This is a genomic window from uncultured Massilia sp. (assembly GCF_913773735.1).
GTDB lineage: Bacteria > Pseudomonadota > Gammaproteobacteria > Burkholderiales > Burkholderiaceae_D > Telluria.
In genome coordinates this window covers 1-56,004 of the sequence record NZ_CAJYEB010000019.1, presented here as the reverse complement: position 1 = coordinate 56,004, position 56,004 = coordinate 1, and the positions used below count along the sequence as shown (strand labels likewise).

The window sequence follows — 56,004 nt, the reverse complement described above, 5'->3', positions numbered from 1 at the left end:
GCGACGCTGGACGACTTCGAGCGCGACCACGCGATCGAGGGCGTGGCGCAGCAGCTCGTGATGCTGGCCGACCAGGCGCTGTACCAGGCCAAGCAGAACGGGCGCAACCAGGTGGTCGCGAGTCCGTGACCGGGCGACCGCGCCCCCGGATATGCAGGGTGGACGGGTCCCCCGTCCACGCGTTCAATCGCCGCCCGCCGCGCCGAAGTGGCGCTTCAGGTGCGCCAGCGCCGCGCGCACCTTGGCTTCCTCGCCGTCGCGCCGCGGCGTCAGCGCCCACACCGGCAGGCTGGCCGGGCGCCATGCCGGCAGCACCGGCACCAGGAGGCCCTGGCGCAGCGCCGGCTCGGCATCCACGCGCGCCAGGCGCGCGATCCCCAGCCCCTGTTCGCACATCTGCTGCAGCGCGACCTGGTTGTTGCTGACGATGCGCGCCTGCGCCGTCGCGCGCTCGCGCCGTCCATCCTCCGCGCGCAGCTCCAGTTCCAGCGTCACCGCCTGCGCGCCGCCGGCGTGGCCGGCGCGCTCCAGCGCCAGCCACTGGTGCGCGTCCAGCTCGCGCGGGCCGGCGGGCGTGCCGTGGCGTTCCAGGTAGGCCGGCGCGGCGCACAGCAGGCTGTCGAAGTCGCACAGGCGGCGCGCGATCCAGTTGGTGTCGGCCAGGCGGCCGACGCGGAGCGCGACGTCGATGCGCGCGCCGATCAGGTCGATCATCGCGTCGTCGAGCAGCAGGCGCAGGCGCAGCAGCGGCGCGTCCGCCAGCAGCGGCGCCAGCGCCTGCGCGATGTGGCCCGCGAAGCCGACCGGCGCCGCCACCCGCAGTTCGCCGGTGGGCGCGTCGCGCGCCTGGCGCAGCGCATCGGCCGCGGCGCGCGCCGCTTCCAGCATGCGCCGGCAGTGCGGGTAGTAGCGCTGGCCCGCCTCGGTCAGCGCCAGCTTGCGGGTCGAACGGTGCAGCAGCGTGACGCCGCCCTGGCGCTCGAGCGCGCGGATCGCCTGGCTGACCGCGGAGGCGCTCATGCCGAGCCGGCGCGCGGCCGCGCTCATGGAGCCGGCGTCCACGGTCTCGGCAAAAATGGCCAGTGGTTTCAATTCATCCATCGTTAAGTCCCGCTTCAAGGTCCTTGCCATTCTAGGGGACTTATCGGGCGATCGTGAAGCCAATAGCATGGGTGCTTTCAACCATGCCATGGAGTACACATGAAGATCGCCCTGATCGGCGCCACCGGATTCGTCGGCGCCGCCGTCCTGACCGAACTGCTGGCGCGCGGCCACGACGTCACTGCGCTGGTGCGCAACCCGGACCGTCTGGAAGCGCGCGCGCAGCTGGCGCCGCGCGCGCTCGACGCCACCGACCCGGACGCGGTGGCGCAGGCCGTGCGCGGCCACGATGCCGTGGTCTCGGCCTTCAATCCGGGCTGGGACGCTCCCGGGCTGTACGCGAAATTCATGGAAGGCAGCCGCGCGATCGCGCGCGGCGTCGAGGCCGCGGGCGTGCGCCGCCTGCTGGTGGTCGGCGGCGCCGGCAGCCTGTTCGTGGCGCCCGGCGTGCAGCTGGTCGACACGCCGCAATTCACCGACCACGTTCCGCCGAACATCGTGCCGGGCGCGCAGGCGGCGCGCGACGCCCTGGCCGAGCTGCAGGCCAATACCGCGCTCGACTGGACCTTCCTGAGCCCGCCGGCCATGCTGGCGCCGGGGGAGCGCAGCGGCGCCTATCGCGTCGGTGCCGATGCGCTCTTGATGGACGGCGAGCGGCCCGCCGGCATCTCGGTGGCCGACCTGGCGGTGGCCATCGTCGACGAGATCGAGCGGCCGCGCCACGTGCGGGCGCGGTTCACGGTGGCCGCCGCCGCGTAACCGGATCTGCGACGCGGAGACGCGGCGACGCCCGGTGCGCTCGGGGAGCGCACCTACGTCCGCGCCAGGCGCCCTTCGGCGCGGCTGACGGCGTCGCCCGTGCCGCGCAGGACCACCACGTCGCCGGCCCGCAGTTCGGTCTGCGCATCGGGCGCGAAGCGCGTGGCGCCGCGCCGCACGGCCGTGACCTGGGCGCCCATGCCTTCCAGTTCCAGCTCCATCAGGCGCCGGCCGACCGCGTCGGCATCGTCCTTCAGCGTCACCGAGTGCAGGTGCATCCCGGCCGCCTCGTCGTCGGCGGCGTCGCTGGCGCCGTGGAAGTAGCCGCGCAGCGAGGCGTAGCGCTCGTCGCGCGCGGCCTGCACGCGGTGCACCACGCGGCGCAGCGGCACGCCCATCGCCACCAGCGCGTGCGAGGCCAGCATCAGGCTCGACTCCAGCGCTTCCGGCACGACCTCGGTGGCCCCGGCCTGCTTCAGCATGTCGAGTTCGGTATCGTCGTGGGCGCGCACGATGACCTGCAGTTCCGGCGCCAGCTCGTGCACCAGGTGCAGCACCTTCAGCGCCAGGCGCGTGTCGGCGAAGGTGATGACGAGGGCGCTGGCGCGGTTGATGCCGGCCGCGATCAGCGCCTCGCGGCGCGTGCAGTCGCCGTACGACACGTCGATGCCGGCGCTGCGCGCCTCCTGCACCCGCTCCGGGTCCAGGTCGAGCGCGTACCACGGCAGCTTTTCCTCGGACAGCAGCGTGGCCAGGCTCTGGCCGCTGCGCCCGAAGCCGGCGATGATCACGTGCTTCTGCGCCTTCATCGTGCGGCTGGCCAGCTGCGTCAGCTGCAGCGACTGCAGCATCCATTCGTTGGACGCGACCAGCATCGCCAGCTTGTCCATGTTGGCGATGATGAAGGGCGCGGCCAGCATCGACAGCACCATCGAGGCCAGCACCAGCTGGATCACGAACGGGTCGATCAGCTTCGAGTCGGACGCGAGGTTCAGCAGCACGAAGCCGAACTCGCCGGCCTGCGCCAGGCCCAGGCCGGTGCGCATGGCGATGCCGTCGGAGGAGCCGAAGACCTTGGCCAGCAGCGCGATCAGCGCGAACTTGAGCAGCACCGGCACCACCAGCAGCAGCAGCACGATCCACCAGTGCTGCAGCACCAGCTGCAGGTTGAGCAGCATGCCGATGGTGATGAAGAACAGGCCGAGCAGCACGTCGCGGAAGGGCTTGATGTCTTCCTCGACCTGGTGCTTGTACTGGGTCTCGGAGATCAGCATGCCGGCGACGAAGGCGCCCAGCGCCATCGACAGGCCGGCGTGCTCGGTGATCCAGGCCGCGCCCAGCGTCACCAGCAGCAGGTTCAGCATGAACAGTTCCTGCGAGCGGCGCTTGACGACGACGGTGAACCACTGGCGCATCAGCTTCTGGCCGAAGAACAGCAGCAGCGCCAGCACCGCGGCCGCCTTCAGGCCGGCCCAGGCCAGCGTCATCGCCAGTTCCTCGGCCGGCTTGGCCAGCGAGGGGATCAGGATCAGCAGCGGCACCACGGCCAGGTCCTGGAACAGCAGGATGCCGATGATGCGGCGTCCGTGCTCGCTTTCGAGCTCCAGGCGCTCGGTCAGCAGCTTGACCACGATGGCCGTGGACGACATGGCCAGCGCGCCGCCCAGCGCCAGCGCGGCCTGCCAGCCCACGTGCAGCGCCGGCGGCAGGTAGCGCGTCAGGAACGACACCGCGATGGTGGCGGCGATGGTCAGCCCCACCTGGGCCAGCCCGAGGCCGAACACCAGGCGGCGCATCGCCTTGAGCTGCCCGAGGGAGAATTCGAGGCCGATCGAGAACATCAGGAACACGACGCCGAACTCGGCCAGCGCGTGGGTGGTGGGGCCGTTGTCGGCCAGGTTCAGGGCGTTCGGGCCGATCAGCACGCCCACCGCCAGGTAGCCCAGCATGGGCGGCAGGTGCAGCATCCGGAACGCGACCACGCCGAGGACGGCGCTGCCCAGCAGCAGGAGGGTGAGTTCGAGGCCGGATGTCATGCGGTCGTCAAAGGCCGGGGCCTGTCAAGGGTGTTGTATGTTACGACTGGCAAGTTTCTTGCTTTCCTAATTCGGCTATACTTTGTCTATGAGTGTAACCCATGAAAAAATAATGTTGACAAGTTTTGACGAGTCCCAGGCGCGCACCGCCCTGGAACTGGCCCGCGAGGCGCTGGACATCGAGGGCGAGGCGATCCGCAAGCTGTCGGCCCGCCTGGGCGCCGACGACAGCGTGCCGCGCGCGATCGCGCTGATGCTGGCCTGCCAGGGCCGCGTGGTGGTCTCCGGCATCGGCAAATCGGGTCACATCGGGCGCAAGATCGCGGCCACGCTGGCCTCGACCGGCACGCCGGCGCTGTTCCTGCACCCGGCCGAGGCGGCGCACGGCGACCTCGGCATGGTCACGCCGCAGGACGTGATGATCGCCATCTCGTATTCCGGCGAAAGCAGCGAGCTGGCCGTCGTGATCCCGGCCGTCAAGCGCATGGGCGTGCCCGTGATCGCCATGACCGGCAAGCCGGAGTCGCGCCTGGCGCAGGCCGCCGACGTGCACCTGGACGTCGCCGTCGACAAGGAAGCCTGCCCGCTGAACCTGGCGCCCACCGCCAGCACCACCGTCACGCTGGCGCTGGGCGACGCGCTGGCCGTGGCCCTGCTCGAACTGCGCGGCTTCAAGTCGGAAGACTTCGCGCTGTCGCACCCGGGCGGCGCGCTGGGCCGGCGCCTGCTGACCCGCGTGCGCGACGTGATGCGCAGCGGCGACGCCGTGCCGGCGGTCGCGCCGGACACGCTGCTGATCGACGCGCTGCTGGAAATCTCGCAGAAGGGCATGGGCATGACCGCCGTGGTGGATGCCGACGGCCGTCCGGTCGGCGTGTTCACCGACGGCGACCTGCGCCGCCTGATCGCCAAGGCCCAGGATTTTTCCGCGGTCGTGATCCGCGACGTGATGCACGCGAATCCGCGCCGCATCCAGCCGGACCAGCTGGCCGTCGACGCCGTCGCCGTGATGGAGGAATTCCGCATCAACCAGATGCTGGTGACGGATGCCGACGACCGGCTGGTGGGCGCGCTGCACATCCACGACCTCACGCGCGCCAAGGTGATCTGATGACGCCACTGGCCCACATGGAACGCGCGGCGCGCGTGAAAGTCATGATCTTCGACGTCGACGGCGTGCTCACCGACGGCAGCCTGACCTACGGCCCGGACGGCGAGGTCGCCAAGACCTTCTTCGTGCTGGACGGCCTCGGCATCCAGCTGCTCAACCGCACCGGCGTGCGCACCGCCATCATCAGCGCGCGCACGTCGCCGATCGTGGTCAGGCGCGCGGCCGACCTCGGGATCACCCACGTGTTCCAGGGCCAGCACGACAAGCGCCTGGCGTTCGCCAAACTGCTCGCGCAGACCGGCGTCGCGGCCGAGGAGTGCGGCTACATCGGCGACGACGTGATCGACCTGCCGCTGCTCACGCGCGTGGGCTTCGCCGTCACGGTGCCGAGCGGCCATCCGGAAGTGCAGCACCGCGCCCACTACGTGACGCGCAACCCGGGCGGGCGCGGCGCCGTGCGCGAGGTGTGCGACATGGTGATGCGCGCCCAGGGCACCTACGAACGGGCGCTCGCGCCGTATTTCGGATGAGCGCCATGGCCCGCGCCCCGTACAAGCGCACCGCCCACCGCTGGCGCCTGCTCGGCCTGATGCTGCTCGCCGTGTTCTGCGCGTTCGGCAGCTTCTGGCTGGTGCAGGTGATGGAGGGGCAGGCCGACGACGCGCGCGTCAACCTGAACAACGATCCGGACTACATCGTCGACAACTTCAGCTTCGTGCGCATGTCGGTGGACGGCAAGCCGCGCTACGTGATCTCGGGCGAGCGCCTGACCCACCGCCCGGCCGACAACAGCTCCGAGATCGAGAAGCCGGTGGTGCAGAGCCTGGCGGTCGACAAGCCGCCGATGACCACCACCGCGAACCACGCGCTGGTCGACCAGAACCAGAACCGCATCGAGTTGACCGGCAACGTCGACATCCGGCGCCCGGCCAGCGGCACCAGCCAGGCGCTGCACATCCGCACCGAGGCGATGACGATCCTGACGGACGACGAGATCGCCAGGACCGACAAGCCGGTGCAGATGACGCTGGGCAGCGCGACGATCGACGCCGTCGGCGCGACGGTCAACAACGCGACCCAGCAGGCCCGGTTCGGCCAGGGACGGGCGACCTATCCGCCGCGCCAGGCGCGCTGACGCCACTCTTACTGAGGACAACCATGAACAAATTACTCGCCGCCGCCATCTTCCTGCTGGTGCCGCTGGCCGCCTCGGCCGAGAAGGCGGACGCGCTCAAGCCGATCACGATCGACTTCAAGGACTCCCACGTCGACCAGGTGACGCAGAACTACGTCGCCGTCGGCGACGTCGTGATCACCCGCGGCACGATGATCCTGAAATCCGACCGCGCCGAGGTCAAGGAGGCGCCGGATGGCTTCCGCACCTTCATCCTGACCGCCGCGCCGGGCAAGATCGCCACCTTCCGCCAGAAGCGCGACGGCGGCCCCGACCTGTGGGCCGAGGGCCAGGCCCAGCGCATCGAGTACGACGAGCGCGCCGACCTGGTCAAGCTGTTCTCGAAGGCCGTCATCAAGCAGCTCGAGGGCCAGAAGGTCACGCAGGCGATGGACAGCGAGTTCATCTCCTACGACAGCCGCCGCGAAGTGCTGGTGGGCCGCAACGACCCGAGCGGCGCCGACGTCAAGGGCCAGGGCCGCGGCAGCATCACGCTGGCGCCGCGCCGCGCCCAGCCGGCAGCCAATGCGCCGGCCGCGTCCGCGGCACAACCGGCCGCACAATCGGCCGCACAACCGGCGGCAGGGAAGCAGTGATGGAGGTGCGCGCAGACACCACCCCCGTCGCCCGCGCGGGCAGCACCCTGGTCGTCAAGGGCCTGCAGAAGAGCTACGGCAAGCGCCTGGTCGTGCGCGACGTCTCGCTCGACGTCGCCTGCGGCGAGGTGGTCGGCCTGCTGGGGCCGAACGGCGCCGGCAAGACCACCTCGTTCTACATGATCGTGGGCCTGGTCACGTCGGATGCCGGCAGCATCGACATCGACGGCGACGACGTGACGAGCCTGCCGATCCACCGGCGCGCGCTGCTGGGCCTGTCCTACCTGCCGCAGGAAGCCTCGGTGTTCCGCAAGCTGACCGTCGAGGAAAACATCCGCGCCGTGCTGGAACTGCAGCGCGAGGACGGCAAGCCGCTGACCAAGACGCGCATCGCGGAGCGCCTCGACGAACTGCTCACCGAGCTGCAGATCGAGAAGCTGCGCGAGAACCCGGCGCTGTCGCTGTCGGGCGGCGAACGGCGCCGCGTCGAGATCGCGCGCGCGCTGGCCACCAACCCGCGCTTCGTGCTGCTGGACGAGCCGTTCGCCGGCGTGGATCCGATCGCCGTGATCGAGATCCAGCGCATCGTGCGCTTCCTGAAGGAGCGCGGCATCGGCGTCCTGATCACCGACCACAACGTCCGCGAGACGCTCGGCATCTGCGACCGCGCCTACATCATCAACCAGGGCGCGGTGCTGGCATCGGGCCGTCCCGACGACATCATCGCCAACGAGTCCGTGCGCCGCGTCTACCTGGGTGAACACTTCCGGATGTAGACATGAAACAGACGCTGCAACTCAAGACTTCCCAGCACCTCGCGCTCACGCCGCAACTCCAGCAATCGATCCGCCTGCTGCAGCTGTCCACGCTCGAACTGCACCAGGAAATCGAACAGGTCCTGAGCGACAATCCGCTGCTCGAACGCCTGGACGATCCGCTCGACCGCTCGGTGCGCCTGCTGGCCGACGGCGCCATCAATAACGCGCCGGCGCCGTCCGGCGAGGCGCCCGCGCAGCAGCCGGGCGGGGAGGAGGGCGCGTCCGGCGCGCAGGGCGCCGAGGCCGAGGGCGGCGAAGGCGCGGGCGGCGACGATGCGCCTGCCGGCGACGGCGAGATGGACTGGAACGACGCGCCCAGGAGCGGCGGCGGCGAGGACGAGGACGGCCGCCCGCAGCTGGAAGCGAGCCCCGTCACGCTGCGCGAGCACCTGATGGAACAGGTGCGCATGACCTGCATCGCGCCGCGCGACTGCGCGCTGGTCGAACTGGTCGTCGATGCGCTGGACGACAACGGCTACCTGGAAGAATCGCTGGACGACATCCATGGGCGCCTGCCGGAAGAACTCGGGATCGAGTTCGACGAGCTGCGCACGGCGCTGGCGCTGGTGCAGAGCCTCGATCCGGCCGGCGTCGGCGCGCGCAGCGCGGCCGAGTGCCTGGCGCTGCAGATCCGGCGCCTGCCCGGCGTGCCGATGGTGACGCGGCGCATGGCGCTGGTCATCGTCGAGAAGTACCTGACCTGGTTCGCGCAGCGCGAGTTCAACAAGCTGAAAAAGGCGCTGGACTGCGACGACGAAGACCTGCGCGAGGCCCAGGCCGTGATCCGCCAGTGCAATCCGCACCCGGGCGCGGCGTTCGCCTCGGACGTGTCCGACTTCGTGGTGCCGGACGTGATCGTGCGCCGCGCCAAGGACGGCTGGAGCGTGCAGCTGAACCCGGACGTGATGCCGCGCCTGCGCGTGAACAGCCTGTATGCGCAGGCGCTCAAGCAGGGCAAGTCCGAGACGCAGATGAATGCGCAGTTGCAGGAAGCCAAGTGGCTCATCAAGAACATGCGCCAGCGCTTCGACACGATCCTGCGCGTGGCGCAGGCGATCGTGGACCGCCAGCGCAATTTTTTCTCCCATGGCGCGGTTGCCATGCGGCCCCTTGTTTTGCGCGAGATAGCTGATACACTAGGTCTACACGAGAGCACAATTTCTCGAGTCACAACTCAGAAATACATGCTGACCCCGCACGGCATGTTCGAGTTGAAGTATTTCTTCGGGAGTCATGTTGCCACCGAGGCGGGAGGAGAAGCATCCTCGACGGCGATCCGGGCTCTCATCGTGCAACTTACAGGAGCAGAAGACCCCAAGAACCCTTTATCCGACAGCAAGATTGCGGACATGTTGGGGGAACAGGGAATGGTCATCGCGCGGCGCACCGTCGCCAAGTACCGCGAGGCCCTGAAGATCCCGCCCGTCAGCCTTCGCAAATCCTTGTAGAACGAAGAAAGACCACGTAGCAAGTTCTTGTCACACCGCTGCCTCGTGCGCCGAGGCGCGCATGGCCGGCAGCGCATCTTCAAAGGAGTGTGTATGAATCTCACTATCAGCGGACATCATCTCGATGTTACCCCGGCAATCCGAGAATACGTACAGAACAAGCTCGAACGCATCACCCGTCATTTCGACCAAGTCATCGACTCCCACGTCATCCTCTGCATCGACAACCTTACCGAGAAGGAAAAGCGCCAGAAGGCCGAGATCAACCTGCGTGTCGCGGGCAAGATCCTCCACGTCGCCAGCGCCGCGCACGACCTGTACGCCGCGATCGACATGCTGATGGACCGGCTCGACCGCCAGGTCATGAAGTACAAGCAGATGATGCAGGACTTCACCCATACCTCGCCGAAGCGCATGCCGGATGCGGGCGGAGACGCTGAACCTGCCACGGCCTGAGCCGGCAGCAGCATCGTGAACAAAGGGCGCATCGGCGCCCTTTTTGATGATTGGGCAGGCGTTAAAATGTCGCTCCGAACATTCGAACGACGAGAGACATGAGCGAACACGTACTGACCCGCCTCGCCGACGGCACCGGCATCATCACCCTGGACCGCCCGAAGGCGCTGAACTCGCTGTCGCTGCCGATGGTGCGCGCGCTGACCGCGACGCTGGCGGCCTGGCGCGACGATCCCGCCGTCGCCGCCGTCGTCATCCGGAGCAGCAGCGAGAAGGCGCTGTGCGCCGGCGGCGACATCCGCTTCTTCCACGAAGTCGGCAACGCGACCCCGATGGGCGGCAGCGCGCTGCTCGAGGATTTCTTCACCGAGGAATACGCGCTCAACCACCTGATCCACTTCTATCCGAAACCGTATATCGCGCTGATGGACGGCGTGGTGATGGGCGGCGGCATGGGCATCGCCCAGGGCGGTCCCGGCTGCGGCCTGCGCATCGTGACCGAGCGCACCAGGATGGCCATGCCCGAGGTGAACATCGGCCTGTTCCCGGACGTCGGCGGCAGCCACTTCCTGTCGCATGCGCCGGGCCGCCTGGGCTACTACCTGGGCCTGACGGGCGCCACGGTCGGCGCCGCCGACGCCCTGTACCTGGGCCTGGCCGACCTGTTCGTGCCGGGCGCGCAGATGGCGGCGCTGCATGCGCTGGTCGCCTCCACGCCGGGCGCGGCACTGGCGGACGCGCTGCGCGCCTTCGCCGCCCCGTTCGCGGACCAGGCCGGCCCCAGCGCACTGGAAGCGCAGCGCGCGCGCATCGACGCGCACTTCGGCGCGGCCACCGTGGCGGACACGATGGCCGCGCTGGCGGCCGATGCGGACCCGTTCGCGCAGCAGGCGCTGGCCATGATGCGCCAGCGCTCGCCCCTGATGATGTGCGTGACCCACGCGCTGCTGGAACGCGCGCAGGCGCTCGGCGTGGCCGACTGCCTGCGCATGGAGCGTTCGCTGGTGCGCCGCAATTTCGAGCACGGCGAAGTGCTGGAAGGCGTGCGCGCGCTGGTCATCGACAAGGACAATGCGCCGCGCTGGAATCCGCCCGCGCTGGACGAGGTGACGACGGCGATGGTGGCGCGCTTCTTCGAGCCGGTGTGGCCGGCGTGGGCGCATCCGTTGCGGCATCTTTGATGGGCCGCGGGGGAAAATCGGGGTCAGAGCCCGAAAGGAAAAACCGGGCTCTGACCCCTAAGGCTGCTCCCTATGGCGGATGACGACCCGTTCGGTATCGGCGAAGTAGGCGCCCAGGCGTTCGGCCATGTAGACGGAGCGGTGCTGGCCGCCCGTGCAGCCGACCGCCACCGTCAGGTAGCTGCGGTTGTCGCGCTTGAACGAGGGCAGCCACTTGGCGACGAAGGCGCGGATGTCGGACAGCAGCTCGATCGCCTGCGGCTGCGCGTCGAGGAAGGCGATGACGGGCGCGTCCTTGCCGTTCAGCGGACGCAGCGCCAGGTCGTAGTAGGGATTCGGCACGGCGCGCACGTCGAACACGAAGTCGGCGTCGAGCGGCACGCCGTGCTTGAAGGCGAAGGATTCGAAGAACAGCGTCAGCGGCGCGTATTCGACCTCGGCCAGTTCCTTGACCCAGGCGCGCAGCTTGTTGGCGGACAGCTCCGACGTGTCGATCACGTGGCCCAGCTTCTCGATCGGCAGCAGGCGCTCGCGCTCTTCCAGGATGCATTCGATCAGCGTGCGGCGCGCGGCCGGATTCTCGTTCGGGCGCAGCTCGTGCGACAGCGGATGGCTGCGCCGCGTTTCCGAGAAGCGCGCGACCAGCGAATGCGTGCTGGACGTCAGGAAGATCACCTTGACGAGGTGGCCTTCGGCGCGCAGCTGGGCGACCGTGGTCGGCAGCTCCGCCAGCGAGCGCGCGCTGCGCGCGTCGACGGCCACGGCGATGCGCTGGCTGTCGTCGCCGTCGACGGTCTTGACCAGGTGCGGCAGCAGGGCCGGGGGCAGATTGTCGACGCAGTAATAGCCTGCGTCTTCGAGGACGTTCAGGGCGACCGATTTGCCGGAGCCCGAGATACCGGTGATGAGTAGGATGCGCATGCGGGGGATGATAGCACCGGCGCGGGTCAGTCGCTGCTCATCGCTTGCCGTTGACGCTCCATGAACTCCTGCAGCGTGTCGATCCCGCGCAGTTGCAGGATCGTGTTGCGCACGGCGGCCTCCAGCAGCACCGCGATGTTGCGGCCGGCCGCGACCGGGATCACGACCTTGCGGATCGGCAGGCCCAGCACGTCCTCGGTGGGGAAGTGGAAGGGCAGGCGTTCGACTTCCTCGTCGAGCGCGCCGCGCTTGACCAGGTGGACGATCAGCTTCAGGCGCATCTTGCGGCGCACCGCCGTCTCGCCGAAGATGGCCTTGATGTCGAGCAGGCCCAGGCCGCGCACTTCGAGCAGGTTCTGCAGCAGCGGCGGGCAGCGGCCCTCGATCATGTTGGGGGCGATGCGCGAGAATTCGACGGCGTCGTCGGCCACCAGCCCGTGCGAGCGCGAGATCAGTTCCAGGCCCAGTTCGCTCTTGCCCAGGCCCGAGTCGCCGGTGATCAGGACGCCCACGCCCAGCACGTCCATGAACACGCCGTGCATGATCACGCGCTGCGCCAGTTTCTTGGACAAGTAGACGCGCAGGAAGTCGATCACCTGGGCGGCCGGCAGCGGCGTCGAGAACAGCGGGATGTTCTTTTCGTCGCAGATGGCGAGGATGTCCGGCGGCGTGTCGAGGCCTTGGGCGATGATCAGCGCGGGCGGCTCGCCCGCGATCAGTTCGCCGATCACGTGGCTGCGCGAGCCGGATTTCAGGCGCTGGTAGTAATTCAGTTCCTGGTGCCCGAACACCTGGATGCGGCCCGGGTGGATCAGGTTCAGGTGGCCGACCTGGTCGGCCGCCGAGACGGCGTCGCCCGAGATCAGCCGCTCGCCGCCGGGAAAGCCGGCGAACCAGCCCAGTTGCAGCGTATCGCGATTGTCGTCGTACAGCCTCTGGATGGTCAGCGGTGTCTGCAGCATGGGCATGATCGGATGGGGCAGGGAGGGCGCAGCGGGTCGGGCTCAGCCCAGTGCCTGCAGGCTCGGTTGCCAGTTGATGATGCGTTCGTGGACCGATTTCGGGTCCGGGTCGGTGGCCAGCGCCGTGCGGACCGCCTCGTCCGAGAACAGCTCGGCGATCTCGGACAGGATCTCCAGGTGCTGCTGGGTCACGTGGTCCGGGATCAGGAGGAAGAACAGCAGCTTGACCGGCTGCCCGTCCGGCGATTCGAACGGGATCGGCTCGACCAGGCGCACGAAGGCGGCCAGCGGCGACTTCAGGCTCTTGCTGCCCTTGATGCGGCCGTGCGGCACGGCGACGCCGTGGCCGAGGCCGGTGGAACCGAGGCGCTCGCGCGCGAACAGGTTGTCCGAGACGGTCGAGCGGGCGATGCCGCAATTGTTCTCGAAAATCAGGCCGGCCTGTTCGAAGGCGCGTTTCTTGCTCGACACTTCCAGATCGAGCTGAACGTTTTCGAGCGAGAGGATTTTGCTTAAATTAGTCATGACACGCTTCTAGTGCGGTGCCCCACAGGGCTTGCGAGCGGGAATTATAGGCCGGTTTCATGGCCGTGTAATTCGATTTCGCACCCGGCCGGGCGCCTGTTCCTTCCCCGCCGCGAAGCGTCGGAAAGGTGTCGGGAAAGCCACGTTCGGGTGTACGCAATTTCCGTTATGAAATCCCGGGTTTGACGCACGAAACGTCTGTCCCGGGGCTGATCCTGCGATTTTTCTGGCTGTATCCTTGCATATCGAGCATCGACGATGCGCGCCGCCGGGGGCGGCGGCGTGTCGCCTGAAACGGACACTAGATGGGGACGGTCGCCGGAAAATCACCCGTCGGGATGATGATCACTGGCGCGCGGTGCGCAGGTTGGACGGCTTGCCGGTGCTGAAGTTGGCGCGCCAGGGATTGATGTCGAGCCCGCCGCGCCGGGTGTAGCGGGCATACACCGCCAGCTTGTGCGGCTTGCATTGGCGCAGGATGTCCGTGAAGATGCGCTCGACACATTGCTCGTGGAATTCGTTGTGTTCCCGGAAACCAATCAGGTACTTGAGCAGGCTTTCCTGGTCGATCTGCGGGCCGGCGTAGCGGATCTGCACGCTGCCCCAGTCCGGCTGGCCGGTGACGAGGCAATTCGACTTCAGCAGGTGCGACACCAGCGTCTCCTCGACGGCCGCCTCGTTGTGGTTGGCCTTGAGCAATTGTGGCGACGGGCTGTAGGTGTCGATCTCGACGTCGAGGCGGTCCAGCAGCAGGCCGTCCAGTTCGCCCATCTTCAGCTTGTCGAAGTCTTCCGGCAGGGTCAGGGTCACGTGCACCGGCGCGCCGAAGGCGTTCGACAGGTCGTCGCGCAGCAGGGCCAGCAGGGCGTCGGTGTTCGCCAGGCGGGTCTGGTTGAAGGAATTCAGGTACAGCTTGAACGATTTCGATTCGACGATATTGGGCGAATCCGCGGGCGCGCTGAAGGTCGCGATCGCCACCTGCGGCTTGCCGCGCATGTTCAGCCACGACAGTTCGTAGGCATTCCAGATGTCCACGCCGAAGAAGGGCAGGGTGCCGGAAAGGCCGAGTTCGTCACGCTTTTGCTGGCGCGGGATCGGAAACAGCAGCTCGGGCGTGTACTCGGTCTGGTAGGCCGAGGTTTTGCCAAGCGGCGATTGATCGGGGGTATTGTTCATGGTGTCTCTCGAAGCGCCGGACAGTATTCCGATGCCGTTCCGGCGGCGGCAAAGCCGCGTATCGTACACCTTTCAGCCATAGGGCGCATGTCCGGTCCGCTTTGCGCCAAAACAAACCGGGGTCAGAGCCGGGCTCTGACCCCGGTTTGTTTTGGCGCAAGGTCGTAGGGTGCGCACCCCGTGCGCACCACCGCCGACGCTTACAAGAACAATTTGTACACCGGGTTCGCGCTCTCGTCCCAATGCCGGTACCCCAGCGTCGCCAGGAACTGCCGGAACTCGTCCATCTCCCCGCCGGGCACCTGCAGGCCGACCAGGATGCGGCCCACGTCGCCGCCCTGGTTGCGGTAGTGGAACAGCGAGATGTTCCAGTTCGGCGCCATGCTGTCCAGGAAACGCATCAGCGCGCCCGGGCGTTCCGGGAACTCGAAGCGGTACAGCAGTTCGTCGTGCGCCAGCGGGCTCTTGCCGCCGACCAGGTGGCGCACGTGCTGCTTGGCCAGTTCGTCGTGCGTCAGGTCGAGGGTACGGAAACCGTGTTCCTCGAAGGTGCGCGCGACCGTGCCCGATTCGCTGCGGCTGCCGATCTGCACGCCGACGAAGACGTGGGCCTGGCGCTCGTCGCTGATGCGGTAGATGAATTCGGTGACGTTGCGCGGGCCGACCAGGCCGCAGAAGCGCTTGAAGCTGCCGCGCTGTTCGGGAATCGTCACGGCGAACACGGCTTCGCGCGCCTCGCCGACCTCGGCGCGCTCGGCCACGAAGCGCAGGCGGTCGAAGTTCATGTTGGCGCCGCAGGCCACCGCGACCAGGGTTTCGTTCTTCACCGGCGCGCGCGCCATCTGCGAGCGTTCGACGTAGGCCTTGGCGCCGGCCACGGCCAGCGCGCCGGCCGGCTCGAGGATGCTGCGGGTATCCTGGAACACGTCCTGGATGGCCGCGCAGATCGCATCGGTGTCGACGATGATGATCTCGTCGACGACTTCCTGCGCCAGGCGGAAGGTTTCCTCGCCGACCAGGCGCACCGCGGTGCCGTCGGAAAACAAGCCGACGTCGGGGAGGGTGACGCGTTCGCCGGCCTTCAGGCTTTTCGCCATCGCGTCGGAATCGATGGTCTGCACGCCGATGACCTTGATGTCCGGACGCACCGCCTTGACGTAGGCGCCCACGCCGGCCACCAGGCCGCCGCCGCCGATCGCCACGAAGATCGCGTGGATCGGGCCGGAATGCTGGCGCAGGATTTCCATGCCGATGGTGCCCTGGCCGGCGATCACGTCCGGATCGTCGAACGGGTGCACGAAGGTGAGCTTCTGCTCGCGCTCCAGCGTCAGGGCGTGGTTGTAGGCGTCGGTGTAGGAGTCGCCGTGCAGCACGATCTCGACGTTGGCGCCGCCGCGCGCCTTGACCGCATTGATCTTGACCGGCGGCGTCGTGGTCGGCATGACGACCAGCGCGCGGCAGCCGAGGCGGCTGGCGGACAGCGCCACGCCCTGGGCATGGTTGCCGGCCGACGCGCAAATGACGCCGCGCTTGAGCTGCTCGGACGAGAGATTCGCCATCTTGTTGTAGGCCCCGCGCAGCTTGAAGCTGAACACGCTCTGCATGTCCTCGCGCTTGAAGTAAATGCGGTTGCCCATGCGCTGCGACAGGGTCGGGGCCAGTTCGAGCGGGGTCTCTTCCGCCACGTCGTAGACGCGCGCGGTGAGGATTTTCTTGAGGTAGTCGGTAGTCATTGGCGGATACGAATAAGCTGGATTCCGGGGCGACGCTGAACTTCCTGGATGGCGGATAACCGAGGATTGCAGTACGGAACGCGGGACCGGGTAGGGCCTGGCGTACCGTGTCGTGACGGTGGGGTGCTCCTCATTATAATGGACCCCATCCATTCCATTGCCCACAATCTTTTCGATGATCGAATCCGCCGTCCTCTGGCTCCTGGCATTGCTGGCCGCTCCCGCGGTGGGGCTCACGTCGGTATTCATCATCGCCTTCATTTCCGCCACCCTGCTGCCGCTCGGCTCGGAGCCGGCCGTGTTCGCCGTCGTCAAGGCCAACCCGGCCATGTTCTGGCCGGCGATCCTGGTCGCCACCGTCGGCAACACGCTGGGCGGCATCGTCGACTACTGGATCGGCTACCGCGCCAAGGTGGCGTTCGCCAAGGAGCGCAAGTCGCGCTGGTTCCATTGGCTAGCGCGCTACGGCGCGAAGACCATGCTGCTGTCCTGGGTGCCGGGCATCGGCGACCCGCTGTGCACGCTGGCGGGCTGGCTGCACCTGCCGTTCTGGCCGAGCGTGATCTACATGGCGATCGGCAAGTTCGGGCGCTACGTGTTCATGACGGCGACGCTGCTGTACGTGCCCGACGGGTGGTGGAAGTGGATCGGCGATACCACCAGCCGGATATTCGGATGAGCGGGGGCAGGGCCAGCTGTCGGCCTTCGGGGGCGCCGCTCCCGGCGTGCCGTCGCGGCGCGCACCCACCCGCCATGGATAAGATGACCATTTCTTGAGCAGGCCGTCTTTTCGTTGCCCATTTTTTTGTTTACCCAGCGGAAATTTGCACGAAAACCGTTTTCTCCGTAGTTTTTTGCTTTACAGGCGTTGCAAAAAATACCTTGTCCCCAGCGTGGTGCATCGCAATAAGCTAGAATGGTTGTCCACCGCGACGCATTAGAGTCGATCTGACAGCCGATCCCCCATGAACGCTCCTGCCAATATCCACGCCCTGCTCGAAGAAAATTCGCCGGTCCGCCTGCGCGAAATCCCTTATAACTACACGTCGTTTTCCGATCGCGAGATCGTGATCCGGCTGCTGGGCGAGTCGTCGTGGGCGCTGCTCGACGAACTGCGCGGCGCGCGCCAGACCGGGCGGTCGGCACGCATGCTGTACGAGGTGCTGGGCGACATCTGGGTCGTGCGCCGCAATCCCTACCTGCAGGACGACCTGCTGGACAACCCGAAGCGCCGCGAAAAGCTGATCGACGCCCTGCACCACCGCCTGGGCGAAGTCGAGAAGCGGCGCCTGTCGTTCGATGCCGGCGATGCCGGTGACCAGGCCGTGCTGGCCGCGCGCAGCAGCGCCGTCGAGAAGCTGCTGGCGGCGGCGCGCAAGGCCGTCGACGACTTCGGCCTCGAATTCCGCGCCACCTACGACCTGCGCAAGCGCGCCGTGAAGGTGCTGGGCCAGTACACCGACAAGCGCAACATCCGCTTCGACGGCATGCACCGCACCTCGCACGTGACCGACGCCACCGACTGGCGCGTCGAGTATCCGTTCCTCGTGCTGGTGCCGGACAGCGAGGACGAGATGGCCGGCCTGGTCAAGGGCTGCATCGAACTCGGACTGACCATCATCCCGCGCGGCGGCGGCACCGGCTACACCGGCGGCGCGATTCCGCTGTCGCCGCTGTCGGCCGTGATCAATACCGAAAAACTGATCCAGATGGGGCCGGTGGAGATGACGCGCCTGCCGGGCGTGGACCGCGACTACGCGACCATCCACACCGGCGCCGGCGTCGTCACCCAGCGCGTGTCGCAGGCGGCCGAGCAGGCGGGCTTCGTGTTCGCCGTCGATCCGACCTCGGCGCACGCCTCCTGCGTGGGCGGCAACGTCGCCATGAACGCGGGCGGTAAGAAGGCCGTCCTGTGGGGCACGGCGCTCGACAATCTCGCGTCCTGGCGCATGGTCGACCCGAACGGCGACTGGCTCGACGTCACCCGCGTCGACCACAACCTGGGCAAGATCCACGACGCCCCGGTGGCCTCGTTCAGGCTGGAATGGACGCACCCGTCGGCCAAGGGCGCCCCGAAGGGGGAACCGTTCCGCACCGAGATGCTGCACATCGAGGGCCGGCGCTTCCGCAAGGAGGGCCTCGGCAAGGACGTCACCGACAAGTTCCTGGCCGGCCTGCCCGGGATCCAGAAGGAAGGCACCGACGGCCTGATCACGTCGGCGCGCTGGATCCTGCACAAGATGCCGAAGTTCACGCGCACCGTGGCGCTGGAATTCTTCGGCCAGGCGCGCGACGCGATTCCCTCGATCGTCGAGATCAAGGACTACCTCGACAGCCTGCCCAGGAGCGGCAGGCCGGAGTTCGCCACGCTGCGCCTGGCGGGCCTGGAGCACCTGGACGAGCGCTACCTGCGCGCGGTCGGCTACGCCACCAAGTCCAAGCGCGGCGTGCTGCCGAAGATGGCGCTGTTCGGCGACATCGTCGGCGACGACGAGAACGCCGTCGCCCTGGCCGCGTCGGAAGTCGTGCGCCTGGCGAATACCCGGGTGGGCGAGGGCTTCATCGCCGTCAGCCCGGAGGCGCGCAAGAAGTTCTGGCTCGACCGCGCCCGCACCGCGGCCATCGCGCGCCACACCAACGCCTTCAAGATCAACGAGGACGTGGTCATCCCCCTGGGGCGCATGGGCGAGTACACCGACGGCATCGAGCGCATCAACGTCGAGCTGTCGATCAAGAACAAGCTGCAGCTGGTCGAGGAACTGCACGCCTGGTTCGCGGCGGGCGACCTGGAACTGGCCAAGAGCGAGGATGCCGGCGGCGAAGGCGTGTCGCGCGACGAGTTGCTGGGCGACCGTCCGCAGCAGGCCGACGAGCTGCTGGGCCGCGTGGCCGCGCGCTGGGGCTGGATCATGGCCAACCTCGACCAGCTGCTGCGCGACGTGCGCGGCGCGCTGGCCGAGTTCGGCCTGGACGGCCTGCTCGACAGGATCGACGAGCGCCTGCAGCGCCAGCCGGACGCCACCCTGTTCGACGTGGTGCAGGACCATACCGTGCGCGTCTCGTGGAAGAGCGAGATCCGCGCGCCGCTGCGCCAGATCTTCAACGGCGCGGCCTACAAGCCGGTCCTCGACGAGGCGGGCGCGATCCACAAGCGGGTGCTGCGTTCGCGCGTGTTCGTCGCCCTGCACATGCACGCGGGCGACGGCAACGTGCACACCAACCTGCCGGTGAACTCGGACGACTACGCGATGCTGCAGGACGCGCACAAGGCCGTCGAGCGCATCATGAAGCTGGCCCGTTCGCTGGACGGCGTGATCTCGGGCGAGCACGGCATCGGCATCACCAAGCTGGAATTCCTGCTCGACTCCGAGATCAGCGAGTTCCGCGAGTACAAGCAGCGCGTCGATCCGGAAGGCCGCTTCAACAAGGGCAAGCTGCTCAATACCGATACGGCGTTCGCCGACCTGCGCAATGCCTACACGCCGTCGTTCGGCCTGATGGGCCACGAATCGCTGATCATGCAGCAGAGCGACATCGGCGAGATCGCGGCCAGCATCAAGGACTGCCTGCGCTGCGGGAAGTGCAAGCCGGTGTGCACGACGCACGTGCCGCAGGCGAACCTGCTGTACTCGCCGCGCGACAAGATCCTCGCCACGTCCGCGCTGATCGAGGCCTTCCTGTACGAGGAACAGACCCGCCGCGGCGTGTCGATCAAGCACTGGGAAGAGTTCGAGGACGTGTCCGACCACTGCACCGTGTGCCACAAGTGCGTGACGCCGTGCCCGGTCAACATCGACTTCGGCGACGTGTCGATGAACATGCGCAACCTGCTGCGCAAGATGGACAAGCGCAGCTTCAAGCCGGCCAACCGCGCGGCCATGTTCTTCCTGAACGCGACCGACCCGACCACCATCAACGCCACGCGCAAGGCGATGGTCGACCTGGGCTACAAGGCCCAGCGCATGGGCGCCAGCCTGCTCAAGACGGTGGCGAAGGAGCAGACCAAGGCGCCGCCCCCGACCACCGGCAAGGCGCCGGTGCGCGAGCAGGTGATCCACTTCGTCAACAAGAAAATGCCGGGCAACCTGCCCAAGAAGACGGCGCGCGCGCTGCTGGACATCGAGGACGACAAGGTCATCCCGATCATCCGCAACCCGAAGGCGACCAATGCCGACACCGAGGCCGTGTTCTACTTCCCGGGCTGCGGCTCCGAGCGCCTGTTCTCGCAGGTGGGCCTGGCCACGCAGGCGATGCTGTGGGAAGTGGGCGTGCAGACCGTGCTGCCGCCGGGCTACCTGTGCTGCGGCTATCCGCAGCGCGGCGCCGGGCAGTACGACAAGGCCGACAAGATGATGACGGATAACCGCGTGCTGTTCCACCGCATGGCCAACACGCTGAACTACCTCGACATCAAGACGGTCCTCGTGTCCTGCGGCACCTGCTACGACCAGCTGGCGACCTACGAGTTCGAGAAGATCTTCCCGGGCTGCCGCATCATGGACATCCACGAATACCTGCTGGAGAAGGGCGTCAGGCTGGAAGGCGTGAGCGGCACCCGCTACATGTACCACGACCCCTGCCACACGCCGATGAAGCTGCAGGACGCGACCAAGACCGTCAATGCGCTGGTGCAGACCGTCGACAACGTGAAGATCGAGAAGAACGACCGCTGCTGCGGCGAGTCGGGCACGTTCGCGGTATCGCGTCCGGACATCTCCACCCAGGTGCGCTTCAGGAAGGAGCAGGAAATGGAGAAGGGGGCCGACAAGCTGCGCGCGGACGGCTTCAAGGGCGACGTCAAGATCCTGACGAGCTGCCCGTCCTGCCTGCAGGGCCTGTCGCGCTACAACGACGATTCGGGCACCACCGCCGACTACATCGTGGTCGAGATGGCGCGCCACCTGCTGGGCGAAAACTGGCTGCCGAACTACGTGGCCAACGCCAACGACGGCGGGATCGAGCGGGTGCTGGTATGACGCGCGTCGCCGGTTGCGAGCTGTGCGCGCTGGCCGCGGCGTCCCCCTCCCCGGCCGTGTTCGAGAACGACCGGTTCGCCGTCATCCTCGTCGACGATGCCGGCTACCCCGGCTTCGCGCGCGTGATCTGGAAGGACCACGTGCGCGAGACGAGCGACTTGCCCGACGCCGACCGCCTGCTGCTGAACGACGCCGTCTGGAAGCTGGAGCTGGCCGTGCGCGAGGTCATGGCGCCGCTGAAGGTCAACGTGGCGAGCCTGGGCAACGTGGTGCCGCACCTGCACTGGCACGTGATCCCGCGCTACGCCGACGACGCCCACTTCCCGGCGCCGGTGTGGGCGCAGGCGGTGCGCGAGACGCCGGCCGCGGTGCTGGCGCGCCGCAAGGCGCTGCTGCCGCAATTGGCGGACGCGATCACGCGCCGGTTCGCAAGCGGCTAGAATACGCGTAGACGTTACACGCAAAGCCGTCGTCCCCGAGCAGGCGGGGACCCAATTTCGCATGCGTCACCGGTATGCGCAAACATCGGGCCCCGGCCTTCGCCGGGGCGACGTTCCAGGTCTTTAGATTCCCGATATCATGCCCATCCCCACCGAATTCACCGTCCACCAACAATCCCGCACCGTCGACATCGCCTTCGACGACGGCGCCGCCTTCGTGCTGCCGATCGAACTGCTGCGCGTCTACTCGCCCTCGGCCGAAGTGCAGGGCCACGGCCCCGGCCAGGAAGTCCTCCAGCTCGGCAAGCGCAACGTCATCATCGACGCCGTCGAGCCGGTCGGCAACTATGGCATCAAGCCGATCTTCAGCGACGGCCACGAGTCCGGCATCTTCACCTGGGACTACCTGTACAAGCTCGGCAAGGAACAGGACCAGCTGTGGAGCGACTACATGGGCCGCCTGCACGCCGCCGGCTTCAAGGACGACACCGGCCGCGATCCCATTCCCGAGATCCCGGGCATGAAGAAAGGCGGCGGCGGGTGCGGCAGCGGCGGCTGCGGTTGCCACTGACCGTCGCATCATTCACGATTGTGGGTTTCCCCCCCCCCCAGGTTGCCATACTTTTACGTAGAAGTGGACTGGGAGCGCCCGGTCGGCGTCTGCGCCTCGGCGAGTGTCGTCGGGGCTTTTCGCTTTCTTGGGACGGGTAGATTGCCAGTCCCCGATTCGTGAATCCTTCACCCACGTGTTCACGACAATGAAAAGAGCGCCGCCGGTCACCCGTGGCGCTCTTTCTGTAACCGGTTGGCAAACCGGATGGGGGAGGCGGTCCCCTGCGGAAGGATTATTGCGGCTGGATGTTGGCAGCCTGCTTGCCCTTCGGACCGGTGGTGACGTCGAACATCACGCGCTGGTTCTCGGCCAGCGACTTGAAGCCGGCGGTGTTGATTGCCGAAAAGTGCGCGAACAGATCGTCGCCACCATCATCGGGTTTGATGAAGCCGAAGCCCTTCGCGTCGTTGAACCATTTTACGGTGCCAGTCGCCATGTCTATCTCTCTCAAGGATTTTTGAACAAATGCGCCGCTTCGCCAGTGCGCTACGGTCCAGGTCCGGCGTATCACTGTGCTGCAGCGAAAATCATTATAGGCAGAGTTCTTGAAAATGTGATGCACAATTTGCAATCGCGCGCGAACTTGGCCGATAGTGTGGCGGCTTGCCTACTCAGCAATAAAAAAACGCGGCCCCAGGCCGCGCCAGGCGGGCCGATCGTCGCCAGCACGAACACGAGGAACAGCGCCTGGGCGCCGAAGGCCAGCCAGTCGATCCCGTAGATGATGGCCACGCTGGCATTGACGAGCACGTCGGCCACGATGATGACGGCCGTCAGTGCCAGCCCGGCCCGGGGACGCAGGAAGAGCAGGGCGACGGCCAGCGTGTCCAGGAAGGTCAGCGAGGTCCGGAAGGCAGCGTAGAAGGGATGGATGCCGCCGTAGTCCCACCATGGGCCGTGTGCGGCGAGGGTGCGCGCGTGATGGAAGGCGGCGCCCGCCATGCACAGCGCGTACGCGCAGCGCGTGGCGGTGGAGCGGGCAGCTGGTGGCATCGTGCGGGGCGTCGGCAATCGTCGGCAGTCGTCGTCAGCCGATGATAAGCGCTGCATGCCGCCGCGCGCATGCCTGTCCCGGCAATTAGCCGTCAACCAACCGTCAACTACCCGTCGGTCGACACCGTGACGTGCTCCCAGGCGTCGATCTCGGCCGCCAGCGCCGCCAGCCTGGCGCGCACGAGCTGCAGCGCGTCGCTGCCGAGCAGCAGGTGCGTGGGCGGCTGCGGCGCGGCGATCGCGGCCAGCATCGCGCGCGCCGCCTTCGCCGGGTCGCCCGGCTGCCTGCCGCTTTTTTCCACGCGCGCCTGGCGTACCGGATCGAAGCCGGCGTCGTAGTCCGGGATCGAGCGCGGCGCGCGCTGCATCGAGCGGCCGGCCCAGTCGGTGCGGAACGACCCCGGCGCCACCGCGGTGACGGCGATGCCGAACGGCGCCACTTCCTTGGCCAGCGTATCCGAGATGCCTTCCAGCGCGAACTTGCTGCCGCAGTAGTAGGCGATGCCGGGCATGGTGATGTAGCCGCCCATCGACGTGATGTTCAGGATGTGGCCGCGGCGGCGCGCGCGCATGAACGGCAGCACGGCCTTCGTCATCGCCACCGCGCCGAACACGTTCACGTCGAACTGGCGGCGCATGTCGGACAGCGGCGACTCTTCCAGGATGCCTTCGTGCCCGTAGCCGGCATTGTTGACGAGGACGTCGATCGGGCCGACGTTCGCCTCGATGTCCGCGACGACGCCGTCGATGGCGTCGAACTGCGTCACGTCGAGCAGGCGGGCACGGGCCCGGTCCGGCGACAGGGCTTCGAGATCGCGCCGCGCCTGTTCGCTGCGCACCGTGCCCACCACGCGGTGGCCGGCCGCCAGCGCCTCGCGGGCCAGCGCCTGGCCGAATCCGCTGCTGGCGCCGGTGATCAGCAGGAGTTTGCTGCTTGCCATGGGGTTCCTCCGATGAATGAACTGGGGTGCATGGTATTCTTGGCGACTCGTCCCGGTAAGCACGTATCCGCTGTTTTTCTTGCCTAAAACTATGAACGCTCCCGCATCCGCCCAGCACCGCATGGTCGCCCTGCTGCGCGCGCTCGCGCCGCGCGAAGGCTACAACCTGACGGCGCTGCCCGGCGTGCGCCTCCTGCGCTCCGACCGGGCGCTGGCGCGCACGCCGGTGCTGTACGACCCGGGCATCGTGATCGTGTGCCAGGGCCGCAAGCGCGGCCATTTCGGCGACCGCGTGTACGTCTACGATGCGCAGCACTACCTGGCCGTGTCGGTGCCGGTGCCGTTCGACATGGAGACGGACGCGACGCCCGCGCATCCGCTGCTGGCGATCTATGTGCACCTGGATTTCGCGCTGGCGGCCGAGCTGACGCTGCAGATCGACCGCCACGCGGCGGGCGGGCGCGTGGCGGCGCCGCAAAGCATGATGTCGAGTCCGATGGACGCGGACCTGCGCGCGTCCGTGCTGCGCCTGCTCGAGGCGCTGGGCCGGCCGCTGGAGGCGGCGGTGCTGGGCCCCGGCCTGCTGCGCGAGCTGTACTTCCGGGTGCTGACCGGCGCCCAGGGCGCGCCGCTGCGCGAGGCGCTGGCGCTGAAGGGGCAGTACGGCAAGATCGGCCGGGCGCTGCGGCGCATCCACGCCGGCTATGCGGACGCGCTCAGCCTGCCGGAACTGGCGCGCGAGGCCGGCATGAGCGTGCCCGCCTTCCACAGCCACTTCCGGGCGATCACGCAGACCTCGCCGATGCAGTACCTGAAGTCGACGCGCCTGCACCAGGCGCGCCTGCTGATGGTGCGCCAGGACCTCACCGCGGAGGCGGCCTGCCGCGCCGTCGGCTACACCAGCCCGTCCCAGTTCAGCCGCGAGTTCCGGCGGCTGTTCGGCACGACGCCGGCGGCCGAGGCGGCGCGCATGCGCGCCAGCTTCGCGCTGCCGCCCGCGTTTCCCGGCGCCGCGTTCGTGTCGTCGCATTGACGATAAGGCACGATTAAGCCAGCGCGCACCCCCTCGCTTGTATAATGCGGCAACACCATACGCCCCGCTACCATGACCAACACCACCCATTTCGGCTACAAGACCGTTTCCGAGGACGAGAAGGTCCACGAAGTCGCCAAGGTATTCCACTCGGTCGCGTCCAAGTACGACGTGATGAACGACCTCATGTCCGCCGGCCTGCACCGCGCGTGGAAGGCGTTCACCATCGCCCAGGCCGGCATTCGCCCGGGCTTCAAGGTGCTCGACATCGCCGGCGGCACGGGCGACCTGTCGAAGGCGTTCGCCAGGCAGGCGGGGCCCAGCGGCGAGGTCTGGCTCACCGACATCAACGAGTCGATGCTGCGCGTCGGCCGCGACCGTCTATTGAACAAGGGCCTGGTCACCCCCACCTTGTTGTGTGACGCGGAAAAACTGCCGTTCCCGGACAATTACTTCGACCGCGTCAGCGTGGCCTTCGGCCTGCGCAACATGACGCACAAGGACCAGGCGCTGGCGGAAATGCGCCGCGTGCTCAAGCCGGGCGGCAAGCTGCTCGTGCTGGAATTTTCCAAGGTGGCGGCGCCGCTGCAGAAGCCCTACGACGTGTATTCGTTCTCGGTGCTGCCGTGGCTGGGCCAGCGCATCGCCGGCGACGCCGAAAGCTACCGCTACCTGGCCGAATCGATCCGCATGCATCCCGACCAGGAAACCCTGAAGTCGATGATGCAGGATGCGGGACTGGAGCGGGTCCAGTATTTCAACCTGACGGCGGGTGTGGCCGCTTTGCACACCGGTATCAAACTCTGAGGGGATGACCATGAAAAAATTCCTGGCCAGCACACTGATCGCCGTGACCGCGTTCTCGATGGTCGCCGAAGCCTTCGCCCGCCCGGTCGGTGGCGGCCGCTCGTTCGGCCGCCAGTCGCAGTCCGTGCGCCAGATGCGCGCGCCGGCCCCGGCGCCGGCCCCCGCGCCCGCGCAGCAGCCGCGCCAGGTGCAACCGAACCAGCCGGTGCCGGCAGGCGCCGCCGCGGCCGCGCCCAAGCGCCCGAGCATGTGGAAGAACGTGCTGGGCGGCGCGCTGCTGGGCCTCGGCCTGGGCGCCCTGTTCTCGCACCTGGGCATCGGCGGCGCCATGGCCAGCATCCTGTCCTCGATCCTCATGATCGCGCTGCTGGCGCTGGCCGTGATGTTCATCGTGCGCATGTTCCGCCGCAAGAACACCCCGGCGAATTCCAGCTTCCCGTCGCAGTTCGGCCAGCAGCCGCAGGCGGCCGGCGCCACGCCGGAAATCGGCTCCGGCCTGAACGGTGGCGGCTACCAGGGCGGCGGCTACAACCAGCCGGGCTACCCGATGGGTGGCGCCTCGGCCGGCCTGTCGCTGGACAAGAACAGCGCCCAGCACCAGCAATGGGGCGTGCCGGCCGGCTTCGACACCGAATCGTTCCTGCGCCACGCCAAGGCCTCGTTCATCCGCATGCAGGCAGCCTGGGACCGCGGCGACGTCAACGACCTGCGCGAGTTCACGTCGCCGGAAGTGCTGGCCGAACTGCAACTGCAGATCCAGGAACGCGGCGGCCAGCCCGACTTCACCGAAGTCGTGTCGATCGACGCGCAGCTGCTGGGCATCGAGACCCAGGCCCACGACTACCTGGCGAGCGTGCAGTTCAACGGCATGATCCGCAATGCCCCGAACGGTCCGGCCGAGCCGTACGTCGAGGTGTGGAACCTGTCGAAGCCGCTGAACGGCAATGGCGGCTGGGTGTTGGCGGGTATCCAGCAGATTGCCTGAAAATAAGTCCGTGTCGCCGGGGCTCGTGCCTTGGCGAACTGGTAAGATCGTCACCGCCCGCTTGCCGGGCGGTTTTCTTTTGTAAATTCATTTCATGATGGCACCGAACCCTTCTTTCCCGATGCCGCGTGGCGGCCTGGCGGCGCCGGCCGTGGCGACGATCAACCATCTGCTGGCGCAGGAAGCCTGGGCGCGCGACGCGTTGCGGCGCCATGCCGGCAGGACCGCGTGCATCGACACCGGCGCCGTGCGCCTGTGCATGCGCGTGGCGGCCGACGGCATGCTGGAAGCGGCCGGCGCGGACGACGTGCCCGCCGTGACCATCCACGTCAAGCTGAGCGACGTGCCGTTGATCCTGCAGAACCGCGACCGCGCGTTTTCCTACGTCCGCATCGACGGCGACGCCGAGTTCGCGAACACCATCTCGCAATTGTCGAAGGGCCTGCGCTGGGATGCCGAGCACGACCTCGAGCGCCTCCTCGGCCCGATCGGCGCCGTGCGCGTGGCCGGTGCCGCGCGCCGCGCCGCCGAGGGCGCGGCCACGGCGGGCAAGCGCCTGGCGGAGAACGTCGCCGAGTTCCTGCTGGAGGAACGCCGCGTGCTGGTGCGCCCCGCCGCGCTGGCCACCTTCGCCGACGACGTCAACCGCCTGCGCGACGACGTCGAGCGCAGCGCCAAGCGCATCGCCAGGCTGGAACAGAAGCTGGCGCAACGGCCGGCACCCTCCGCCGTACCTGCCGTCCCGGCCTTACCGGAACCGAAATCGGAACACTGATGATCCTGAAATTCCTGCGCCTGCTCAAAATCTTCACCGTGGCCACCAAGTACGGCCTCGATGAAATCGCGATGTCCGGCCTGCATGTCCCACGCACTGCACGCCTCATCAGCACGGTCTTTTTCTGGCGCCGCATCACCTCGCCGCGCGCGATCCGCCTGCGCCTGGCGCTGGAAGAACTGGGGCCGATCTTCGTGAAGTTCGGCCAGGTGCTGTCGACCCGTCCCGACCTGATGCCGCCCGATATCGTGGCCGAGCTGGCACTGCTGCAGGACCGCGTGCCGCCATTCCCGTCCGAGCTGGCCGTGGCCCAGATCACGCGCTCGCTGGGCGCCCATCCGGACCAGCTGTTCGCCCACTTCGAGCACACGCCGGTGGCCTCCGCCTCGATCGCCCAGGTGCACTTCGCCACGCTGAAGAACGGCAAGCAGGTGGCGGTGAAGGTGCTGCGCCCGGGCATGAAGAGCACGATCGACGAAGACCTGGCGCTGATGCAGATGGCCGCCGGCCTGGTCGAGAAGGTGTGGCCGGACAGCCGCCGCCTGAAGCCGCGCGAGGTCGTCGCCGAGTTCGACAAATACCTGCACGACGAACTGGACCTGATGCGCGAAGCGGCCCAGGCCAGCCAGCTGCGCCGCAACTTCGCCGGCTCGACCCTGCTGCTGGTGCCGGAAATGTACTGGGATTACTGCTCCAGCAGCGTGATCGTGATGGAGCGCATGAACGGCATCCCGATCTCGCAGACCGACCGCCTGGTCGCGGCCGGGGTCGACCTGAAAAAGCTGTCGAGCGATGGCGTGGAAATCTTCTTCACCCAGGTGTTCCGCGACGGCTTCTTCCATGCCGACATGCACCCGGGGAACATCCTGGTCTCGGTGGAGCCGGAGACCTTCGGCCGCTACATCGCCCTGGACTTCGGCATCGTCGGCACGCTGAACGACTTCGACAAGGATTACCTGTCGCAGAACTTCCTGGCCTTCTTCCGGCGCGACTACAAGCGCGTGGCCGAGGCCCACATCGAATCGGGCTGGGCGCCGCGCGACACCCGCGTGGACGAGCTGGAAGCGGCCGTGCGCGCCACCTGCGAACCGATCTTCGACCGGCCGCTGAAGGACATCTCGTTCGGCCAGGTGCTGCTGCGCCTGTTCCAGACCTCGCGCCGCTTCAACGTCGAGGTGCAGCCGCAACTCGTGCTGCTGCAAAAGACCATGCTCAACATCGAGGGCCTGGGCCGCCAGCTCGACCCCGACCTCGACCTGTGGAAGACGGCCAAGCCCTACCTGGAGCGCTGGATGGCCGAGCAGGTCGGCTGGCGCGGCCTGGTCGAGCGCCTGCGCAACGAGGCGCCGCACTACGCCAAGGTCATCCCGCAACTGCCGCGCCTGGTGCACCAGGTGCTGGAGAACAAGGCCCATCCGCTCGCGGACCAGGGCGAGCTGATGGCCGCGCTCCTGATCGAGCAGCGCCGCACCAACCGCCTGCTGGTGTTCCTGGCGTGCGTGGTCGGGGCCGCCGCCGTGGTCGCGGCCGGCATCGAGATCTTCGGCCGCGGCCTGCTCTGATGGCCGGCGCCCCGGTACCGGAATTCTCCAGCCGCGACCCGGCGTCGCCGCGCTTCTGGGACGAGCGCTTCGACAAGGCGTTCACGCCATGGGAGCGGGGCGGGGCGCCGGCGCAGTTGCGGCGCTTCGTCGCCGGCGCCGCGCGGCCGCTGGCGGCGCTGGTGCCCGGCGCCGGCTCGGCGCGCGAACTGGCGCTGATGTGCGAAGCCGGCTGGGACGCGACGGCCATCGATTTTTCCCCGGTCGCGGTGGCGCAGGCGCAGGCGCTGGCGGGGCCGTGGGCCGGCCGCGTCGTCGAGGCCGATTTCTTTGCCTATGCACCGCCGCTGCCGCTCGACCTGGTCTACGAACAAGCCTTCCTGTGCGCCCTGCCGCGCCAGCGCCGGCCGGACGTGGCGCGGCGCTGGGAAGCGCTGCTGGCGCCCGGGGGACTGCTGGCCGGTTACTTTTTCTTCGACGACGCGCCCAAGGGGCCGCCGTTCGGAGTCAAGCGCGACGAGCTGGAGGGCTTGCTGGCCGCGGGGTTCGACTGCGTCGCGGACGAGGCGGTGGAGGATTCGATTCCGGTATTCGCGGGCAAGGAGCGCTGGATGGTGTGGCGGCGCAAGTCGTAATCGTCCCGCCAAAAGAAAAGGCCCGCAAACGCGGGCCCGATTTGAAGTCGTTCTTGTATGGCTTGGCGGCGAGCCGGCATGCCGGTCGCGCAAACTTCTGTTTCTTTCCAGTAGCCCGGCGAGGCAAGCCCGCCGTGATCGCTGCTGAGGGATGCTATTTAAACAGTTAAGTTGAAATTCGGCAAACGGAACTCAACCGTGCGCTGAAGAAAAACAACACTGTTGTCGAAATGCAGCAAGCACGACGGCCTTGCCGCGGTGCCCGGCTTGGGTTGCCGGGCCGGCAAAGGTCAACATCGTCCGCAAAAGCTTTATAATTCAGGGTTTTGATGATTTTTGCGGAGTATTCAGAATGCCGATTTACGCCTACCGCTGCGATGAATGCGGTTTTGCCAAGGATGTACTGCAAAAGATCTCCGATCCGGTCCTGACCGTGTGCCCGTCGTGCGGCAAGTCCGCGTTCAAGAAGCAGGTGACGGCCGCCGGTTTCCAGCTCAAGGGCACCGGCTGGTACGTGACCGACTTCCGTGGCGGCACCGCCCCGGCCACCGGCACGGCGCCGGCCGCCGGCGCGGCGACGAACAATGGCGACGCCGCCCCGGCCGCGGCGCCGGCCGCATCCAGCACGCCGGCCGCCCCGGCGGCGCCCGCGGCGGCGCCGTCGAAGGACGGCGGCAACTGACCACCGCCGGCCTTCCCGGCCGGCGCCCCTGACCATCCGGACGAACGACGATGCGTAAATATTTCATTACCGGCCTGCTGGTGCTGGTTCCCCTGGCGATCACCGCATGGGTGCTGAACCTCGTGATCGGCACGCTCGACCAGTCGCTCGTCCTGGTGCCGAAGGAGTGGCAGCCGCACACGCACATTCCCGGCCTGGGCGCGATCATCACGCTGGCGATCGTGTTCCTGACCGGCCTGCTGACCAACAACCTGGTCGGCAAGTGGGTCGTGCGCATGTGGGAACGCGTGCTGCACCGCATCCCGGTCGTGAACTCGATCTACGGCAGCGTCAAGCAGGTGTCGGACACGCTGTTCTCGTCCTCGGGCAACGCTTTCCGCAAGGCCGTGCTGATCCCGTACCCGCACGAAAACGCGTACACGATCGCCTTCCTGACCGGCGTGCCGGGCGGCGACGTGGCGAACCACCTGGCCGGCGACTACGTCAGCGTGTACGTGCCGACGACGCCGAACCCGACCTCCGGCTTCTTCCTGATGATGGAACGCAGCCGGACCGTCGAGCTGGACATGACCGTCGACGAGGCATTGAAATACATCGTCTCGATGGGCGTGGTGGCGCCGCCGCCCACCAGCGCCCAGGCGAGCCAGGCCGCGGCCCTCGCCGCCGTGGACTGAACAAGAAACAAGGCAGCAAGCATCCAGGCCTGCGACGAAGCGCAGGCCACCGAATCAACCAACCAGGATCGAAAAATTATGTCCTCCATGCGTACTCACTACTGCGGCCTCGTGACCGAAGAGCTGCTGGGCCAAACCGTCAGCCTGTGCGGCTGGGTGCACCGTCGCCGCGACCACGGCGGCGTGATCTTCATCGACCTGCGCGACCGCGAAGGCCTCGTGCAGGTGGTCTGCCACCCCGACAATGCCGACGTCTTCAAGGCCGCCGAGCACGTCCGCAACGAGTACTGCCTGCGCATCACCGGCACCGTCGTGAACCGCCTGGAAGGCACCGCCAACGCCAACCTGAAGTCGGGCAAGATCGAGATCAACACCTCGCAACTGGAAGTGCTGAACCCGTCGGTGCCGGTGCCGTTCCAGCTGGACGACGACAACCTGTCGGAAACCACCCGCCTGACGCACCGCGTGCTCGACCTGCGCCGCCAGCAGATGCAGCACAACCTGCGCCTGCGTTATAAAGTCTCGATGGAAGTGCGCAAGTACCTGGACAACCTGGGCTTCATCGACATCGAGACCCCGATGCTGACCAAGTCGACCCCGGAAGGCGCGCGCGACTACCTGGTGCCGTCGCGCGTCAACCCGGGCAACTTCTTCGCGCTGCCGCAGTCGCCGCAGCTGTTCAAGCAGCTCCTGATGGTGTCGAACTTCGACCGCTACTACCAGATCACCAAGTGCTTCCGCGACGAGGACCTGCGCGCCGACCGCCAGCCGGAATTCACCCAGATCGACTGCGAGACCTCGTTCCTGACCGAGCAGGAAATCCGCGACCTGTTCGAAGACATGATGCGCACCGTCTTCAAGAACGCCGCCGGCGTCGACCTGCCGAACCCGTTCCCGGTCATGGACTTCGCCACCGCGATGGGCCTGTACGGTTCGGACAAGCCGGACATGCGCGTCAAGCTGCAGTTCACCGAACTGACCGAGCTGATGAAGACCGTCGAGTTCAAGGTCTTCAACAGCGCCGCCAACCTGCCGAACGGCCGCGTGGTCGGCCTGCGCGTGCCGCAGGGCGGCTCGATGCCCCGTTCGGAAATCGACGCCTACACCCAGTTCGTCGCGATCTACGGCGCCAAGGGCCTGGCCTACATCAAGGTCAACGAGAAGGCCAAGGGCCGCGATGGCCTGCAGTCGCCGATCGTCAAGAACATCTCCGACGAGGTGCTGGCCAAGGTGCTGGAACTGACCGGCGCCGAGGACGGCGACCTGATCTTCTTCGGCGCGGACAAGGCCAAGGTCGTCAACGACGCCATCGGCGCGCTGCGCGTGAAGATCGGCCACTCGGAATTCGGCAAGAAGGCCGGCCTGTTCGAAGACCGCTGGGCGCCGCTGTGGGTCATCGACTTCCCGATGTTCGAGTACGACGAGGAAGGCGACCGCTGGAACGCCACCCACCACCCGTTCACCGCGCCGAAGGACGGCCACGAGGACATGCTCGAGACCAACCCGGGCGCCTGCGTCGCCAAGGCCTACGACATGGTCCTGAACGGCTGGGAACTGGGCGGCGGCTCGATCCGTATCCACCGCGAGGAAGTCCAGAGCAAGGTGTTCCGCGCCCTGAAGATCGATGCCGAGGAAGCGCAGTTGAAGTTCGGCTTCCTGCTCGACGCGCTGCAGTACGGCGCCCCGCCGCACGGCGGCCTGGCGTTCGGCCTGGACCGCCTGATCACGCTGATGACCGGCTCCGAGTCGATCCGCGACGTGATCGCCTTCCCGAAGACCCAGCGCGCGCAGGACCTCTTGACCAACGCGCCGTCGGAAGTCGACGAGAAGCAGCTGAAGGAACTGCACATCCGCCTGCGCAACGAGCAGCCGAAGGTCGCGTAAGGCCCGTTGCCCGCAACGTCGCAGGATGCGCACCCCGTGCGCACCCTGCGTGCATGAACGTCCCCGCCCGTGCGGGGACGTCGTTTTTGCGGGCTACGGTAAAATATCCGGATGCCCCACAAGATCCCCGAATCCGTCCTGGTCGTCATCCACACCGCCGACCTGGAAGTGCTCCTGATCGAGCGCGCCGACCGCCCCGGTTTCTGGCAGTCGGTCACGGGCTCGCTCGATGCGCCGGACGAGCCGCTGCTCGAGACGGCCGCGCGCGAACTGTTCGAGGAAACCGGCATCGTCGTCGACGGCGAGGCCATCGCGCTGCGCGACTGGCACCTGTCGAACGTCTACGAGATCTACGCCACCTGGCGCCACCGCTACGCGCCCGGCGTCACCCACAATACCGAGCACGTGTTCTCGGTCTGCGTCCCGCGCGACATCCCCATCGTGCTGGCGCCGCGCGAGCACGTCCGCCATGCCTGGCTGCCCCTGCTGGAGGCCGCCGACCGCTGCTTCTCGTCCTCCAACGCCGAAGCCATCCTGCAGTTGCCGCGTCATTATCCGGAGCTTCCTTGAACCTCTTTCGCAACGCCCCCTACGAATGGCTGATCGGCCTGCGCTATACCCGCGCCGGCAAGCGCAGCAGCCGCAACAGCTTCATCTCCTTCATCTCGCTGATCTCGGTGGCCGGCATCGCGCTGGGCGTGGCGGCGCTGGTGGTCGTGCTGTCGGTGATGAACGGCTTCGAGAAGGAAGTCACCGCGCGCATGCTGTCGGTGCTGGCCCACGTCGAGGTGTTCGACGGCCGCGGCGCGATGCCGGACTGGCAGGCGCAGGCGCAGCAGGCCCGCCGCAATCCCGAGGTGCGCGGCGTCGCGCCCTTCGTCGAGACCCAGGGCATGCTGGTGCAGGACGACACCATGAAGCCGGCCGTGATCCGCGGCGTGCTGCCCGAGCTGGAGCCGCAGGTGTCGGACGTGACCGGCCAGGTGCGCGCGGGCAGCTTCGCCGCGCTGCGCCCCGGTTCCGCCAACATCGTGCTGGGCACCGTGCTGGCGCAATCGCTCGGCGTGAAGGTGGGCGACCGCCTGACGCTGCTGACGGCCGCACCGGCCGCGCCTGGCCAGGCCGGGCAGGGCGCCGTGTCCGGCCTGCTGCCGCGGCCGCACGCCTTCACGGTGGCGGGCATCTTCGAGGCGGGCCACCAGCAGTTCGATTCCAGCCTGGCCTTCGTGCACCTGCAGGACGCCGAGCAGCTGCAGGGCATGACGGCACCGTCCGGCCTGCGCCTGCGCCTGGACGACCTGTACCAGGCGCCGCGCGTGGCGCGCGAACTCAAGCAGCAACTGGCGGGCAACCTGTACATGCGCGACTGGACCCAGGTGAACGCCATCTGGTTCGCCGCCGTGCAGTCGCAGAAGCGCATGATGTTCATCATCCTGGCGATGATCATCGCGGTGGCCGCCTTCAACCTGGTGTCGACGCTGGTCATGACGGTGCGCGACAAGCAGGCCGAGGTCGCCATCCTGCGCACGCTGGGCGCGTCGCCCGGCGCGATCATGCGCATCTTCATGGTACAGGGCACGCTGGTCGGCCTGCTCGGCACGCTGATCGGCGTCGGGCTCGGGGTCGCCGTCGCCCTGAACATCGACGTCATCGTGCCCTTCATCGAGCGCGTGTTCGGCGTGCACTTCCTCGACAAGAGCATCTATTTCATCAGCGAGATCCCGTCCGAGCTGCTGTGGAGCGACGTCGCGCGCATCGGCGGCACGGCCGTGCTGCTGGCCTTCGTCGCCACGCTGTATCCGAGCTGGTCGGCGGCGCGCGTGCATCCGGCCGAGGCGCTGCGCTACGAGTGAGCGGCCTGGCCGCGGCGCCGCACATCGATATGCGCGAAACCTTTTAAGGAAAACGACATATCGAAGCATGAAAGCATTCGTTCCGGCGCGCGCGCGCCGGCGGTAGTCTTGATCGACCCTCATCGATCCCGGACCGAACATGAATGTCTTATTGCTGGGCGGAAGCCCCTCCGCGCCGTCGACGACCTGGCGCCTGCTGCAACTGGTCGGCGAGCGCCTGGCGCTGCCGGGCCACCGGACGCAGGCGCTGCAGGTGCGCGAATTGCCGGCCGTGGCGCTGCTGCGCGCCGACTTGCACGATCCCGCGCTGGCCCATGCGCTGGCGCAGGTGGCCCAGGCCGATGCCGTGGTCGTCGGCACCCCCGTCTATAAAGCCTCGTTCAGCGGGATCCTGAAGACCTTCCTCGACCTGCTGCCGCAGGACGGCCTGGTTGGCAAGCTGGTGCTGCCGCTGGCCACCGGCGGCAGCCAGTCGCACATGCTGGCGCTGGACTATGCGCTGCGCCCCGTGCTGGCCTCGCTGGCACCGCGCCACGTCCTGCCGAGCATCTACGCCACCTCCGCGCAACTGCCCTGGGACCCCGAGCGCGGCCTGCTGCCGGCGCCGGCCATCGGCGCGCGCATCGACGCCGGCGTCGCGCAGCTCGTGCACGAACTGCAGCAGCTGGCGCAGCACCGGGCGGTGCAGGCCGCCAGGCCTGCCGGCGCGCACCTCGCCGTCTCCATCCCCGCCTGACCCACCACCACGCCAAGAAAGGATCCGCCCATGAGCGACCATCCGCACCACGCGCGCCAGCGGCGCCGCACGCTCGGCCTGTTGTATGCCGCCACGCTTTCCACCTTCGCCACCGTCGCCGGCGGCATGCCGCGCGCCATGGCGGCCGGCGGCCTGCGCGAGGTCCGTATCGGCTACCAGAAATACGGCACGCTGACCCTGCTCAAGGGCCGCGGCACGCTGGAGAAGCGCCTGGCCGCGCAGGACGTCAGCGTGCGCTGGACCGAGTTCCCCGCCGGCCCGGCGCTGCTCGAGGGCCTGAACGTGGGCAGCATCGATTTCGGCACCGTGGGCGAGGCCCCGCCGATCTTCGCCCAGGCTGCCGGCGCGGACCTGGTCTACGTCGGCAACGAGCCGCCGTCGCCGGCCTCGGAAGCGATCGTCGTGCCGCAGGGGTCGCCGCTGCGTGGCCTGGCCGAGCTGAAAGGCAGGAAGGTCGCGCTGAACAAGGGCTCGAACGTGCATTACCTGCTGGTCAAGGCGCTGGAAAAAGCCGGTGTCGGCTACGGCCAGATCCAGCCGGTCTACCTGCCGCCGGCCGAGGCGCGCGCCGCCTTCGAGCGCGGCGCCGTCGATGCCTGGGCGATCTGGGACCCGTTCCTGGCCGCGGCCCAGACGCAGGTCGGCGCGCGCGTGCTGGCCGACGGCACCGGGCTGGTGGCGAACCACCAGTTCTACCTGGCCGCGCGTTCCTTCGCCCTGCAGCACGGCGACGTCGTGCGCATCCTCGTCGACGAACTGGCGCAGGTCGATGCCTGGGGCAAGGCGCATCCGCGCGAAGTGGCGGCGATCCTCGCCGGCCAGACCGGTTTGCCGCTCGAGGCGGTGGCGCTGGCGGCCTCGCGCTATGCCTACGGCGTCAGGCCCGTCACGCCGGACGTGCTGGCCGCGCAGCAGAAGATCGCCGACGCCTTCCATGGCCTGAAACTGATCCCCAGGCCGATCGCCGTGCGCGATGCGCAGCCGCCGGCGCAACTCCTCAACCAATTGCTCGCGAAGGACTAATGCGATGACGACCCTGAGCACGCCGAACGTCTTCTGGTTCCTGCCCACCCACGGCGACAGCCGCTACCTCGGCACCAGCCGCGGCGCGCGCGCGGTCGATGCCGACTACCTGCGCCAGGTCGCGGTGGCGGCCGACACGCTCGGCTACGACGGCGTGTTGCTGCCCACCGGCCGCTCCTGCGAGGACCCATGGATCGTGGCCTCGTCGCTGATCCATGCGACCAGCAGGCTGAAATTCCTCGTCGCGATCCGCCCGGGCCTGTCCACGCCGGGCCTGTCGGTGCGCATGGCCTCCACCTTCGACCGGCTGTCGAACGGACGCCTCCTGATCAACGTGGTCACCGGCGGCGACCAGGGCGAGCTGGAAGCCGACGGCCTGTTCGCCGACCACGCCACGCGCTACGACATTTCCGACGAATTCATCCGTATCTGGCGCGCCGCGATGGCGGGCGAGGGCGGCGACAAGGGGTTCGACTTCGCGGGCGCCCACCTGACCGTGAAAGGCGCGCGCACGCTGTACCCGCCGGTGCAGAAGCCCCATCCGCCGCTGTACTTCGGCGGCTCGTCGGAGGCGGCGCACGCGCTGGCGGCCGAGCAGATGGACGTCTACCTGACCTGGGGCGAGCCGCCGGCGGCGGTGGCCGACAAGATCGCCGACATCCGCGCGCGCGCCGCGCGCCACGGCCGCACGCTGCGTTTCGGGATCCGCCTGCACGTGATCGTGCGCGAGACGAACGAGGAAGCCTGGCGCGCCGCCGACGAGCTGATCAAGCACCTGGACGACGATGTCATCGCCAGGGCGCAGGCCGCGTTCGCCAGGATGGATTCGGTGGGACAGCAGCGCATGGCCGCGCTGCACGGCGGGCGGCGCGACAAGCTCGAAGTGTCGCCCAACCTGTGGGCCGGCGTGGGGCTGGTGCGCGGCGGCGCCGGCACGGCACTGGTGGGCGATCCGCAGACGGTGGCCGCGCGCATGCGCGAATATGCCGACCTCGGCATCGAGACCTTCATCCTGTCCGGCTATCCGCACCTGGAAGAGTCGTACCGCTTCGCCGAACTGGTGTTCCCGCTGCTGGGAAAAGGGAAGGCGCAGGGTGAGGTGTCGATCACCGGGCCGTTCGGCGAGGTGATGGCCAGCGACATCGTGCCGAAGAAGGTGGCGTGATGACGGGCGCAACGACACAGGCGGCGCCGCGCGTGCGCAAGCCGGCGCGTGCCCGGCCGGCGCCGGCATCCGGCCGCGCGGCGGCCGTACTGGCGCCGCTCGCGCCCTGGGCGCTGCCGGTGCTGCTGGTCGCCGGCTGGCAGGTGGCGGCGCAGGCCGGCTGGCTGTCCAGCCGCATCCTGCCCGCGCCGTCGGCGGTGGCGCAGGCGGCCCTGGCGCTGGCCGAATCGGGCGAGCTGTGGACGCACCTGCGCGTGAGCCTGTGGCGCGCGCTGGCCGGCTTCGGCCTGGGCGGCGCGCTGGGGCTGGTCCTGGGCCTGCTCAACGGCGGCAGCCGGCGCGCGGCCCTGCTCCTGGACACCACCGTGCAGATGGTGCGCAACATCCCGCCACTGGCGTTGATCCCGCTGGTGATCCTGTGGTTCGGCATCGACGAGGCGGCCAAGCTGTTCCTGCTGTCGGTCGGCGTGTTCTTCCCCATCTACCTGAATACCTTCCACGGCATCCGTTCGGTGGACGCCGGCCTGGTCGAGATGGCGCGCAGCTACGGCCTGCGCGGCTGGGCGCTGTACCGCGACGTGATCCTGCCGGGCGCGCTGCCCTCGATCCTGGTCGGGGTGCGCTTTTCGCTGGGCCTCGTGTGGGTGCTGCTGATCGTCGCCGAAACCATTTCGGCCCAGTCCGGCATCGGCTACATGACGATGAATGCGCGCGAATTCCTGCAGACCGATGTCGTGCTGGTCGGCGTGCTGTTGTATGCGTTGCTGGGCAAGGCGGCCGACCTGGCGGCGCGCGGCCTGGAGCGCCATTTCCTGCGCTGGAATCCGGCGTACCGATAAGCGAGGCATCCATGAAACTGAACCCTGTCGAAGACGCCCGCGTCGGCGAGGCGCATGCGCAGGCCACCGGCGCGACGCCGCCGCGCGGCGCCCACCTGGCCCTGCGCCGCCTGGTCAAGCGCCATGCGGGACGCACCGTCCTGGACGGCATCGACCTGAAGGTCGCGCCGGGCGAATTCGTCGCCGTGGTCGGTCGCAGCGGCTGCGGCAAGAGCACGCTGCTGCGCGCCATCGCCGGGCTGGAGGCGCCGGACGGCGGCCAGGTCAAGATCGGCGGCGGCGGCGCGCGTCCCGAAGTGCGCATGATGTTCCAGGAGGCGCGCCTGCTGCCCTGGAAAAGCGTGCTGCGCAATGTCGCGCTGGGCCTGGCCGATGGCGATGCGGCCGCGCAGCTTGCGCTGGCCGGCGTCGGCCTGTGCGAGCGCGCGCACGACTGGCCGGCCGTGCTGTCCGGCGGCCAGCGCCAGCGCGTGGCCCTGGCGCGCGCGCTGGTGCACCGGCCGCAGTTGCTGCTGCTCGACGAACCGTTGGGCGCCCTCGATGCGCTGACCCGCATCGGGATGCAGCAACTGCTCGAGGCGCTGTGGCACGAGCGCGGCTTCACCGCCGTGCTGGTCACGCACGACGTGCCGGAAGCGGTGGTGCTGGCCGACCGCATCCTGCTGGTCGAGGATGGCCGCGTGGCGCTGGACCTGCGCGTGGACCTGCCCAGGCCTCGCCAGCGCGGCAGCGCCGATTTCGGTGCTATCGAGAAACAAGTACTCGACAGGGTGTTGGATATGCATCACAGGCGTCCAGCGGGCGAGGGAATTTGCTGAGCCGATCGCTGTCTACCTGCCTAGCAGATAGCGGACTCTGCTTGCGTGTTCGAAATTAAATTCTGTCAATTATGGCGGGCACGGTACATTCGTTTGTTTGACAGGTAGAAACGATTTGTTTAAGGTCAATTGATCGCCGATGGCGAATTTTCGTTTTGAAAGTCCAACAAAGGATAGGGAGAAACCAGATGAGCGAACGTGCATCCGAAGAGAAGGTCAAGAGCGTCGGCGTCGACAATGACGTCCTGTGCATCGAACTGCTGAACGGCTTGCGCTTGATGGGGCCGCTGCGGACCAATCCCGTCTATCGCGACCCCGTCGTCCCGCCCGCGGAGACGCTGCCGGGCGCCGGCCTGCTGCCGGCAGCGAACTGAGCTTCCTCTCCGCCCCGCGCGTCCGGGCGACGCACGATTGCGCTACCCCGCGGGAGAACACGGACTGATGGGGTTACAATGTTCCCATGAAAATCCGTGTTGCGACCTACAACATCCACAAGGGCGTTTCATCCCTGCGCAGTACGCCCCGCGTGGTAGCGCTCAAGAAGGCCATCGGCGCCTTCGAGGCGGATGTCGTGTTCCTGCAGGAAGTGCAGGGGCGGCATGACCGCTACCAGGCGCGCTATGGCGAGAAAGTGCGCAGCCCTCATCACCACTGGCCCGAGAAATCCCAGCACGAATTCTTTGCCGGGGAAGTGCTGCTGCACTCCGCCTACGGCATGAACGCGGTCTACGACCACGGCCACCACGGCAATGCGCTGCTGTCCAGCTTCCCCATCGAGAACCAGCACAACCACGACGTGTCCGACCACGCGTACGAGCAGCGCGGCATCCTGCATTGCGTGCTGGAGACGGCCGCCGGCAAGGTCCATTGCTACGTGGTGCACCTGGGCCTGTTCGAAGGCAGCCGCCGGCGCCAGACCGATGCCCTGATCAGCGCGGTCAAGGATTCCGCCCGGGACGACGAACCCGTCATCATCGCCGGCGACTTCAACGACTGGCGCAATACGCTGAGCGATTGCCTGCGCGTGAAGCTGGGCGTGGTCGAGGTGTTCGACGAACTGGCCAAGCCGTCGCGCATCGGCGACCTGGTGCGCAATATGGCGGGCCGCGAGCGGCGCCTGGTGCCGGCGCGTACCTTCCCGGCCGCGCTGCCCTGGTTCCGGCTCGACCGCATCTACGTGCGCGGCTTCAAGGTCGAGCACGCCGAAGTGCTGCACGGCCCGCAATGGGCGAAACTGTCGGACCACGCACCGATCCTGGCCAGCCTGCAGCTGGCATAGCCATGCGCGCCGTTGCGTACGTAGCGAACAACGACGTCACCCTGCTCGAAAGCGGCAGCACGTATTTCCCGGCGCTGCTGGCCGCCATCGACGCGGCCGCCACCGAGATCCTGTACGAGACCTATATCTATGCCGAGGACGACCAGGCCCGCGCCGTCACCGACGCGCTGGTGCGCGCGGCGCGGCGCGGCGTCAAGGTGCGCGTGCTGGCCGACTGGTTCGGCACCGGCAACCGCGCCGCCTGCCGCCTGCGCGAGGCGTTCGCGGCCGACTGCGTGCACTACCGCATGTTCAATCCGTGGTTCAAGCGCGGCACCGCGCGCAGCCACCGCAAGATCGCCGTGATCGACCGCGCGCTGGCCTTCGTCGGCGGCATCAATACCAACGACGACGGCCTGCACGACTACGCCCCGCATGCGCCGCTGCCGGCGCCGCGCTGGGATTTCGCCGTCAGCGTGCGCGGGCCGCTGGTGGACGAGATCCATCGCGAGGCGCAGGCCCAGTGGTTGCGCGCCGGCCACCTGCCGATCGTCGGCCGCATCAACCTGTACCGCGAGTTGCGCAAGCCGCCGCCGTCGCAGGGAGACGGACCGATGCGCGCCGGCTTCGTCGTGCGCGACAACCTGCGCAACCGCCGCACGATCATGCGTGCCTACCTGCAGGCGATCGGGCAGTCGCGCAAGCGGGTGCTGATGGCCACGCCGTACTTCGCGCCCGGCCGCAAGTTCCGCGAGGCATTGTGCCGGGCCGCGCAGCGCGGCGTCGACGTGAGCCTGCTGATCGGCGTGGGCGAGTTCCGCATGCAGGATGCGGTGGCCTCGTCGTTCTATCCGCAACTGCTGGCCGCCGGCGTGCGCATCGTCGAATACCGCAAGACCCAGCTGCACGCCAAGGTCGCGGTGGTCGACCACGACTGGGCCACGGTCGGGTCCAGCAATTGCGACGGCCTGTCGCTGTTCGTCAACCAGGAAGCCAACGTCGTCGTGCGCGACGCGGAGTTCGCGGCCACGCTGGCGCGCCAGGTCGAGCGCGGCATCGCCGACGGCGTGGGGGTCTGCATGGACGACCTGCGGCAACTGGGATGGCTACGCCGTTGCGGCCATGAAATGGCCTATCTGCTGTATCGGCTGACGATGCGCATCTTCGCCATCGGTTATGCTTAACCCATTGACGGTCACATGAGCAAGCAGGACGATGATGGAAACCGATAACGTACGGATCGACAAATGGCTGTGGGCGGCGCGCTTCTTCAAGACGCGCTCGCTGGCGGCGGACGCGGTCGAGCGCGGCCGGGTGCGCATCGGCGGCGAACCCGTCAAGCCGGCCCGTTCCGTGAAGGTGGGCGAAAAGATCTTCGTGGATAATGGCTCGACGCGCTGGGAAGTGGTGGTGCTGGACCTGTCCGACAAGCGCGGCCCGGCGCCGGTGGCGCAGGCGCTGTACCGCGAGACCGAGGACAGCGTCGTCAAGCGCGCCAACGACCAGGAGGCGCGCCGCCTGTTCCCCGAACCGGGCAGCACCATCAAGGGCCGCCCCACCAAGCGCGACCGCCGGGCCATCGGCCGCGTCGGCGGCGACGGCGACTATTGAGCGGGGCCGCCGCCCGCCGGCGGCCTTCGCGCCGCGCCGGTCTCTAGAACGGCGCCTCTAAACTTCCCGTTTGACATTTCAAGGCTGGTAGATAATAGTACGAGCGTTCGGATTTTTTCGATTCACGTACGGGTAGCATTATTAACACTCCAGCCAAATCCATGAGCATGCGCAAGGGCGAGATGACGCGAGCGGCGATTCTCGACGTCGCGCTCGAGCTCGCCAGCCGAGACGGCCTCGAGGGCCTGACCATCGGCTTGCTGGCCGACCGGATGAACATGAGCAAGTCGGGCGTGTTCGCGCACTTCGGTTCGCGCGAAGACCTGCAGATCGAAGTGCTCAGGCTCTACCACGGCCGCTTCGAGCAGGAAGTGTTTTTTCCCAGCATCAAGGAAGCCCGCGGCCTGCCGCGCCTCGAAGCGATGTTCAACCGCTGGCTCAAGCGCGTCTCGGTCGAGATCGCGTCGGGCTGCATCTACATCAGCGGCGCCGTCGAGTACGACGACCGCCCGGGCCCGATCCGCGAGGCGCTGGTGGCCATGGTGCGCGCCTGGCAGGAAGCGCTGGTGCGCGGCGCCCAGCAGGCCATCGACTGCGGCGACCTGAAGCCCGGCACCGACGCCCGCCAGCTCGTCTACGAGATGTACGGGCTGGTGCTGGCGGTGCACCACGACGCGCGCTTCCTGCGCCTGCCGGGCACCGTCGAGCGCGCGCACCGCGGCTTCGCGCGCCTGATCGAAGATTACCGCAACCCCAACAGCAAGCAGTGCAGTCAGCCGGAAGCTTCCGCGCTCAAGTAAACCAATATTCACCTCGTCAGGAGATAGACCATGGGTCAGTACGTCGCGCCACTTCGGGATATGCAGTTCGTCCTGCATGAATTCCTCAACGTCACCGAAGAGTTCAAGAACCTGCCTGCCTACCAGGAGATCGATGCCGACATCATCAACCAGGTCCTGGAAGAGGGCGCGAAGTTCACGCAGGAAGTCCTGTTCCCGCTGAACCACAGCGGCGACCGCGAGGGCTGCCATTACGACGCCGCCGGCAAGACCGTGACCACGCCGAAGGGCTTCAAGGAAGCCTACAAGCAGTACGTCGACGGCGGCTGGGCGGCGCTGGCCTGCGATCCGGAATACGGCGGCCAGGGCCTGCCGGTCTCGCTGAACAACTCCTTCTACGAGATGCTGAACTCGTCGAACCAGGCCTGGTCGATGTACCCGGGCCTGTCGCACGGCGCCTACGAGTGCCTGAAGGAGCACGGCACCGACGACCAGAAGAAGTTCTACCTGCCGAAGCTGGTCTCGGGCGAATGGACCGGCACCATGTGCCTGACCGAAGCCCACTGCGGCACCGACCTGGGCCTGCTGCGCTCGAAGGCCGAACCGCAGGCCGACGGCACCTACAAGATCACCGGCTCGAAGATCTTCATCTCGGCCGGCGACCACGACATGGCCGAGAACATCGTCCACCTGGTGCTGGCGCGCCTGCCGGACGCGCCGGAAGGCTCGAAGGGCATCTCGCTGTTCCTGGTGCCGAAGTTCCTGCCGAACGCCGACGGTTCGCTGGGCGAGCGCAACCCGATCTTCTGCGGCGCCATCGAGGAAAAGATGGGCATCCACGGCAACGCCACCTGCCAGATGAACCTGGACGGCGCCGTCGGCACCCTGATCGGCCAGCCGCACAAGGGCCTGCAGGCGATGTTCGTGTTCATGAACGCCGCCCGCCTGGGCGTGGGCATGCAGTCGCTGGGCCTGACCGAAGTCGCCTACCAGAACGCGCTGGCCTACGCCAAGGACCGCATCCAGATGCGCAGCCTGTCGGGCCCGAAGGCGCCGGACAAGCCGGCCGACCCGATCATCGTGCACCCGGACGTGCGGCGCATGCTGCTGACCGCCAAGGCCTACGCCGAAGGCGCGCGCGCGCTGACCTCGTACGTGGCGCTGCAGATCGACCGCGAGCTGAACCACCCGGACGAGGAAGTGCGCAAGGAAGCCGCCGGCGAAGTCGCGCTCTTGACCCCGATCGTCAAGGCCTTCATCACCGACAACGGCTGGATCGCCACGTCGGAAGCGCTGCAGGTGTACGGCGGCCACGGCTACATCAGCGAGTGGGGCATGGAGCAGTACGTGCGCGACGCCCGCATCAACATGATCTACGAAGGCACGAACACCGTGCAGTCGCTGGACCTGCTGGGCCGCAAGATCCTGATGGACAACGGCGCCAAGCTGCGCGCCTTCGGCGAGAAGATCAAGGCCTTCGTGGAAGACAACGGCCTGGACGAGAACCTGTCCGAGTTCGTGACCCCGCTGGGCGAACTGGGCGAGAAGGTCACCAAGCTGACCATGGAAATCGGCATGAAGGCCTTCCAGAACCAGGACGAGGTCGGTGCCGCCGCCGTGCCCTACCTGCGCGTGGCCGGCCACCTGGTGTTCTCCTACTTCTTCGCGCAGATGGCCAAGATCGCGCTGGAGAAGAAGGATTCGGGCGACAAGTTCTACGAGTCGAAGCTGGCCACCGCGCGCTTCTACTTCGCCCGCCTGTACCCGGAAACCGCGATGCTGATCCGCCAGGCGCGCTCGGGCGCATCGAACCTGCTGGCGCTGGACGCGGACCTGTTCTGAGCACGACCATCACGTACCAACGCATACGCTTGCTTCATTGACCCGTCGTCCCGGCGCAGGCCGGGATCCGATTTCGTAGCGCATCGCATCGATTGGGTTCCTGCCTTCGCAGGGACGACGCTCCAACTAGGAATATTGATATGTCCAACTTCATCGTCAAGAAAGTCGCCGTGCTGGGCGCCGGCGTGATGGGCGCGCAGATCGCCGCGCACTGCGTCAACGCCAAGGTGCCGGTCGTGCTGTTCGACCTGCCGGCCAAAGAGGGGAACAAGAACGGCATCGTCCTGAAGGCCATCGAGAACCTGAAAAAGCTGTCGCCGGCCCCGCTGGGCAACAAGGACGACGCCGCGCTGATCGAAGTGGCCAACTACGAGGACAACCTCGACGTGCTGGCCGGCTGCGACCTGATCATCGAAGCCATCGCCGAGCGCATGGACTGGAAGCACGACCTGTACAAGAAGGTCGCGCCGCACATCGGTCCGAACGCGATCTTCGCCTCGAACACCTCGGGCCTGTCGATCGAGAAGCTGGCGGAAGGCTTCGACGCCGAACTGAAGTCGCGCTTCTGCGGCGTGCACTTCTTCAACCCGCCGCGCTACATGCACCTGGTCGAGCTGATCCCGACCGCCGCCACCAGGCCGGAAATCCTCGACCAGCTCGAGACCTTCCTGACCTCGACCCTGGGCAAGGGCGTCGTGCGCGCCAAGGACACCCCGAACTTCATCGCCAACCGCGTCGGCATCTTCGGCATGCTGGCCACCATCGTCGAAGCCGAGAAGTTCGGCCTGTCCGTCGACGTGGTCGACGACCTGACCGGCGCCAAGCTGGGCCGCGCCAAGTCGGGCACTTTCCGCACCGCGGACGTGGTCGGCCTGGACACGATGGGCCATGTGATCAAGACCATGCAGGACAACCTGAAGGACGATCCGTTCTTCGGCGTGTATAAAACCCCGGACGTGCTGGCCAAGCTGGTCGAGAAGGGCGCGCTGGGCCAGAAGACCGGCGCCGGCTTTTATAAAAAGGTCGGCAAGGACATCCTGCGCCTGGACTTCGCCACCGGCGAATACGTGCCGGGCGGCGCCAAGGCCGCCGACATCGTCGGCCGCATCCTGAAAGAGAAGGACCCGGTCAAGAAGTTCAAGGCGATGCGCGAATCGAGCAACCCGCAGGCACAGTTCCTGTGGGCGATCTTCCGCGACGCCTTCCACTACATCGCCTTCCACCTGGAGTCGATCGCCGACAACGCGCGCGACGTCGACTTCGCGATGCGCTGGGGCTTCGGCTGGAGCGTCGGTCCGTTCGAGACCTGGCAGGCCGCCGGCTGGACCCAGATCGCCCAGTGGGTCAAGGAAGACATCGACGCCGGCAAGGCATTGAGCAACGCACCGCTGCCGGACTGGGTGTTCGGCGCGCCCGTCTCGGAGAAGGGCGTGCACACGCCGGAAGGCTCGTACTCGGTGTCGAAGAACGCCTACGTGCCGCTGTCCGACCTGCCGGTGTACCAGCGCCAGCAGTTCCGCGCCCCGGTCGTGGGCCTGGGCGGTGCCGATCCGAAGACCTTTGGCACCACCGTGTTCGAGGACGACTCCGTGCGCCTGTGGCACGCGGACGACGAGGTGCTGGTCATCTCGCTCAAGACCAAGATGCACGTGATCGGCGACGGCGTCATCAAGGGCATCCAGCGCGCCCTGGCGGAAGCCGAGAAGGGCTACAAGGGTGTCGTGATCTGGAATACCGACGCGGCCGAAGGCGGCGCGTTCTCGGCCGGCGCCGACCTGCAATCGGCCCTGCCGGCCTTCATGGCGGGCGGCGCCAAGGCGATGGACCCGATCGTGAAGGAACTGCAGGACACCTTCATGGCCATGAAGTATTCGAACATCCCGGTCGTGGCGGCGGTGGCCGGCCTGGCCCTGGGCGGCGGCTGCGAGATGGCGCTGCACGCAAGCAAGCGCGTGGCCTCGATCGAGTCCTACATCGGCCTGGTCGAAGTGGGCGTCGGCCTGGTGCCGGCCGGCGGCGGCCTGAAGGAAGCGGCGCTGCGCGCGGCCAACGAAGCCAAGGGCAACGACATCCTGCAATTCCTGAAGACCGGCTTCATGAACGCGGCCACCGCGCAAGTGTCGAAGTCGGCGCTGGAAGCGAAGGCCATGGGCTACCTGAAGGAAGACGACGTCATCGTGTTCAACCCGTACGAACTGCTGCACGTGGCGAAGGTCACCGCGCGCGCCATGTTCGATGCCGGCTACCGCGCCCCGGCGCGCCGCCCGGTCACGGTCACCGGCCGCTACGGCTGGGCGACGATCCGCGGCCAGATGGTCAATATGCGCGACGGCGGCTTCATCTCCGCCTACGACTACCACCTGGGCGACACCATCGCCGAGATCGTGAGCGGCGGCGACGTCGACCAGGGCAGCGTGGTGTCCGAGCAGTGGTTGCTGGACATGGAGCGCAAGGCGTTCGTTTCGCTGCTGAACAATCCGAAGACCCAGGAACGGATCATGGGCATGATGCAGACCGGTAAGCCGGTGCGCAACTGATCGCCGCGGATTAAAAGGACTAATGACATGAGCAAACAACTTCAAGACGCATACATCGTCGCAGCGACCCGCACCCCGATCGGCAAGGCGCCGCGCGGCGTGTTCAACAAGACCCGTCCGGACGACCTCCTGATCGCCGCGATCCAGGGCGCCATGGGCCAGGTGCCGAACCTCGATCCGAAACTGATCGTCGACGCCATCATCGGCTGCTCGTTCCCGGAAGCGGAGCAGGGCTTCAACATCGCGCGCCAGGCCGTCGTGATGGCCGGCCTGCCGAACACCATCGGCGGCGTGACCGTCAACCGCTACTGCGCCTCGGGCATCACCGCCCTGGCGATGGCCGCGGACCGCATCCGCGTGGGCGAAGCCGACGTGATGATCGCCGGCGGCGTCGAATCGATGTCGATGGTGCCGATGATGGGCCACCACCCGTCGATCAACATGCGCGTGTTCGAGGACGAGAACGTCGGCCTGGCCTACGGCATGGGCCTGACCGCCGAGAAGGTCGCGACGCAGTGGAAGATCTCGCGCGAAGACCAGGACGCGTTCGGCCTGGAATCGCACCGCAAGGCGGTCGCCGCCCAGCAGGCAGGGTACTTCAAGGACGAGATCACCCCGGTCGAGGCCGTGACCCGCACGCCGAACCTGGCCACCGGCGAGGTCGACGTCAAGCGTCGCCTGGTCGAGCACGACGAAGGCCCGCGCGCCGACGCCAGCCTGGAAGCGATGGCCAAGCTCAAGCCCGTGTTCGCCGCCAAGGGCAGCGTCACCGCCGCGACCTCGTCGCAGATGTCGGATGGCGCGGGCGCGCTGCTGGTCGTCAGCGAGAAGATCCTGAAGGAACACAACCTGACCCCGCTGGCCAAGTTCTCCTCGTTCGCCGTGCGCGGCGTGCCGCCGGAGATCATGGGCATCGGTCCGAAGTTCGCGATCCCCGCGGCCCTGGCCGCCGCCGGCATCACCCAGGACCAGCTGGACTGGATCGAGCTGAACGAAGCCTTCGCCGCCCAGGCGCTGGCCGTGATCCGCGACCTGGACCTGGACACCAGCAAGGTCAACCCGATGGGCGGCGCGATCGCCCTGGGCCACCCGCTGGGCGCGACCGGCGCGATCCGCGCCGCGACCGTCGTGCACGCCCTGCGCCGCAACAACCTGAAGTACGGCATGGTGACCATGTGCGTCGGCGCCGGCATGGGCGCGGCGGGCATCATCGAGCGCGTGTGATCGTCGCTTAGCCAATGGAAGGGTGGGTACGGTTCGCCGTACCCACCCTTTTTCGTAGGGTGGGCGGGCGCCTGGCTGGCGCCGCCGTCCACGCGTTCACCGGACGCACCACAACGAACAACCGGAGACCCAGATGGAAATCCTGACCACCACATCCGACGGCATCCTGACCATCGCCTTCAACCGCCCCGAGCGCAAGAACGCCATCACCGGCGCCATGTACACGACGATGGCGAACGCCCTGCGCGACGCCGAGGGCGACAGCGGCGTGCGCGCCATCCTGATCGTCGGCAAGCCGGAGATCTTCACCGCCGGCAACGACCTGGACGACTTCCTGAACAACGTCGGCGCCGGTTCGATGACGGAAGACCGCCCGGTATTCCAGTTCATGCGCGCGCTCGAAGGCTGCACCAAGCCGGTGGTGGCCGCCGTCGCCGGCATGGCCGTCGGCATCGGCACCACGATGCTGATGCACTGCGACCTGGTCTACGCGGCCGACAACGCGAAATTCTCGATGCCGTTCGCGCAGCTGGGCCTGTGCCCGGAATTCGCCTCGTCGCTGCTGGTGCCGCAGGCGGCCGGCTACACGCGCGCGGCCGAGAAGCTGATGCTGGGCGAAGCCTTCCCGGCCCAGGAAGCGTTCGAGATGGGCATCGTGGCGAAGGTGCTGCCGGCCGCCGAACTGCTGGCCTTCGCGCAGGGCCAGGCCGCCAAGCTGGTCAGGCTGCCGGCCGCCTCGATCCGCACGACCAAGGCGCTGATGAAGCGCGCGCGCGCCGCGCTGGTGGCGGACACCATCGCGGTGGAGAACGAGCGCTTCGGCGCGATGCTGACGGGTGGCGAGGCCAAGGAAGCGTTCACGGCGTTCTTCGAAAAGCGCAAGCCGGACTTCAGCAAGTTCGATTGACGCCCGTGCAGGCTGCTAGAGCCTGATGGAATGCGGGCGCGGCTTCTGCCAGCCCGCTTCGCCATGGCTGGCGACGAAGCAGACTGTCAACTGGGCCATGCCGAGGCTCGTGAAATGGACCAGGGATATCGCGTCGGATCTGCTACGGGTGATGAACCAGTGGGCGTCGCCGTGCGCCAACCCCGGCGTGGCGACGCGATGCACCAGCAGGTCCGCGTCGGCGCGCGGGACGAGGGCGACTCGCAACGTGGCGTCGGCCATGTTCGTGGTCTGGTAGAGGATGGCCATCTGTCCGATCCCCTCCCTTAATGCGTGAACGCCGCGATCGGGCGATTGCGCGCGACGCTCCAGCCCGTCGATGGCGGCGTGGCCGTCCTGGCGCCGTCGCGCTGCGCCGCATAGGTCCACAGGATCTCCGTGAAGTGCAGCTTGAACTGTTCCGTCGGCACGCCGTCGGACGTCGCCTGCATCTGGATTTCGCCGATGAGCGCATCGCGCAGCGCGATCGTCATGACGATTTCCGCCACCGTGCCCCGGGTGCGGCAGAGGTGGAGCCGGGTCGGCTGTTGCGCGCCCTGGCCGAGCGGCTTGGCGCGCAGGCAATGGTCGTAGAACGTGAGCGACAGGCCGTCGATGTGCTTGACGCAGGTGTACTCGGTAATGATCGGGCGGCCCGACGTGCGGGCGGCATTGCTGACGTCCGTCGTGATCTGTTGCTTCATGCCCTGGTGCAGCGATACCAGTTCGATGCACGGGCCGACCGCCAGGCCGTCGGCCAGCGTGCCGCTGCGGTCGTCCTCGGCGCCGACGATGCCCGGATCGCCGGGTTCCAGCAGGATGAAGTTCATGGCGCCTCCTCGATAGGGGGGGATGGGTCGATGTTGCTCATCAGCATATCAGGAGAGGAGTCGCCCCGGTAGGTCCGTCGATGCGGCAGCGCCCGATTCATCGCGTCAGGCGTTTGCGTCAGCGCAAACCCATGACCTCGCCGCGGCCAAGAATGGTGGATGGCGGTTCCGCGGCACCGTCCATGCCGGGCCCTGCCGTGTATCGTGACGCGCGAGGGATGCGCTACAGTGGCGTCTGGAGACAGGAGGAATCATGGAATACGAGATCAAGCTGGCCGTCGACGCGGCCAGTGCCGCCCAGATCAAGAAGACCCCGGCGCTGCGCGCCAACGCGGTGTCCAGGCCGCACGACGAGGAACACGTCGACCGCTATTTCGACACTGGCGCCTTCGACCTGTGGAAGCATGGCTACGCCCTGCGCGTGCGCAGCGCCGGCGCGCGCCACGTGCAGACGCTCAAGGGGGGCGGCAGCGCGCTGGCCGGCATGCACCAGCGCACCGAGCTGGAAGCGGAGGTCGCCTCGGAGGCGCCCGACCTCGCCCTCTTCGTCGAGCAGCTCGACGCCGTCCTGCCCGACCTGGCGCGCCGCAACGGCGGCCTGCACCTGGCGGAAGAACCGGTGTTCGTGAACCGCACCAAGCGCACCAGCTGGATGCTGGCGCTGCCGGACGGCACCCACGTCGAGGTCGCGCTCGACGTGGGCGAGCTGCAGCACGGCGAGCGCACGGCGCAGGTGCGCGAACTGGAACTCGAGGTCAAGGATGGCGACCCGGCGCGCCTGTACGAACTGGCGCAGCAGGTGCACCAGGCGCTCCCGGTGCGCATCGAGAACGTCAGCAAGGCCGAGCGCGGCTATGCGCTGGCGGGCGAGGACAAGCCGCAGGCCGTCAAGGCCATGCCGGTCGGCCTGGAGCGCCGGGCCAGCCTGGGCGACGCGCTGGGCGCGATCGTCGGCAACTGCCTGCAGCAAATGCAGGCCAACGTGCCCGCGGTGCAGGCGGGCAGCGTCGAGGGCCTGCACCAGATGCGCGTGGGCCTGCGCCGCATGCGCGCCGCGCTGGCAATGGTGCGCGGCATGCTCCAGCTGCCCGAGCCGCTGGCCGGCGACATCGACTGGCTGGCGGGCGAACTGGGCGACGCGCGCAACTGGGACGTGTTCCTCGCCGCCGTGCTGCCGTCCCTGCCGCTGACGGAGGCGCACCAGCCGGCGCTGGCACGCGTGCAAGCCGCCGCGCGCGAGGAAGCCGAGCGCCACCGCGCCAGGGTGCGCGCGGCGATCGCCAGCCCGCGCTACACGGGCATGATGCTGGCGCTCGGCGGCTGGATCGCCGGCAAGGGCTGGCGGCCGGCCGGCCTGCCGCAGGACGCGGGCCTGCCGCCCGATCCGCTGGCGCAGAAGGTACGCAAGTCGGCGCCGCAACTGGTGCAGCACGCGTCCGCGCGCGTGCGCAAGCGCGCCCGCGGCTACGACCTGGCGCAGCCGGAAGCCCTGCACAAGGTGCGCATCGCGGCCAAGAAGGAACGCTACGCGCGCGAGTTCTTCGCCGCGCTGGAACACGGCAAGCGCGCGACGCGCCGCCACGACCTGCTGGCGGACATGCAGGACGAGCTGGGCGAGATCAACGACGCCTTCGTGGCGCGCGAACTGGTGGCGCAACTGCGCGATCGCGTGCCGCAGGAAGCCGGGCTGCTGGGCTTCATCGACGGCGTGCTGGCGATGCGGGCGCTGGACGCGGTGCCGCGCGCCGGCCGGCACGTCAAGCGGCGGCTGCGCGCGAAGGCGGCGTGCTGACCACGCCAGCGGGAATTGGTGCCGGTATGTTTCCCGACCGCCGGCGCCGGTAGGGCGGAAGATCCGCCTTCGCTCTTTTCCCTAGGAGCGAGGCATATTCTGACGCCTGAATGTGACATCCGTTTGACCGCATTGTGACACTCGTGTGATGCCGGTACGCTCCCGACCTCATGGCGCGCTGGCCGTTCCCGCGAGGCCCGGCTTCAGGCGGGCGCTCCACTTGCCCAGCAGTCCGGCCAGCGTCGGCGTGCGCCGCGGCGCCGGCGCGAACAGGGCGACGGCGGCCTGCAGGGCCTTGTCGTCGCCGGTGCCGAAGGTGCGCGTCGATTCGACCGGGCTGCGCGGCGCCTGCGGCTCGGCCGTTGCCGCTGCCGTTGCCGTCGCCGTTGCCGTTGCCGTTGCCGATCCCGGCGCCGGGACCGCAGCGGTGGCCGCCGGCAGGTGCCGGGCCAGGTCGGCTTCGCGCACCAGCAGTCCCGCGTCGGCGCCGGCCGTGGGCGCGACCACGATGTCGGGCGTCACGCCCTGCGCCTGGATCGCGTGGCCGCCCGGCGTGAAGTAGCGTGCGACGGTGAACTTGATGCCGTCGTCGGCGCCCAGCGGAATCACCGACTGGATCGAACCCTTGCCGAAGGTCTGCGTGCCGATGACGGTGGCGCGGCCGTGGTCCTGCAAGGCGCCGGCGACGAGTTCCGCCGACGAGGCGGAGGCGCCGTTGACCAGCACGGCGAGCGGCACGGTGCGGGTCCAGGCGGGCAGGCCGGCCAGCACGTCGGCCTCGTTCGGCGCACGGTAGTAGCGCGGGTCGGCGGTGACGGTGGCGGTGCCCCCGCCTTCGCGGCCGCGCGCCGTGAACACCACGCTGCCCGGCGGCAGGAAGGCGCCGGCGACGGCGACGGCGGCCGCCACCAGGCCGCCCGGATCGTTGCGCAGGTCGAGCACGACGGCGCGCGGCGGCGCCTTGCCGTCCAGGCCCGCCAGGGCCGCGGCCAGGTCGGCGCCGGTGGCGCCGCCGAATTCGGTGATGCGGATCCAGGCCAGTCCGGGCGCCGCCATGCGCGTGCGCACGGTCGCGTCGTGCAGCGCCGCGCGCGCGATGCGCAACACGCGCTGCCTGCCGCCATGGACGACGCCGACCGTCACCGTGCTGCCGGGCGTGCCGCGCATGCGCCGCGCCACGTCCTCGCGCGCCTGGCCGATGGTGGCGACGCCGTCGACCGAGGCGATGACGTCGCCGCCCGCGATGCCGGCGCGTTCGGCCGGCGAGCCCTCGGCGACGGCCACGACGCGCAACTGGTCGCGGTCGTCCTCGACCTCGATGCCGATGCCCACGTATTCGCCGGCATCCGCGCGCTGCATGTCGAGCATCGCCTCCTTGTCCAGGTAGCGCGAATGCGGGTCGAGCGAGGCCAGCATGCCGGACAGCGCGCCTTCGAACAGCGCCTCGTCGTCGGTCTGGCCGACGTAGTTGTGCTTGATCAGGGCATACGCCGCCAGCAGCTTCTCGACCTGCGCATCGGGCAGCGCGATCGGCGCCGGTCCGGCCTGGGCTTGCGGCGCCTGCGGCGCGGTGGCTGCGGTGACTGCGCGGGCGCCGGGCAGGCAGGCCAGCGACAGGGCGACGGCGGCGGCCGCACCGCGCGTCAATTTCCAGCGCATCGTCATTCTCATGGTCGTCCTTTCGTTCGTGTCGGAACGATTGTGGGGCGCGCACCCGTTAACCGGCGTAGGCGGCGGTAAATCGATGTCAAGGAATGGCGTGAATGCGTAACAGGATGTCAATGGCGAAGCAGGCAAGCCCCGTATTGACGGCGATTTTTTCTTTTCCAACGAGAAAAAAGCTCCGATAATCGTCGTTTTAGGGCCCGCTCGGCCACGACAGGAGATGCCAGTGCAAGACCACGACCAGGACCGATTCCCACATCAAGGCAAGGACAATGGCGGCGACCAGCCCGCCAGCCCGTCGCGCCGCCGCATCTTCCAGGCCGCCGCCGCGGTGGGCCTGGCGAGCGGCGCGGCGCAGGCCGCGGAAAAAGCGCCGGCGAAGGCCGCGGCGAAGCCGGCCGCCGGCTCGCTCGACGCCAAGCTCAAGGCGCATGTCAAGAACGTGGTCGTGATCTACCTCGAAAACCGCAGCTTCAACAACCTGTTCGCCGACTTCCCGGGCCTGGCCCAGCCGCTGTCGGCCGTGCCGGCCGCCGCCGCCGTGCAGAAGGACCGCGACGGCACGCCGCTGGCGGAACTGCCGAAGATCTGGGGCGGCATGGTGCCGGCGCGCCAGAACCTGGGCGGCAAGGACTACGCCATCAAGGAAGACGACATCCAGCACCTGCCGAACGCGCCGTTCAGGCTGGCCGATGCCGAGGGCAAGCCGCTGCCGGAAGGGATCATCACGCGCGACCTGGTGCACGCCTTCTATCACAACCAGATGCAGATCAACGGCGGCAAGAACGACGGCTTCGTCGCCTGGGGCGACAGCGGCGCGCTGGTGATGGGCCGCTACGGCGAGACGTCGAAGAACCTGGGCCTGTGGCAGATCGCGCGCGAGTACACGCTGTGCGACAACTTCTTCATGGCGGCCTTCGGCGGTTCCTACCTGAACCACCAGTTCCTGATCAGCGGCCGCGTGCCGGAATACTTCAACGCGGCCCAGACCCCGGCCAAGCGCAAGATCGCCGTGCTCGACGATGGCCCGCATGGCACGCGCCTGGCGCTGGCGCCGGACTCGCCGAAGTCGGCGCTGGAGGGCAAGCCGAAGTTCGTCAACAACGGCGCGATCACGCCGGACGGCTATGCGGTCAACACGATGGCGCCGCCGTACCAGCCGAGCTGGGTGCGTCCGGCCCCGGGCGGCGACGCGCAACTGGCCGACCCGCAGGATCCGTCGACGCTGCCGCCGCAGACCTACGACACCATCGGCGACCTGCTGAGCAGGAAGGGCGTCGACTGGGCCTGGTACGGCGGCGCCTGGCAGGCGGCGCTGGACGGCCGCGGCGAAGGCGCGCGCCCGAACTTCCAGTTCCACCACCAGCCGTTCAACTACTTCCGGCAATTCGCGCCGGGCACCGAGGCGCGCAGGCAGCACCTGCGCGACGGCGGCCTGGGCGACAGCCCGATCTCGAACAAGTTCATCGCCGACGCCGTCGCCGGCAAGCTGCCGGCCGTGGCGTTCTACAAGCCGCAGGGCAACCTGAACCTGCACGCGGGCTATTCCGACGTCGAGTCGGGCGATGCGCACGTCGCCAACGTGATCGAGCACCTGAAAAAGTCGCCGCAGTGGAAGGACATGGTCGTCGTCATCACCTTCGACGAGAACGGCGGCTGGTGGGACCACGTGGCGCCGCCCAAGGGCGATCGCTGGGGCCCCGGTTCGCGCATCCCGGCGATCGTCGTGTCGCCGCATGCGAAGAAGGGCGCCGTCGACCACAACTTCTACGACACCACGTCGATCATGCGCTTCATCACGCGCCTGCACGGCCTGCCGCTGCTGGACAGCCTGGCCGCGCGCGACGCCGCGTTCGCGCAGCGCGGGGCGCGGGGCCCGGGCGACCTGACGGGCACGCTGAGCTTCCGCTGACGCGGGCGGCGACACCGTCCGGCATCGCGAAACGGCCCTGCGGGGCCGTTTTTTTTGGCGCTGTTCGCGTTCATTGTGCGAACCATCCGCTGCGCTGGCAGTCTCACCCATTGTCGAGGTAACTCATGGGGAGGCAGCAATGCAGGCTCTGGCGTTCGACGACGTGATTGCCGTACTCGAAGCGTTACCGCTGTGCAC

The 56,004-nt window shown here is 67.9% G+C and carries 54 protein-coding genes (1 of these 54 only partly in view); 41 read left to right on the top strand and 13 right to left on the bottom strand.

All coding sequences use genetic code 11. The features are described 5' to 3' along the window. A protein-coding gene (locus QZ749_RS08045) for a diguanylate cyclase (RefSeq protein WP_296945360.1) crosses the window boundary here: on the top strand, nt 1–129 show its end. It extends 990 nt beyond the left edge of the window; 129 of the gene's 1,119 nt are visible here — the last part of the coding sequence; its start codon lies off the left edge, out of view; the stop codon is at nt 127–129. Between the two features lie 54 nt (nt 130–183). Here QZ749_RS08045 and QZ749_RS08040 read toward each other — a convergent pair whose 3' ends face one another. Next, complete coding sequence (locus tag QZ749_RS08040) at nt 184–1,101, bottom strand: LysR family transcriptional regulator (RefSeq protein WP_296945358.1); 918 nt, start codon at nt 1,099–1,101, stop codon at nt 184–186. A 99-nt stretch (nt 1,102–1,200) separates the two neighbouring features. Here QZ749_RS08040 and QZ749_RS08035 point away from each other — a divergent pair, with 99 nt between their 5' ends. After that, nucleotides 1,201–1,860 (top strand): NAD(P)-dependent oxidoreductase, encoded by a 660-nt coding sequence (locus QZ749_RS08035; RefSeq protein WP_296945356.1) that lies wholly within the window; start codon nt 1,201–1,203, stop codon nt 1,858–1,860. 53 nt (nt 1,861–1,913) lie between these two features. Here QZ749_RS08035 and QZ749_RS08030 read toward each other — a convergent pair whose 3' ends face one another. Then, nucleotides 1,914–3,896: a monovalent cation:proton antiporter-2 (CPA2) family protein gene (locus QZ749_RS08030; protein ID WP_296945355.1), complete on the bottom strand. Its 1,983-nt coding sequence runs from the start codon at nt 3,894–3,896 to the stop codon at nt 1,914–1,916. 88 nt (nt 3,897–3,984) lie between these two features. On the opposite strand from QZ749_RS08030, the gene QZ749_RS08025 reads away from it, so the two are divergent. The 8 genes from QZ749_RS08025 to QZ749_RS07990 all read left to right on the top strand — a co-directional run bounded on the left by QZ749_RS08025 (nt 3,985) and on the right by QZ749_RS07990 (nt 10,680). Continuing rightward, nucleotides 3,985–5,007, top strand: coding sequence for an SIS domain-containing protein (locus QZ749_RS08025; RefSeq protein ID WP_373896797.1), 1,023 nt, complete (start codon nt 3,985–3,987; stop codon nt 5,005–5,007). Then, nucleotides 5,007–5,537, top strand: coding sequence for an HAD family hydrolase (locus tag QZ749_RS08020; protein ID WP_296945353.1), 531 nt, complete (start codon nt 5,007–5,009; stop codon nt 5,535–5,537). Before QZ749_RS08025 ends, QZ749_RS08020 begins: the two co-directional genes overlap by 1 nt. A gap of 5 nt (nt 5,538–5,542) precedes the next feature. After that, nucleotides 5,543–6,142 carry an LPS export ABC transporter periplasmic protein LptC gene (gene lptC / locus QZ749_RS08015; protein ID WP_296945351.1) on the top strand — a complete coding sequence of 200 codons (600 nt, stop codon included), beginning with the start codon at nt 5,543–5,545 and terminating at the stop codon, nt 6,140–6,142. 23 nt (nt 6,143–6,165) lie between these two features. Further along, nucleotides 6,166–6,777, top strand: coding sequence for a lipopolysaccharide transport periplasmic protein LptA (lptA, locus tag QZ749_RS08010; RefSeq protein WP_296945350.1), 612 nt, complete (start codon nt 6,166–6,168; stop codon nt 6,775–6,777). Beyond that, on the top strand, nt 6,777–7,553 hold the full coding sequence (gene lptB, locus QZ749_RS08005; protein ID WP_296945348.1) for an LPS export ABC transporter ATP-binding protein: 777 nt from the start codon (nt 6,777–6,779) through the stop codon (nt 7,551–7,553). Before lptA ends, lptB begins: the two co-directional genes overlap by 1 nt. Nucleotides 7,554–7,555: 2 nt before the next feature. Further along, nucleotides 7,556–9,043, top strand: coding sequence for an RNA polymerase factor sigma-54 (locus tag QZ749_RS08000; protein WP_296945346.1), 1,488 nt, complete (start codon nt 7,556–7,558; stop codon nt 9,041–9,043). A gap of 93 nt (nt 9,044–9,136) precedes the next feature. Then, entirely contained in the window at nt 9,137–9,499 is a 363-nt protein-coding gene (gene hpf / locus QZ749_RS07995) for a ribosome hibernation-promoting factor, HPF/YfiA family (protein WP_296945345.1), read from the top strand. Between the two features lie 98 nt (nt 9,500–9,597). After that, nucleotides 9,598–10,680, top strand: coding sequence for an enoyl-CoA hydratase/isomerase family protein (locus tag QZ749_RS07990; RefSeq protein ID WP_296945344.1), 1,083 nt, complete (start codon nt 9,598–9,600; stop codon nt 10,678–10,680). A 57-nt stretch (nt 10,681–10,737) separates the two neighbouring features. Here the strand turns inward: QZ749_RS07990 and rapZ are convergent, their stop codons facing one another. The 5 genes from rapZ to ilvA form a co-directional block, all read right to left on the bottom strand. After that, nucleotides 10,738–11,601, bottom strand: coding sequence for an RNase adapter RapZ (gene rapZ / locus QZ749_RS07985; RefSeq protein WP_296945343.1), 864 nt, complete (start codon nt 11,599–11,601; stop codon nt 10,738–10,740). A 26-nt stretch (nt 11,602–11,627) separates the two neighbouring features. After that, nucleotides 11,628–12,563 carry an HPr(Ser) kinase/phosphatase gene (hprK, locus tag QZ749_RS07980; protein ID WP_290415440.1) on the bottom strand — a complete coding sequence of 312 codons (936 nt, stop codon included), beginning with the start codon at nt 12,561–12,563 and terminating at the stop codon, nt 11,628–11,630. Between the two features lie 42 nt (nt 12,564–12,605). Then, nucleotides 12,606–13,088, bottom strand: coding sequence for a PTS sugar transporter subunit IIA (locus tag QZ749_RS07975; protein WP_290415441.1), 483 nt, complete (start codon nt 13,086–13,088; stop codon nt 12,606–12,608). A 345-nt stretch (nt 13,089–13,433) separates the two neighbouring features. Beyond that, on the bottom strand, nt 13,434–14,264 hold the full coding sequence (queF, locus tag QZ749_RS07970) for an NADPH-dependent 7-cyano-7-deazaguanine reductase QueF (protein ID WP_296945341.1): 831 nt from the start codon (nt 14,262–14,264) through the stop codon (nt 13,434–13,436). Nucleotides 14,265–14,464: 200 nt separating this feature from the next. Further along, the gene (gene ilvA / locus QZ749_RS07965; RefSeq protein WP_296945340.1) at nt 14,465–15,997 is read right to left on the bottom strand and encodes a threonine ammonia-lyase, biosynthetic; all 1,533 of its coding nucleotides are present in this window, start codon (nt 15,995–15,997) and stop codon (nt 14,465–14,467) included. Nucleotides 15,998–16,172: 175 nt separating this feature from the next. Here ilvA and QZ749_RS07960 point away from each other — a divergent pair, with 175 nt between their 5' ends. The 4 genes from QZ749_RS07960 (at nt 16,173) to QZ749_RS07945 (ending at nt 21,984) form a co-directional block, all read left to right on the top strand. After that, a complete protein-coding gene (locus QZ749_RS07960) occupies nt 16,173–16,676 on the top strand; it encodes a YqaA family protein (protein ID WP_296945338.1) in 504 nt (167 codons plus the stop codon). A gap of 286 nt (nt 16,677–16,962) precedes the next feature. Then, nucleotides 16,963–20,973: a DUF3683 domain-containing protein gene (locus QZ749_RS07955; protein ID WP_296945336.1), complete on the top strand. Its 4,011-nt coding sequence runs from the start codon at nt 16,963–16,965 to the stop codon at nt 20,971–20,973. Further along, complete coding sequence (locus QZ749_RS07950; protein ID WP_296945334.1) at nt 20,970–21,413, top strand: HIT family protein; 444 nt, start codon at nt 20,970–20,972, stop codon at nt 21,411–21,413. Before QZ749_RS07955 ends, QZ749_RS07950 begins: the two co-directional genes overlap by 4 nt. 139 nt (nt 21,414–21,552) lie before the next feature. Then, nucleotides 21,553–21,984 (top strand): DUF971 domain-containing protein, encoded by a 432-nt coding sequence (locus QZ749_RS07945; RefSeq protein ID WP_296945332.1) that lies wholly within the window; start codon nt 21,553–21,555, stop codon nt 21,982–21,984. A 274-nt stretch (nt 21,985–22,258) separates the two neighbouring features. Here the strand turns inward: QZ749_RS07945 and QZ749_RS07940 are convergent, their stop codons facing one another. The 3 genes from QZ749_RS07940 to QZ749_RS07930 all read right to left on the bottom strand — a co-directional run bounded on the left by QZ749_RS07940 (nt 22,259) and on the right by QZ749_RS07930 (nt 23,960). Then, nucleotides 22,259–22,462 (bottom strand): cold-shock protein, encoded by a 204-nt coding sequence (locus QZ749_RS07940; RefSeq protein ID WP_296945330.1) that lies wholly within the window; start codon nt 22,460–22,462, stop codon nt 22,259–22,261. A gap of 71 nt (nt 22,463–22,533) precedes the next feature. Next, nucleotides 22,534–23,076, bottom strand: coding sequence for a hypothetical protein (locus QZ749_RS07935; RefSeq protein WP_296945329.1), 543 nt, complete (start codon nt 23,074–23,076; stop codon nt 22,534–22,536). Nucleotides 23,077–23,126: 50 nt separating this feature from the next. Then, the gene (locus QZ749_RS07930; protein ID WP_296945327.1) at nt 23,127–23,960 is read right to left on the bottom strand and encodes an oxidoreductase; all 834 of its coding nucleotides are present in this window, start codon (nt 23,958–23,960) and stop codon (nt 23,127–23,129) included. Nucleotides 23,961–24,051: 91 nt separating this feature from the next. On the opposite strand from QZ749_RS07930, the gene QZ749_RS07925 reads away from it, so the two are divergent. The 25 genes from QZ749_RS07925 (at nt 24,052) to QZ749_RS07805 (ending at nt 49,589) form a co-directional block, all read left to right on the top strand. After that, nucleotides 24,052–24,993 (top strand): AraC family transcriptional regulator, encoded by a 942-nt coding sequence (locus QZ749_RS07925; RefSeq protein WP_296945326.1) that lies wholly within the window; start codon nt 24,052–24,054, stop codon nt 24,991–24,993. Nucleotides 24,994–25,065: 72 nt separating this feature from the next. Further along, entirely contained in the window at nt 25,066–25,800 is a 735-nt protein-coding gene (ubiE, locus tag QZ749_RS07920; protein WP_296945325.1) for a bifunctional demethylmenaquinone methyltransferase/2-methoxy-6-polyprenyl-1,4-benzoquinol methylase UbiE, read from the top strand. A 10-nt stretch (nt 25,801–25,810) separates the two neighbouring features. Further along, complete coding sequence (locus QZ749_RS07915; RefSeq protein WP_296945324.1) at nt 25,811–26,785, top strand: Tim44 domain-containing protein; 975 nt, start codon at nt 25,811–25,813, stop codon at nt 26,783–26,785. A 97-nt stretch (nt 26,786–26,882) separates the two neighbouring features. Next, nucleotides 26,883–27,560 carry an SCP2 domain-containing protein gene (locus tag QZ749_RS07910; protein ID WP_296945468.1) on the top strand — a complete coding sequence of 226 codons (678 nt, stop codon included), beginning with the start codon at nt 26,883–26,885 and terminating at the stop codon, nt 27,558–27,560. Then, the gene (gene ubiB, locus QZ749_RS07905) at nt 27,560–29,122 is read left to right on the top strand and encodes a ubiquinone biosynthesis regulatory protein kinase UbiB (protein ID WP_296945323.1); all 1,563 of its coding nucleotides are present in this window, start codon (nt 27,560–27,562) and stop codon (nt 29,120–29,122) included. The genes QZ749_RS07910 and ubiB overlap by 1 nt, the downstream gene beginning before the upstream one ends. Beyond that, on the top strand, nt 29,122–29,736 hold the full coding sequence (locus QZ749_RS07900) for a methyltransferase (RefSeq protein WP_296945321.1): 615 nt from the start codon (nt 29,122–29,124) through the stop codon (nt 29,734–29,736). The genes ubiB and QZ749_RS07900 overlap by 1 nt, the downstream gene beginning before the upstream one ends. Before the next feature lie 352 nt (nt 29,737–30,088). After that, a complete protein-coding gene (locus QZ749_RS07895; protein ID WP_296945320.1) occupies nt 30,089–30,418 on the top strand; it encodes an FmdB family zinc ribbon protein in 330 nt (109 codons plus the stop codon). A gap of 50 nt (nt 30,419–30,468) precedes the next feature. Continuing rightward, nucleotides 30,469–31,092, top strand: coding sequence for a DUF502 domain-containing protein (locus QZ749_RS07890; RefSeq protein ID WP_296945319.1), 624 nt, complete (start codon nt 30,469–30,471; stop codon nt 31,090–31,092). Between the two features lie 87 nt (nt 31,093–31,179). Continuing rightward, nucleotides 31,180–32,976: an aspartate--tRNA ligase gene (aspS, locus tag QZ749_RS07885; protein ID WP_296945317.1), complete on the top strand. Its 1,797-nt coding sequence runs from the start codon at nt 31,180–31,182 to the stop codon at nt 32,974–32,976. A gap of 111 nt (nt 32,977–33,087) precedes the next feature. Then, nucleotides 33,088–33,546, top strand: a complete 459-nt coding sequence (gene nudB, locus QZ749_RS07880) for a dihydroneopterin triphosphate diphosphatase (protein WP_296945315.1) — start codon at nt 33,088–33,090, stop codon at nt 33,544–33,546. Then, nucleotides 33,543–34,829 (top strand): lipoprotein-releasing ABC transporter permease subunit, encoded by a 1,287-nt coding sequence (locus tag QZ749_RS07875; RefSeq protein ID WP_296945314.1) that lies wholly within the window; start codon nt 33,543–33,545, stop codon nt 34,827–34,829. The genes nudB and QZ749_RS07875 overlap by 4 nt, the downstream gene beginning before the upstream one ends. 139 nt (nt 34,830–34,968) lie before the next feature. Then, nucleotides 34,969–35,565 (top strand): NADPH-dependent FMN reductase, encoded by a 597-nt coding sequence (gene ssuE / locus QZ749_RS07870; RefSeq protein ID WP_296945313.1) that lies wholly within the window; start codon nt 34,969–34,971, stop codon nt 35,563–35,565. Between the two features lie 30 nt (nt 35,566–35,595). Beyond that, nucleotides 35,596–36,609 carry a sulfonate ABC transporter substrate-binding protein gene (locus QZ749_RS07865; RefSeq protein ID WP_373896796.1) on the top strand — a complete coding sequence of 338 codons (1,014 nt, stop codon included), beginning with the start codon at nt 35,596–35,598 and terminating at the stop codon, nt 36,607–36,609. A gap of 4 nt (nt 36,610–36,613) precedes the next feature. Further along, complete coding sequence (gene ssuD / locus QZ749_RS07860) at nt 36,614–37,774, top strand: FMNH2-dependent alkanesulfonate monooxygenase (RefSeq protein ID WP_296945311.1); 1,161 nt, start codon at nt 36,614–36,616, stop codon at nt 37,772–37,774. Next, nucleotides 37,774–38,613 (top strand): aliphatic sulfonate ABC transporter permease SsuC, encoded by an 840-nt coding sequence (gene ssuC / locus QZ749_RS07855; protein ID WP_296945309.1) that lies wholly within the window; start codon nt 37,774–37,776, stop codon nt 38,611–38,613. The genes ssuD and ssuC overlap by 1 nt, the downstream gene beginning before the upstream one ends. Nucleotides 38,614–38,624: 11 nt before the next feature. Beyond that, entirely contained in the window at nt 38,625–39,431 is an 807-nt protein-coding gene (locus tag QZ749_RS07850; protein WP_296945308.1) for an ATP-binding cassette domain-containing protein, read from the top strand. Between the two features lie 188 nt (nt 39,432–39,619). Beyond that, nucleotides 39,620–39,805 (top strand): hypothetical protein, encoded by a 186-nt coding sequence (locus tag QZ749_RS07845; RefSeq protein ID WP_296945306.1) that lies wholly within the window; start codon nt 39,620–39,622, stop codon nt 39,803–39,805. Between the two features lie 86 nt (nt 39,806–39,891). Next, complete coding sequence (locus tag QZ749_RS07840; RefSeq protein ID WP_296945304.1) at nt 39,892–40,710, top strand: endonuclease/exonuclease/phosphatase family protein; 819 nt, start codon at nt 39,892–39,894, stop codon at nt 40,708–40,710. A 2-nt stretch (nt 40,711–40,712) separates the two neighbouring features. Next, nucleotides 40,713–41,873 (top strand): cardiolipin synthase ClsB, encoded by a 1,161-nt coding sequence (gene clsB, locus QZ749_RS07835; protein ID WP_296945303.1) that lies wholly within the window; start codon nt 40,713–40,715, stop codon nt 41,871–41,873. 34 nt (nt 41,874–41,907) lie between these two features. Next, nucleotides 41,908–42,300 (top strand): RNA-binding S4 domain-containing protein, encoded by a 393-nt coding sequence (locus tag QZ749_RS07830; RefSeq protein WP_296945465.1) that lies wholly within the window; start codon nt 41,908–41,910, stop codon nt 42,298–42,300. 167 nt (nt 42,301–42,467) lie between these two features. Continuing rightward, nucleotides 42,468–43,100, top strand: a complete 633-nt coding sequence (locus tag QZ749_RS07825; protein ID WP_296945463.1) for a TetR/AcrR family transcriptional regulator — start codon at nt 42,468–42,470, stop codon at nt 43,098–43,100. Nucleotides 43,101–43,130: 30 nt separating this feature from the next. Beyond that, the gene (locus QZ749_RS07820; protein ID WP_296945301.1) at nt 43,131–44,921 is read left to right on the top strand and encodes an acyl-CoA dehydrogenase C-terminal domain-containing protein; all 1,791 of its coding nucleotides are present in this window, start codon (nt 43,131–43,133) and stop codon (nt 44,919–44,921) included. Between the two features lie 140 nt (nt 44,922–45,061). Next, nucleotides 45,062–47,458, top strand: coding sequence for a 3-hydroxyacyl-CoA dehydrogenase/enoyl-CoA hydratase family protein (locus QZ749_RS07815; protein WP_296945299.1), 2,397 nt, complete (start codon nt 45,062–45,064; stop codon nt 47,456–47,458). Nucleotides 47,459–47,485: 27 nt separating this feature from the next. Then, nucleotides 47,486–48,682 (top strand): acetyl-CoA C-acyltransferase, encoded by a 1,197-nt coding sequence (locus tag QZ749_RS07810; RefSeq protein ID WP_296945298.1) that lies wholly within the window; start codon nt 47,486–47,488, stop codon nt 48,680–48,682. A gap of 133 nt (nt 48,683–48,815) precedes the next feature. Then, a complete protein-coding gene (locus QZ749_RS07805; RefSeq protein ID WP_296945296.1) occupies nt 48,816–49,589 on the top strand; it encodes an enoyl-CoA hydratase in 774 nt (257 codons plus the stop codon). Between the two features lie 15 nt (nt 49,590–49,604). On the opposite strand, the gene QZ749_RS07800 is transcribed toward QZ749_RS07805, so the two are convergent. Together QZ749_RS07800 and QZ749_RS07795 are read right to left on the bottom strand one after the other, a co-directional pair. Beyond that, a complete protein-coding gene (locus QZ749_RS07800) occupies nt 49,605–49,877 on the bottom strand; it encodes a DUF6150 family protein (RefSeq protein WP_296945295.1) in 273 nt (90 codons plus the stop codon). Between the two features lie 17 nt (nt 49,878–49,894). After that, nucleotides 49,895–50,437: a type VI secretion system tube protein Hcp gene (locus tag QZ749_RS07795; protein ID WP_296945294.1), complete on the bottom strand. Its 543-nt coding sequence runs from the start codon at nt 50,435–50,437 to the stop codon at nt 49,895–49,897. Between the two features lie 253 nt (nt 50,438–50,690). Here QZ749_RS07795 and QZ749_RS07790 point away from each other — a divergent pair, with 253 nt between their 5' ends. Next, nucleotides 50,691–52,229, top strand: a complete 1,539-nt coding sequence (locus tag QZ749_RS07790; RefSeq protein ID WP_296945292.1) for a CYTH and CHAD domain-containing protein — start codon at nt 50,691–50,693, stop codon at nt 52,227–52,229. Between the two features lie 168 nt (nt 52,230–52,397). On the opposite strand, the gene QZ749_RS07785 is transcribed toward QZ749_RS07790, so the two are convergent. Further along, nucleotides 52,398–53,900 (bottom strand): S41 family peptidase, encoded by a 1,503-nt coding sequence (locus tag QZ749_RS07785; protein ID WP_296945290.1) that lies wholly within the window; start codon nt 53,898–53,900, stop codon nt 52,398–52,400. Between the two features lie 214 nt (nt 53,901–54,114). Between QZ749_RS07785 and QZ749_RS07780 the strand changes: the two genes are divergently transcribed. Further along, nucleotides 54,115–55,806, top strand: coding sequence for an acid phosphatase (locus tag QZ749_RS07780; RefSeq protein ID WP_373896795.1), 1,692 nt, complete (start codon nt 54,115–54,117; stop codon nt 55,804–55,806). Nucleotides 55,807–56,004: the final 198 nt, after the last annotated feature.

Bases quoted from the DNA above. Each gene is read 5' to 3' on its own strand.
- rapZ (WP_296945343.1), bottom strand. From the start codon at position 11,601: ATGCGCATCCTACTCATCACCGGTATCTCGGGCTCCGGCAAATCGGTC.
- QZ749_RS07960 (WP_296945338.1), top strand. From the start codon at position 16,173: ATGATCGAATCCGCCGTCCTCTGGCTCCTGGCATTGCTGGCCGCTCCC.
- QZ749_RS07780 (WP_373896795.1), top strand. From the start codon at position 54,115: ATGCCAGTGCAAGACCACGACCAGGACCGATTCCCACATCAAGGCAAG.
- QZ749_RS07990 (WP_296945344.1), top strand. From the start codon at position 9,598: ATGAGCGAACACGTACTGACCCGCCTCGCCGACGGCACCGGCATCATC.
- QZ749_RS07805 (WP_296945296.1), top strand. From the start codon at position 48,816: ATGGAAATCCTGACCACCACATCCGACGGCATCCTGACCATCGCCTTC.
- ssuC (WP_296945309.1), top strand. From the start codon at position 37,774: ATGACGGGCGCAACGACACAGGCGGCGCCGCGCGTGCGCAAGCCGGCG.
- QZ749_RS08025 (WP_373896797.1), top strand. From the start codon at position 3,985: ATGAGTGTAACCCATGAAAAAATAATGTTGACAAGTTTTGACGAGTCC.
- lptB (WP_296945348.1), top strand. From the start codon at position 6,777: ATGGAGGTGCGCGCAGACACCACCCCCGTCGCCCGCGCGGGCAGCACC.
- ssuE (WP_296945313.1), top strand. From the start codon at position 34,969: ATGAATGTCTTATTGCTGGGCGGAAGCCCCTCCGCGCCGTCGACGACC.
- QZ749_RS07975 (WP_290415441.1), bottom strand. From the start codon at position 13,088: ATGACTAATTTAAGCAAAATCCTCTCGCTCGAAAACGTTCAGCTCGAT.
- queF (WP_296945341.1), bottom strand. From the start codon at position 14,264: ATGAACAATACCCCCGATCAATCGCCGCTTGGCAAAACCTCGGCCTAC.
- QZ749_RS07935 (WP_296945329.1), bottom strand. From the start codon at position 23,076: ATGCAGCGCTTATCATCGGCTGACGACGACTGCCGACGATTGCCGACG.
- QZ749_RS07820 (WP_296945301.1), top strand. From the start codon at position 43,131: ATGGGTCAGTACGTCGCGCCACTTCGGGATATGCAGTTCGTCCTGCAT.
- hpf (WP_296945345.1), top strand. From the start codon at position 9,137: ATGAATCTCACTATCAGCGGACATCATCTCGATGTTACCCCGGCAATC.
- clsB (WP_296945303.1), top strand. From the start codon at position 40,713: ATGCGCGCCGTTGCGTACGTAGCGAACAACGACGTCACCCTGCTCGAA.
- QZ749_RS07900 (WP_296945321.1), top strand. From the start codon at position 29,122: ATGGCCGGCGCCCCGGTACCGGAATTCTCCAGCCGCGACCCGGCGTCG.
- QZ749_RS07850 (WP_296945308.1), top strand. From the start codon at position 38,625: ATGAAACTGAACCCTGTCGAAGACGCCCGCGTCGGCGAGGCGCATGCG.
- ssuD (WP_296945311.1), top strand. From the start codon at position 36,614: ATGACGACCCTGAGCACGCCGAACGTCTTCTGGTTCCTGCCCACCCAC.
- QZ749_RS07895 (WP_296945320.1), top strand. From the start codon at position 30,089: ATGCCGATTTACGCCTACCGCTGCGATGAATGCGGTTTTGCCAAGGAT.
- QZ749_RS07795 (WP_296945294.1), bottom strand. From the start codon at position 50,437: ATGAACTTCATCCTGCTGGAACCCGGCGATCCGGGCATCGTCGGCGCC.
- QZ749_RS07930 (WP_296945327.1), bottom strand. From the start codon at position 23,960: ATGGCAAGCAGCAAACTCCTGCTGATCACCGGCGCCAGCAGCGGATTC.
- QZ749_RS07945 (WP_296945332.1), top strand. From the start codon at position 21,553: ATGCCCATCCCCACCGAATTCACCGTCCACCAACAATCCCGCACCGTC.
- QZ749_RS07840 (WP_296945304.1), top strand. From the start codon at position 39,892: ATGAAAATCCGTGTTGCGACCTACAACATCCACAAGGGCGTTTCATCC.
- QZ749_RS07830 (WP_296945465.1), top strand. From the start codon at position 41,908: ATGGAAACCGATAACGTACGGATCGACAAATGGCTGTGGGCGGCGCGC.
- hprK (WP_290415440.1), bottom strand. From the start codon at position 12,563: ATGCTGCAGACACCGCTGACCATCCAGAGGCTGTACGACGACAATCGC.
- aspS (WP_296945317.1), top strand. From the start codon at position 31,180: ATGCGTACTCACTACTGCGGCCTCGTGACCGAAGAGCTGCTGGGCCAA.
- QZ749_RS08040 (WP_296945358.1), bottom strand. From the start codon at position 1,101: ATGGATGAATTGAAACCACTGGCCATTTTTGCCGAGACCGTGGACGCC.
- ubiB (WP_296945323.1), top strand. From the start codon at position 27,560: ATGATCCTGAAATTCCTGCGCCTGCTCAAAATCTTCACCGTGGCCACC.
- QZ749_RS07815 (WP_296945299.1), top strand. From the start codon at position 45,062: ATGTCCAACTTCATCGTCAAGAAAGTCGCCGTGCTGGGCGCCGGCGTG.
- QZ749_RS07800 (WP_296945295.1), bottom strand. From the start codon at position 49,877: ATGGCCATCCTCTACCAGACCACGAACATGGCCGACGCCACGTTGCGA.
- QZ749_RS07785 (WP_296945290.1), bottom strand. From the start codon at position 53,900: ATGAGAATGACGATGCGCTGGAAATTGACGCGCGGTGCGGCCGCCGCC.
- QZ749_RS07950 (WP_296945334.1), top strand. From the start codon at position 20,970: ATGACGCGCGTCGCCGGTTGCGAGCTGTGCGCGCTGGCCGCGGCGTCC.
- QZ749_RS08020 (WP_296945353.1), top strand. From the start codon at position 5,007: ATGACGCCACTGGCCCACATGGAACGCGCGGCGCGCGTGAAAGTCATG.
- nudB (WP_296945315.1), top strand. From the start codon at position 33,088: ATGCCCCACAAGATCCCCGAATCCGTCCTGGTCGTCATCCACACCGCC.
- QZ749_RS07890 (WP_296945319.1), top strand. From the start codon at position 30,469: ATGCGTAAATATTTCATTACCGGCCTGCTGGTGCTGGTTCCCCTGGCG.
- QZ749_RS07825 (WP_296945463.1), top strand. From the start codon at position 42,468: ATGCGCAAGGGCGAGATGACGCGAGCGGCGATTCTCGACGTCGCGCTC.
- QZ749_RS07790 (WP_296945292.1), top strand. From the start codon at position 50,691: ATGGAATACGAGATCAAGCTGGCCGTCGACGCGGCCAGTGCCGCCCAG.
- ilvA (WP_296945340.1), bottom strand. From the start codon at position 15,997: ATGACTACCGACTACCTCAAGAAAATCCTCACCGCGCGCGTCTACGAC.
- lptA (WP_296945350.1), top strand. From the start codon at position 6,166: ATGAACAAATTACTCGCCGCCGCCATCTTCCTGCTGGTGCCGCTGGCC.
- QZ749_RS07955 (WP_296945336.1), top strand. From the start codon at position 16,963: ATGAACGCTCCTGCCAATATCCACGCCCTGCTCGAAGAAAATTCGCCG.
- lptC (WP_296945351.1), top strand. From the start codon at position 5,543: ATGGCCCGCGCCCCGTACAAGCGCACCGCCCACCGCTGGCGCCTGCTC.
- QZ749_RS08030 (WP_296945355.1), bottom strand. From the start codon at position 3,896: ATGACATCCGGCCTCGAACTCACCCTCCTGCTGCTGGGCAGCGCCGTC.
- QZ749_RS08035 (WP_296945356.1), top strand. From the start codon at position 1,201: ATGAAGATCGCCCTGATCGGCGCCACCGGATTCGTCGGCGCCGCCGTC.
- ubiE (WP_296945325.1), top strand. From the start codon at position 25,066: ATGACCAACACCACCCATTTCGGCTACAAGACCGTTTCCGAGGACGAG.
- QZ749_RS07925 (WP_296945326.1), top strand. From the start codon at position 24,052: ATGAACGCTCCCGCATCCGCCCAGCACCGCATGGTCGCCCTGCTGCGC.
- QZ749_RS07865 (WP_373896796.1), top strand. From the start codon at position 35,596: ATGAGCGACCATCCGCACCACGCGCGCCAGCGGCGCCGCACGCTCGGC.
- QZ749_RS08000 (WP_296945346.1), top strand. From the start codon at position 7,556: ATGAAACAGACGCTGCAACTCAAGACTTCCCAGCACCTCGCGCTCACG.
- QZ749_RS07810 (WP_296945298.1), top strand. From the start codon at position 47,486: ATGAGCAAACAACTTCAAGACGCATACATCGTCGCAGCGACCCGCACC.
- QZ749_RS07910 (WP_296945468.1), top strand. From the start codon at position 26,883: ATGGCACCGAACCCTTCTTTCCCGATGCCGCGTGGCGGCCTGGCGGCG.
- QZ749_RS07940 (WP_296945330.1), bottom strand. From the start codon at position 22,462: ATGGCGACTGGCACCGTAAAATGGTTCAACGACGCGAAGGGCTTCGGC.
- QZ749_RS07915 (WP_296945324.1), top strand. From the start codon at position 25,811: ATGAAAAAATTCCTGGCCAGCACACTGATCGCCGTGACCGCGTTCTCG.
- QZ749_RS07845 (WP_296945306.1), top strand. From the start codon at position 39,620: ATGAGCGAACGTGCATCCGAAGAGAAGGTCAAGAGCGTCGGCGTCGAC.